Below are 54,727 nucleotides of genomic sequence, written 5' to 3'. Positions count from 1 at the left end.
TCAACAACTACCGTCCGCAGTTCTACTTCCGTACGACTGACGTGACGGGCGTGGTGAACCTGCCGGAGGGCACCGAGATGGTCATGCCCGGTGACAACACCGAGATGACCGTCCAGCTCATCCAGCCGGTCGCCATGGAAGAGGGTCTGAAGTTCGCGATCCGTGAGGGTGGCCGCACCGTCGGCGCCGGTCGCGTGACGAAGGTCATCAAGTAGCAGCACCGCTGGGCGGCGGTCGGGTCCACAAGGGCCTGACCGCCGCACCGCGCAGGGGCCGGAGACGACCCCCCACGAACGACGAGACCGTGATCTCGCAGTGCTTTCGGCCGCACTTCGACCGAAGCCACTGCCAGATCACGGAACACCGGACGGGATCCGGGCGTCGGCCTCGTGGAAACAGACCTGCGGCAACAGGCCGCGCGAAGCTTTATAGGACGACAGCGAAGGACACCGAGGCCATTATGGCGGGACAGAAGATCCGCATCCGGCTTAAGGCGTATGACCACGAGGTCATCGACAGCTCGGCCAAGAAGATCGTCGAGACGGTGACGCGGACCGGCGCCAAGGTCGCTGGCCCGGTGCCGCTGCCGACCGAGAAGAACGTGTACTGCGTCATCCGGTCGCCGCACAAGTACAAGGACAGCCGCGAGCACTTCGAGATGCGTACGCACAAGCGGCTGATTGACATCATCGACCCGACGCCGAAGACGGTCGACTCGCTCATGCGTCTCGACCTTCCCGCCGGCGTGGACATTTCGATCAAGCTCTAAGGAACGCACTGACATGGCTAAGCAGATCAAGGGCGTCCTGGGCAAGAAGCTCGGCATGACCCAGGTCTTCGATGAGGCGAACCGGGTGATCCCGGTCACCGTCGTCGAGGCCGGTCCGTGCGTGGTGACCCGGGTCCGCACTCCGGAGAAGGACGGCTACTCGGCCATCCAGCTCGGCTACGGGCAGATCGACCCGCGCAAGGTGAACAAGCCCCTGGGCGACTACCTGCGCAAGCACGACATCACCCCGCGCCGCTACTTCACCGAGGTACGCACCGACGACGCCTCCGAGTACACGGTCGGCCAGGAGGTCCTCGCCGACGCCTTCGAGGCCGGCCAGTACGTCGACGTCACTGGCAAGAGCAAGGGCAAGGGCTACGCCGGTGTCATGAAGCGCCACAACTTCCGTGGTCTGGGCGCTTCGCACGGTACCCAGCGCAAGCACCGCTCCCCGGGCTCCATCGGCGGCTGCGCCACCCCGGGCCGCGTCTTCAAGGGCCTGCGCATGGCCGGCCGGATGGGCAACGTCCGCACGACGGTCCAGAGCCTCAAGGTGCACGCCGTGGACGCCGAGAAGGGCCTCATCCTGATCAAGGGTGCGATCCCCGGCGCCAACGGCAGCCTGGTCCTCCTCCGCACCGCTGCCAAGAAGGGGGTTGCTGCGAAGTGACCACGACCATTGACGTCCTCGACGCCAGCGGCGCCAAGACGGGGACCGTCGACCTCCCCGAGGAGGTCTTCGGGGCCAAGGTCAACGTCCCGCTGATCCACCAGGTGGTCGTCGCCCAGCTCGCCGCGCGCCGGCAGGGCACCCACGCGACCAAGACCCGCGGCGACGTCTCCGGCGGCGGCAAGAAGCCGTACCGGCAGAAGGGCACCGGCCGCGCCCGCCAGGGCTCGACCCGCGCGCCGCAGTTCGCCGGCGGTGGCACCGTCCACGGCCCGCAGCCGCGCTCGTACGAGCAGCGGACGCCCAAGAAGATGAAGGCGGCCGCCCTCAAGGGTGCGCTGTCCGACCGCGCCGGCGGCGGCCGCGTCCACGTGGTGGACAGCCTGGTCACGGGTGACACGCCCAAGACCAAGGCGACCCTGGAGGCGCTGCGCAAGATCACGCAGGCCCGCAGCGTGCTCGTCGTGGTCGACGAGAACGACGAGCTCACCTGGCTCAGCCTGCGCAACGCGCCCGAGGTCCACCTGCTGGACGCGGGACAGCTGAACACCTACGACGTGCTGTGCCACGACGACGTGGTCTTCACCCGTGAGGCCTACGACCAGGTCGTGGCCCGGCTGGCGAAGAGCGGGAAGGAAGAGGCCTGATGCAGAAGATCGCCGACCCGCGCGACATCATCCTCAAGCCGATCGTCTCCGAGAAGAGCTACGGCCTGATCGATGAGCACAACAAGTACACGTTCCTGGTGCGCAAGGGTGCCAACAAGACGCAGGTGAAGATCGCCGTTGAGCAGATCTTCGGCGTCAAGGTGACCGGCGTGAACACGATCAACCGCCAGGGCAAGCGCAAGCGGACCCGGCACGGCTACGGCCAGCGTCCGGACACCAAGCGCGCGATCGTGAGCCTGGCCGAGGGCGAGCGGATCGACATCTTCGGTCAGATCGGCTAGCACCTGCCGCAGCGGGGAGACGGGCCCCTCGCCTCGTGCGAGGGCCCCAATCAGAAAGCGCCGGGGGGACCGCCGTGAGGCGGACCCCGACCGGTACGAACCGACGAAGGATGAACGAAAAAGATGGGCATCCGTAAGTACAAGCCGACGACACCGGGTCGTCGCGGCGCGAGTGTCTCGGACTTCGCCGAGATCACGCGCAGCACCCCGGAGAAGTCGCTGCTTGCCCCCCTGCACAGCAAGGGCGGCCGCAACGTCCACGGCCGGGTGACCGCCCGGCACCAGGGAGGCGGGCACAAGCGCGCCTACCGGATCATCGACTTCCGCCGCCACGACAAGGACGGGATCCCGGCCAAGGTCGCGCACATCGAGTACGACCCCAACCGCACCTCCCGCATCGCGCTGCTGCACTACGCCGACGGCGAGAAGCGCTACATCCTCGCTCCGGCCGGCCTCAAGCAGGGGGACCGGATCGAGAACGGCCCCACGGCCGACATCAAGCCGGGCAACTGCCTGCCGCTGCGCAACATCCCGACCGGTACCTTCATCCACGCGGTGGAGCTGCGTCCCGGTGGCGGCGCCAAGCTCGGCCGCAGCGCCGGCGCGCAGATCCAGCTGCTCGCCAAGGAGGGCATGTACGCGACCCTGCGTATGCCGTCCGGAGAAATGCGTCAGGTCGACGTGCGCTGCCGGGCCTCGGTGGGCCAGGTGGGCAACGCCGAGCAGGCCAACATCAGCATCGGCAAGGCCGGCCGCAACCGCTGGAAGGGCAAGCGCCCCACGGTCCGCGGTGTCGCCATGAACCCGGTCGACCACCCGCACGGCGGTGGTGAGGGCAAGACCTCCGGTGGTCGCCACCCGGTGAACCCGAAGGGCAAGCCCGAGGGTCGTACCCGGCAGCCGAACAAGCCCAGCGACCGGCTGATCATCCGTCGTCGGAGCAAGAGGAAGAAGCGGTAGGAGCAGCCGATATGCCACGTAGTCTTAAGAAGGGTCCCTTCGTGGACGACCACCTTCAGAAGAAGGTGGACGCTCAGAACGAGAAGGGCACCAAGAACGTCATCAAGACGTGGTCGCGGCGCTCCATGATCGTGCCGGACATGATCGGTCACACGATCGCCGTGCACGACGGCCGCAAGCACGTTCCGGTCTTCGTCACCGAGTCGATGATCGGTCACAAGCTCGGTGAGTTCGCTCCCACGCGGACGTTCCGCAGCCACGTCAAGGAAGACCGCCGCAGCCGGCGGTAAGCGCCTTCAAGCAAGCAGTTAGAGGAGAAAGCGATGGAAGCCAGGGCACAGGCGCGGTACGCGCGCCACACGCCCCGGAAGGCCCGCCGTGTGGTGGACCTCATTCGCGGGCTGCCCGCTTCGGAGGCGCAGGCCGTGCTGCAGTTCGCTCCCCAGGCGGCGAGCGAGACCGTTTACAAGGTGCTCTCGAGCGCGATCGCGAACGCTGAGCACAACTTCAAGCTCGACCGGGACACGCTCTTCGTGAGCCGGGCGTGGGTCGACGAGGGCCCGACGCTCAAGCGCTTCCGCCCGCGTGCCCAGGGTCGTGCCTATCGGATCAACAAGCGGACGAGCCACATCACCGTGATCGTGGAGTCCCGCGAGCCGAAGGGAAGGACCCGCTAGTGGGCCAGAAGGTTAACCCGCACGGGTTCCGCCTCGGCATCACGACCGACTTCAAGAGCCGGTGGTACGCCGACAAGCTGTACAAGTCGTACGTCGCCGAGGACGTGGCGATCCGTCGCATGCTGCAGAAGGGCATGGAGCGGGCCGGCATCTCCAAGGTCGAGATCGAGCGTACGACCGACCGCGTCCAGGTCGACATCCACACCGCCCGGCCGGGCATCGTCATCGGCCGTCGCGGCGCCGAGGCCGACCGCATCCGCGGCGACCTGGAGAAGCTGACCAAGAAGCAGGTCCAGCTGAACATCCTCGAGGTGAAGAACCCCGAGATCGACGCGCAGCTCGTCGCGCAGGGCGTGGCCGAGCAGCTGTCCAGCCGCGTCTCGTTCCGCCGGGCCATGCGCAAGGCCATGCAGTCCGCCATGAAGAGCGGGGCCAAGGGCATCCGTGTCCAGTGCTCCGGCCGTCTCGGCGGCGCCGAGATGTCCCGCTCGGAGTTCTACCGCGAGGGCCGCGTGCCCCTGCACACGCTCCGGGCCGACGTGGACTTCGGCTTCTACGAGGCCCGCACCACCTTCGGCCGCATCGGCGTGAAGGTGTGGATCTACAAGGGCGAGGCCCCGACCAGCCGCTCCGAGCGGGAGGCGGCCGCGGCCGGTGCCCGCGCGAGCCAGCGTCGTGAGCGTGACGACCGTCGCGGTGGTGCGGGCGAGCGTCCGCGTCGCGGTGGCGGCGACCGTCCGCGTCGCGGCGGTGCCGGCCGTACCGACCGTGCACCCAGGACCGAGGCGGCCGCGCAGGCCGCCCCCGAGAGCGGCCCGGCGGAGCAGCCGGGTGCTGAAGGGAGCTGACCATGCTGATCCCGCGCAGGGTCAAGCACCGCAAGCAGCACCGGCCCGACCGCAGCGGCGCCGCCAAGGGCGGCACCCGGGTCGTCTTCGGCGAGTTCGGCATTCAGGCGCTTGAGCACTCCTACGTGACCAACCGCCAGATCGAGGCCGCACGTATCGCCATGACCCGGCACATCCGCCGTGGCGGCAAGGTGTGGATCAACATCTTCCCGGACCGTCCCCTGACGAAGAAGCCGGCCGAGACCCGCATGGGTTCCGGTAAGGGCTCTCCGGAGTGGTGGATCGCCAATGTCAAGCCCGGCCGTGTCATGTTCGAGCTGTCCGGTGTCGCCGAGCCCGTGGCCCGCGAGGCCATGCGGCGCGCGATGCACAAGCTCCCCATGAAGTGCCGTTTCGTCAAGCGTGAAGTGGGTGAGGCGTGATGGCTAAGGGTCTGACCGCCGCGGAGCTGCGAGTCGAGGACCAGGAGGTCCTGGTCCAGAAGCTGAAGGAAGCCAAGGAGGAGCTGTTCAACCTCCGCTTCCAGGCGGCGACCGGGCAGCTGGAGAGCCACGGGCGGCTGCGCGCCGTCCGCCGCGAGATCGCCCGCATCTACACCGTGATGCGCGAGCGCGAGCTCGGGATCGTCACGGTCGAGAAGGAGCCGAGCGATGTCTGAAGCAACCGAGACCCCGACCACCGAGACGCAGCGGAACTACCGCAAGACCCGTGAGGGCCTGGTCGTCAGCGACAAGATGGACAAGACCGTCGTCGTCGCCGTCGAGGACCGCGTCAAGCACCCGCTGTACGGCAAGGTCATCCGCCGTACGACGAAGTACAAGGCCCACGACGAGCAGAACTCCTGCGGCGTCGGCGACCGCGTCCTCCTGATGGAGACCCGGCCGCTGTCGGCCACCAAGCGGTGGCGAGTCGTCGAGATCCTCGAGAAGGCCAAGTAACCTCACATAGACGCGCCTCGTGGGGGGTGGGAGACCCGCCCCCCACTACGGTGTCCAAGGGGCGGGGCCGGCTGTCGGCCCCGTCCGCCAGCGGTGGCGGTCGTACGGCTGTCGCCGAGGGAAAAAGACCACATCAGTTCGGCCAGGCTCACCACGAGGGTGAGAACCGGCACGACACACAGGAGTAGACGTGATCCAGCAGGAGTCGCGGCTCAAGGTCGCCGACAACACGGGTGCGAAGGAAATCCTTTGCATCCGCGTGCTCGGCGGCTCGGGTCGGCGCTACGCGGGAATCGGCGACATCATCGTGGGCACGGTGAAGGACGCCATTCCCGGCGGGGGCGTTAAGAAAGGCGACGTTGTCAAGGCTGTCGTGGTGCGCACCGTGAAGGAGCGCCGCCGCCCCGACGGCTCCTACATCCGCTTCGACGAGAACGCCGCGGTCATCATCAAGGACAGCGGTGACCCCCGGGGCACCCGCATCTTCGGCCCGGTCGGCCGTGAACTGCGCGACAAGAAGTTCATGCGCATCATCTCGCTCGCGCCGGAGGTGCTGTGATGCCGAAGCTGCACGTGAAGAAGGGCGACCTCGTCCAGGTCATCGCCGGCAAGGACAAGGGCGCCAAGGGCCGGATCATCGCCGCCTACCCGCGCGAGGAGCGCGTGGTGGTCGAGGGCGTCAACATGATCAAGAAGCACTCCAAGGTCACCAACCAGGGACCGCGCGGCGCCAAGGAAGGCGGCGTGCAGACCATGGAGGCTCCCATCCACGTGAGCAACGTCAAGAAGCTCAAGGATGACGAGAAGAAGCCCGAGAAGAAGGCCGCCGCGAAGGGCGACGCCGAGGCGACGGGTGAGGACAACTGATGACCGCGACCACTGAAGAGCGGACCGTTCCGCGCCTCAAGCAGCGCTACCGCGAGGAGATCATCGCGAAGCTGCGCGAGGAGTTCGGCATCGAGAACATCATGCAGGTGCCCACGATCACCAAGATCAAGGTGAACATGGGCGTCGGCGAGGCCGCTCGCGACTCGAAGCTCATCGAGGGCGCCGTGCGCGACCTCACCGCCATCACCGGCCAGAAGCCGGCCGTCGCCCGCGCCCGCAAGTCCATCGCGCAGTTCAAGCTGCGCGAGGGCATGCCGATCGGCGCGCACGTGACGCTGCGCGGCGACCGCATGTGGGAGTTCCTCGACCGCCTGCTGTCCCTGGCGCTGCCGCGTATCCGGGACTTCCGCGGCCTGTCGCCGAAGCAGTTCGACGGCAACGGCAACTACACCTTCGGCCTCACCGAGCAGGTCATGTTCCACGAGGTGGACCAGGACAAGGTCGACCGGCAGCGGGGCATGGACATCACGGTCGTGACCACCGCGAAGAACGACGAGCAGGGCCGGGCGCTGCTGAAGCTCCTCGGTTTCCCCTTCAAGGAGGCCTGATCATGGCGAAGACGTCGCTGAAGGTCAAGGCAGCGCGCAAGCAGAAGTTCGAGGTCCGGGCGTACACTCGTTGCTCCCGCTGCGGCCGTCCCCGCGCTGTCTACCGCAAGTTCGGGCTGTGCCGCGTGTGCTTCCGCGAGATGGCGCACCGGGGCGAGCTGCCCGGCATCACCAAGTCGAGCTGGTAAGCCCCGCGGGCCAGCCGCAAAGAAGTCATATCAACCGGGCGCTGACCACAGCGCCCACGACCACACCGAAGGTCCCATCGGGGAAACCGCGGTGAGGAAGGCCACCGGCCATGACGATGACCGACCCGATCGCAGACATGCTGACGCGTCTGCGTAACGCGAACTCGGCCTATCACGACACCGTGAGCATGCCTTACTCGAAGATCAAGGCGCACATCGCGGAGATCCTCCAGCAGGAGGGCTACATCCAGGGCTGGAGCGTCGAGGACGCGAAGGTTGGCAAGAACCTCGTGATGGAGCTGAAGTTCGGCCCCAGCCGCGAGCGCTCCATCGCGGGCCTGCGCCGGGTGTCGAAGCCCGGTCTGCGGGTCTATGCAAAGAAGGACAACCTGCCCCGCGTTCTGGGCGGTCTGGGCGTCGCGATCATCTCGACGTCCGGCGGTCTCATGACGGACCGGCAGGCGACCAAGCGTGGAGTGGGCGGGGAAGTCCTCGCCTACGTCTGGTAACGAGGGGAGGAACTCAGCATGTCGCGAATCGGACGGCTGCCCATCCCCGTACCGGCGGGTGTCGACATCACGATCGACGGCCGGGAAGTCCAGGTCAAGGGGCCCAAGGGCACGCTCACTCACACGGTCGCCGAGCCCATCGAGGTCTCGCGTGGCGAGGACGGCACCATCGCCGTCACCCGCCCGAACGACGAGAACCGGGTTCGTGCGCTGCACGGCCTGTCGCGCACGCTCATCGCCAACATGGTGGCGGGTGTCACGCAGGGCTACACGAAGACGCTGGAGATCGTCGGCGTCGGTTACCGCGTCGCGGCCAAGGGCCCGACGCAGCTGGAGTTCTCGCTTGGCTTCAGCCACCCGGTGATCGTCGACGCGCCCGACGGCGTCTCCTTCCGCGTCGAGAAGCCGACCCTGTTCCACGTGGACGGCATCGACAAGCAGAAGGTCGGCGAGGTCGCCGCGAACATCAGGAAGCTGCGCAAGCCGGACCCGTACAAGGGCAAGGGCGTGCGCTACCAGGGCGAGGTTGTCCGCCGCAAGGTCGGAAAGGCTGGTAAGTAGCCATGGCTGGAAAGACTGCGTTCGGCAAGCACACGGCCGCCCGCACGGTCTCCCGGGCCCGCCGGCACAACCGCGTCCGCAAGAACGTGTTCGGCACGGCCGAGCGTCCGCGTCTGGTCGTCAACCGGTCCACGCGTCACCTGTTCGTGCAGATCGTCGACGACACCCAGGGCCACACGCTGGTGAGCGCCTCCACCATGGACGCCTCCCTGCGCGGCGCCGAGGGTGACAAGACCGAGAAGGCGAAGAAGGTCGGCGAGCTTCTCGCTCAGCGGGCCAAGACCGCCGGGATCACCGCTGTCGTGTTCGACCGCGGTGGTAACCGCTACGCGGGGCGGATCGCCGCTCTCGCGGACAGCGCCCGTGAAGGCGGGCTGGAGTTCTGATGGCTCCGGTCCGAGGGTCGCGCCTCATGACCCGTCCCAAGAGCAACGAGAAGAGGAACCACTGATGGCTGCAGCTCCGCGTCGCGGTGCCGGCGGCGGTGGCGAGCGGCGTGACCGTCGTGATGACCGCCGCGGTGGCGCCGCAGACAAGGGCGTCTCGTACATCGAGCGCGTCGTAAAGATCAACCGAGTGGCCAAGGTCGTCCAGGGCGGCCGGCGCTTCAGCTTCACCGCGCTGGTCATCGTCGGCGACGGCAACGGCCTCGTCGGGGTCGGCTACGGCAAGGCCAAGGAGGTGCCCGCGGCGATCGCCAAGGGCGTCGAGGAGGCCAAGAAGCACTTCTTCAAGGTCCCGCGCATCCAGGGCACCATCCCGCACCCGGTGCAGGGTGAGGACGCCGCCGGCGTCGTCCTCCTGCGTCCGGCCTCGCCCGGTACGGGCGTCATCGCGGGTGGCCCGGTCCGCGCGGTCCTGGAGTGCGCCGGGATCCACGACGTGCTGTCCAAGTCGCTCGGCTCGGACAACCCGATCAACATCGTGCACGCCACCGTGGCGGCTCTGAAGGGCCTCAGCCGGCCCGAGGAGATCGCCGCCCGGCGTGGCCTGCCGATCGAGGACGTCGCTCCCAAGGCCATGCTGAAGGCTCGCGCCGAGGGCCTGGCCGAGGCCGCGGCCGCCGCGAAGGCGGTGAGCTAGCAATGGCTCGCCTGAAGATCACCCAGACCCGGTCCAAGATCGGCGGCCAGCAGAACCAGCGTGACTCGCTGCGTTCGCTGGGCCTGAAGCGAATCGGCGACGTGGTCGTCAAGGAGGACCGTCCCGAGATCCGGGGGATGGTCGCCAAGGTGTCGCACCTCGTCGAGGTTGAGGAGGTCGACTAGTCATGACCGAGAACGCTCCGCTCAAGATCCACGACCTCCGTCCGGCCCCCGGCTCCAACAAGGCCAAGACCCGCAAGGGCCGTGGCGAGGGCTCCAAGGGCAAGACGGCCGGCCGTGGCACCAAGGGCACCCGGGCCCGTACGGCAGTCATGCCGGGCTTTGAAGGCGGCCAGGTTCCGCTCCAGCGGCGGCTGCCGAAGCTGAAGGGCTTCTCCAACGCCCTGTTCAAGACGACCTACCAGGTCGTCAACCTGGACAGGCTCGGGGAGCTGTTCCCCCAGGGCGGCGACGTCACGCTCGACGACCTGGTGGCCAAGGGTGCGGTCCGCAAGAACCAGCCCGTTAAGGTGCTGGGCACCGGCGAGATCTCCGTGGCGGTGAACGTGCAGGCGCACGCCTTCTCCGCCAGCGCGAAGGAGAAGATCGCCGCGGCCGGTGGCTCGGTTTCCGAGCTGTAGGCATGACGCTGCACGAGGCGCGGAGGTTCACTATGAGCCTCCGCGCCCGTAGTGCGTTAGAGTTCGCCTGGCACGGGGCTCCATCCGTGCCCGACCAAGCACTCTGGCAGGAAGACATGTCGATGGACGCCTTGCGGGCCATCGCCGACCGTTACCGCGTCACTGGCGCGCAGGAGGGACCGTGCTGACCGCGATTACCCGGGCGTTCCGTACGCCGGACCTGCGCAATAAGCTGCTCTTCACACTGGGCATCATCGTGCTGTTCCGGCTTGGCTCGGTGCTTCCCACGCCGGGCGTCAACGCCCAGAACGTGGCCCTGTGTCTGGAGCAGGCCCAGGCGGGCGACTCCGGCAACATCTACGGGATGGTGCAGCTGTTCAGCGGCGGCGCCCTGTTGAAACTTTCAGTGTTCGCACTCGGCATCATGCCGTACATCACCGCGAGCATCATCCTGCAGCTGCTGACGGTGGTGATCCCCAGGCTGGAAGCCCTCAAGAAGGAGGGCCAGTCGGGGACGGCGAAGATCACGCAGTACACACGTTATCTGACCATCGGACTGGCGGTGCTGCAGTCGACGGCGTTCGTCGCACTGGCGCGCAGCGGCCAGCTGTTCCCCAACTGTAACGAGCAGATCCTGCTGAGCCAGGAGGTCTTCCCCCTGGTGACCATGGTCATCACGATGACCGCGGGTACGGCTGTGATCATGTGGCTGGGCGAGCTCGTCACCGACCGCGGCGTCGGCAACGGCATGTCGATCCTGATCTTCACCCAGGTCATCGCGGTGTTCCCGTCCGAGCTGGTGAACATCTTCCGGCAGAGCCCGTTCAAGTTCGTCATCGTCATGATCGTCGGAATCGTGATGATCGGCGTCGTCGTCTTCATCGAGCAGGCGCAGCGCCGCATCCCGGTGCAGTACGCCAAGCGGATGGTCGGCCGCCGGATGTACGGCGGCACCTCGACCTACATCCCGCTCAAGGTGAACCAGGCGGGCATCATCCCGGTCATCTTCGCCTCGTCGCTGCTGTACCTGCCCCAGCTCCTGGTGACGCTGTTCGGCAACAGCCAGAAGCCCAACGTGGTGATCGACTGGCTGGCGCGGAACCTGGTTCAGGGCGACAGCGCGGTCTACATGGCCGTGTTCTTCGCGATGATCGTCTTCTTCACGTACTTCTATGTGTCCATCACTTTCAACCCCCCTGAAGTGGCCGACAACATGAAGAAGTACGGTGGGTTCATTCCGGGCATCCGCCCGGGCCGGCCGACCGCTGAGTACCTGAGCTACGTGCTCAACAGGCTCACGGCCACAGGCGCTCCGTATCTGGGCTTCATCTCGCTGATCCCGATCATCGCGCTTGGGGCGGTCGGGGCGAGCCAGAACTTCCCGTTCGGAGGGACCAGCATTCTGATCATGGTTGGTGTTGGTCTGGACACGGTCAAGCAGATCGAGAGCCAGCTTCAGCAGCGCAACTACGAGGGCTTCCTGAGATAGTGCGCGTCGTCCTGGTTGGGCCCCCCGGAGCGGGTAAGGGGACGCAGGCCCAGTTCATCGCATCGCACCTGTCGATCCCGAAAATCTCGACGGGCGACATCTTCCGTGCCAACGTGTCCGGCGGTACGGAGCTCGGCAAACTTGCCAAGGAGTACATGGACCGCGGTGATCTCGTCCCCGACGAGGTGACCGTGGCCATGGTCCGCGACCGGTTGTCGGAGGACGACGCGCAGGAGGGCTTCCTCCTGGACGGCTTTCCCCGCAACGTGCCCCAGGCCGAGGTCCTCAAGAAGATGCTGGCCGAGTTCGGCACGGGGCTCGACGTGGTCCTCAACCTGGTCGTCGAGGACGACGAGGTCGTACGCCGGCTCGCGGGGCGGCGTACGTGCCGTTCCTGCGGCAAGGTGTGGCATGTGCTGTTCGACCCGCCCGCGGTGGAGGGCGTCTGCGACGCCTGCGGCGGGGAGCTCTTCCAGCGGGACGACGATCGCGAGGAGACCATCAGGCGGCGCCTGGAGGTCTACCAGGAGCAGACGTCGCCGCTCATCTCGTTCTACGCCGACGAGGGCATCCTGCAGGGGGTCGACGCGACCGGGCCGGTCGAGGAGATCACCCAGCGGGCGATGTCGGCGCTGCGACGGTTCGCCGACTGAACCATTACCGCGGCCGGGAACGCCACTCCACTCCATGGGGTGGCGTTCAGGCTTATATGGGACAATTTCGGCAGGGGGTGTGACTACGTGTTCAAGAAGAACCGGCACGGAATTCAGATCAAGAGCGCGGAGCAACTGGAGAAGATGCGGGCGGCCGGCCTGGTCGTCGGCCGGACGCTGGAGTTGCTCCGGACGTCGGTCCGGCCCGGGATGACGCCGCTCGACCTCGACGCCATCGCCGAGGAGGCGATCCGGAGCGAGGGCGCGATCCCGTCGTTCAAGGGTTACCAGGGCTTCCCCGCCACGATCTGCGCTTCCGTGAACGACGAGGTCGTCCACGGCATCCCCACCGACCGCCGCGCGCTGCGCGAGGGCGACATCATCTCCATCGACTGCGGCGCGATCCTCGACGGGTGGCACGGAGACTCGGCGATCACCGTGGGGATCGGGGAGGTGGACCCCAAGCTGACCGAGCTCATGCGGGTGACCGAGGAGGCCATGTGGTGGGGCATCGCGGCCCTGCGGGTCGGCGGGCACCTGAGCGACATCGGCCACCAGATCGAGCAGTACGTGCGGTCTCAGGGCCGCTACGGCATCCCCCAGGAGTACGGCGGGCACGGCATCGGCACCGAGATGCACATGGACCCCTGGGTGGCCAACCACGGCCGTCCGGGACGCGGCCCCCGCTTCGAGGTGGGCATGTGCTTCGCGGTCGAGCCGATGGTGAACCTCGGCACCGACCGCACCAAGGTGCTGGCCGACGACTGGACGGTCGTCACCCTCGACGGCCGCGCGTCCGCCCACTTCGAGCACAGCGTCGCGGTGACGGAGAACGGCCCGCTGGTCCTCACCGCGCTCGACGGAGGCGCCTCCCGCTTCGGGGGCGCCGGGGCCGAGGTGGGGGAGACGTCCTGACGGCTCCGCCCGTCCTGGCGGCGCCTGCACCATAATGGTCATATCGCTCGAACAGCCGGGAGATGATGATGGCGGCAGCGCCGGAGATGCGGGCCTCGGACGGTGACCGTGACCGGGTCGCCGCGGCGCTGCGCGAGCACGTGGCCGAGGGCAGGCTCACCCTCGACGAGTTCAACGAGCGGCTGGAGCAGGTCTACCAGAGCCGTACGTACGGGGAACTGGCCAGGCTCACCTCCGACCTGCCCGGCATCGACCTGCACCGCCTGCCGGCCGCCGTCGAGCCCGCGCAAGGGGCCCGCCCGGTCCGGCCTGACGACAAGGCGCGCAGCCTGAGGTCCGCTTGGACCGCGTGGGCGGGGGTCAGCGCCATGACCTGGCTCTTCTGGCTCCTCGCCTTCATCGGCTCAGGCCATTTCGTCTATCCGTGGCCGCTGTGGGTGATGGGCCCCTGGGGGGTCGTCCTTCTCATCAACACGATCTCCGGCACGGGCGGACAGTCCCAGCGGCGCGACTCCTGAGCGTTCTTTACCTGAGAGCCGCCGTCGCGGGAGCCGCGGGCGGGTAGATGTCCGGTGTCGCGACGTACGGCACCACTCGGGCCGTGCCCCCGCGGTGATGAGGCCACATCCGCCCCGTCCCGGCATTTCGGCGGTGCCGGGCGGGCGGGTGTGGCGGTCTCCCCTCCACCACGCGATCCCCGCCGGCGTGGGATTGGCCACCGGCCTTCGCCGGGGGTACCCTGTGATCTGGTTGTGTCGGGACCCCTGCCGTCGTTTCGCAATTCGGCCCGGGTTGTCGTACACTCCTTTGTCGGTTCACTATGACCTTTGCGCCTAGGCGGCCTGGCTGGTCGCCGCTCTCTGAAAGCGCCCCGAAGGTCGCGGCTGCTTAGTGTTCCGAAGCCTCTGACGATCCGATCTGTGAAACGCGAGGGCCATGGCCAAGAAAGACGGCGCCATCGAGATTGAGGGCACTGTTATTGAGTCGCTCCCGAACGCCATGTTCCGGGTGCAGCTCGACAACGGTCACAAGGTCCTGGCCCACATCAGCGGGCGGATGCGGATGCACTACATCAGGATCCTGCCCGACGACAGGGTGGTCGTGGAGCTGAGCCCCTACGACCTCAGTCGCGGACGGATCGTCTACCGGTACAAGTAGCCCACCCCGCCAGCGGGACGGGCCGTATGCGGAACGAATAAGGACTATGAAGGTCAAGCCGAGCGTCAAGAAGATCTGCGACAAGTGCAAGGTGATTCGCCGGCACGGTCGTGTCATGGTGATCTGCGACAACCTGCGCCACAAGCAGCGCCAGGGCTGAGCCCAGCTCTCAGTACGTCGCCACCAGGCCCCTGCTGAGTCCGCCCATGTGGCGGGCTCGAGCCGCGTGAGGGCCGGAACAACGAAATCGCGTCACACACCCGCGCAGGCGGCGCAAGCCGTACCACGCGGGAGACCCCCGGTCGGAGGCCGGGGCCCTCGCCCGGGCATGGGAGGGGAAGTGCGGCGCAAGACCTCCGCCACATTGAAGGAGAATGCCCGACCATGGCCCGCCTGGTTGGCGTCGACCTCCCCCGCGACAAGCGGCTGGAGATCGCTCTCACCTATGTTTTCGGAATCGGCCGCACCCGCGCCAAGGAGATCCTTGACGCGACCGGCATCAGCCCCGATCTGCGCGTCCACCAGCTCACGGACGCCGAGCTCGTCCCGATGCGTGACTTCATCGAGGCGAACTACAAGATCGAGGGCGACCTCCGCCGCGAGATTCAGGCCGACATCCGACGCAAGATCGAGATCGGCTGCTACCAGGGCATCCGGCACCGCAAGGGGCTGCCTGTCCACGGTCAGCGGACGCAGACGAACGCGCGCACCCGCAAGGGTAAGAAGAAGACCGTCGCCGGCAAGAAGAAGCCGGGCAAGAAGTAGTCCTTAGCAGCCACTGCCAGGAGATAGCGCTTAAATGCCGCCGAAGAGCCGCCAGGGCGCACCGAAGAAGGTGCGCCGCAAGGAAAAGAAGAACGTCGCTCACGGGCACGCCCACATCAAGAGCACGTTCAACAACACCATCGTTTCGATCACCGACCCGAACGGGAACGTGATCTCCTGGGCCAGCGCCGGCCACGTCGGGTTCAAGGGCTCCCGTAAGTCCACCCCGTTCGCCGCCCAGATGGCTGCCGAGAACGCCGCCCGCCGCGCCATGGAGCACGGCATGCGGAAGGTCGACGTCTTCGTCAAGGGCCCCGGCTCCGGCCGTGAGACCGCGATCCGTTCGCTGCAGGCGACCGGCCTCGAGGTCGGGTCCATCCAGGACGTGACCCCGGTCCCGCACAACGGCTGCCGTCCGCCCAAGCGCCGTCGCGTCTGAGCTCAGGAGAGTAGAGAGAAATGGCTCGTTACACGGGTCCGGACTGCAAGCTCTGCCGCCGTGAGAAGACCAAGCTCTTCCTCAAGGGCAAGAAGTGCGAGTCCGCCAAGTGCCCCATCGAGATCCGCCCGTACCCGCCGGGTGAGCACGGCCGCGGCCGTCCGAAGGAGTCGGAGTACCAGCTCCAGCTCCGTGAGAAGCAGAAGACCCGCCGCATCTACGGCGTCCTCGAGAAGCAGTTCCACAACTACTACGAGGAAGCCAACCGCAAGGCGGGCAAGACCGGTGAGAACCTCCTCCAGATCCTGGAGAGCCGTCTCGACAACGTGGTCTACCGCGCCGGCTTCGCCGAGTCGCGTGACGCGGCCCGCCAGCAGGTGCGCCACGGCCACTTCCTCGTGAACGGCAAGAAGGTCGACATCCCGTCGTACCGCGTCCGCGAGCACGACATCATCGAGGTCCGCGAGAAGTCGCGCAACCTGCTTCCGTACGAGGTGGCCCGCGCGACCGCCGGCGACAAGACCGTCCCGGCCTGGCTGGGCGTCTCCGCCGAGAACATGCGCATCCTCGTGCACCAGCTCCCGGTCCGCCAGCAGATCGACACGCTGGTCCAGGAGCAGCTGATCGTCGAGCTCTACTCCAAGTAGTAGGGCCCCGGCATTTAATGGTGCCGTACGGCCGGTACACTCCCGGCCGTACGGCATCATGGTTGTAGGCGAGCGGCGTCAAATAGCGGGCGTCGCCGTAACCCAGGGACCCCTCGTCCACGGTGGCGGGGCCGTCCCGGATCCAGGAGATCCAGATGCTCATCGCACAGCGCCCGAGCCTCCAGGAGGAGTCGCTCGAGGAGCACCGGTCCAGGTTCATCATCGAGCCGCTCGAGCCGGGCTTCGGCTACACCATCGGCAACTCGCTGCGGCGCACGCTGCTGTCCTCCATTCCGGGGGCGGCGGTCACCAGCATCCGCATCGAGGGCGTGCTCCACGAGTTCTCGACCGTGCCCGGGGTCAAGGAAGACGTCACCGACATCATCCTGAACCTCAAGTCGCTGGTCGTCTCCTCCGAGCACGACGAGCCCGTGGTCATGTACCTGCGCAAGCAGGGCCCCGGTGAGGTCACCGCCGCCGACATCGCGCCTCCGGCCGGTGTCGAGGTGCACAACCCCGACCTGCACATCGCCACGCTGAACGGCAAGGCGAAGCTGGAGATGGAGCTGACCGTCGAGCGCGGCCGCGGCTACGTCTCCGCCGCGCAGAACAAGCAGCCGGGTCAGGAGATCGGCCGGATTCCGATCGACTCGATCTACTCCCCGGTGCTCAAGGTCACCTACAAGGTCGAGGCCACCCGTGTCGAGCAGCGCACGGACTTCGACCGCCTCATCCTCGACGTCGAGACCAAGCCGTCCATGAAGCCCCGCGACGCGGTGGCCTCGGCCGGCAAGACCCTGGTCGAGCTGTTCGGCCTGGCCCGCGAGCTCAACGTGGAGGCCGAGGGCATCGACATCGGCCCGTCGCCGACGGACGCGGCTCTCGCGGCCGACCTGGCGCTGCCGATCGAGGAGCTCAACCTCACCGTCCGTTCGTACAACTGCCTCAAGCGCGAGGGCATCCACACCGTGGGTGAGCTCGTCGCCCGCAGCGAGCAGGACCTGCTGGACATCCGCAACTTCGGCGCCAAGTCGATCGAAGAGGTCAAGCAGAAGCTGCACGAGATGGGCCTGGCTCTCAAGGACTCCCCGCCCGGGTTCGACCCCTCCGCCGTCGCCGGCGGCGGGTACGACGACGAGGACGGCGGGTTCATCGAGACCGAGCAGTACTGAGCAGTGCTGAGCAGTACTGAGCGTCCGTCTCACCAGTAGTGCCACCTCCGTCTCATGCCGCCCTTTCCGGGGCGGCATGAGACGGCGATGACAAGTCACGACCGGTACGCCGGTCGGCCCGACCCCGGTACCTGACACGGCCGGAGCGGGTTATCCATGAGGAGCATCACATGCCCAAGCCCACCAAGGGCGCCCGCCTCGGCGGCAGCCCCTCCCACGAGCGGCTGATCCTGGCGAACCTCGCCACCGCGCTGTTCCAGAACGGCCGGATCACCACCACCGAGGCCAAGGCCAGGCGTCTCCGCCCGCTCGCGGAGAAGCTGATCACCAAGGCGAAGAAGGGCGACATCCACAACCGTCGCCAGGTGCTGACGGTCGTCCGCGACAAGGGCGTCGTCCACCACCTCTTCACCGAGATCGCCCCGACGTACGCCGAGCGTCCCGGTGGCTACACCCGGATCACCAAGCTCGGCCCGCGTAAGGGCGACGCTGCCCCCATGGCGGTCATCGAGCTGGTGACCGAGCAGCTGAACCCGGTCCGGGTCTCCCGCACGGCTCCGGCCGCGCCCGCCGCCGAGGCCGCTCCGGCCCCCGCGGAGGCCGAGGAGACGCCGGCGGCGAAGGACGAGGCCGCCGAGAGCACCACCGCCGAGGCCCCCGAGGCCGCCCCGGCGGAGGGCGAGAAGAAGGACGAGGCCTGATCCCAGGCTCCGTGAGCGGGCTCAGCTACCCTTCGGGGGACGCTGGGCCCGCTTTTCTTTTGTGCACCGTACGAGGGATGTCGTGAGGCGAGAACTGCGGCTGAGGCTGGACCTGGGCTACGACGGGACGGACTTCTCGGGCTGGGCGCGCCAGCCCGGGCGGCGGACCGTGCAGGGGGAGATCGAGGACGCGCTCGGCCGGGTCCTGCGCCTGGACGCCCCGCCGCCGCTCACGGTCGCGGGCCGCACCGACGCCGGCGTCCACGCGAGGGGACAGGTGGCGCACGCCGACGTTCCGCTCGCCGCGCTGGCCGCCGCCGTCTCCGGGCGCGCCCCCGTCCCGGCGGAGCCGGAGGAGGCGTGGGAGGAGCGCGGCGCTGAGTGGCTCGCTGCGCTGACGAGGCGGCTGGCCGGTGTGCTGCCCCCCGACGTGCGGGTGCACGCCGTCAGCGTGGCCCCAGAGGGCTTCGACGCCAGGTTCTCCGCGCTGTCGCGCCGGTACGGCTACCGGGTCGCCGACGCCCCCGGCGGGGTCGACCCGCTGCGCCGGCGCGAGGTGCTGTGGTACGCCCGGCCGCTGGACGTGGATCTGCTGAACGAGGCCGCCGCCCGGCTGCGTGGCGAGCACGACTTCGCCGCGTTCTGCCGCAAGCGCGAGGGGGCGACCACGATCCGCGAGTTGCAGCGGCTCGAGTGGGTCAGGGGTGAGGACGGGATCCTCCTCGCGACGGTGGTCGCCGACGCGTTCTGCCACTCGATGGTCCGGGCGCTGGTCGGGTCGCTGCTCACCGTGGGGGAGGGCAGGCGGCCCGTCGAGTGGCCGGGCGAGGTGCTGGCGCGAGCCGTACGGGATTCGGGGGTGCACGTCGCGCCCGCGCACGGCCTCACGCTGGAGGAGGTGCGCTACCCCGAGCCGGAGGACCTGGCACGGCGGGCCGCCGCCACCCGCCGCGTGCGCACGTTGAGCCGCTGAGGCTGCGTCCATCGGGACGCGGCGGACGGCACGCTGAAACACGGACACCTCACGGCGCCGCCGTCCCCGGCCGGCCGCCGCCGGTGATGCCCTGTGCGCGCCGCGCGCCCGCGGGCGAGCGCTGAGCCGCCGGGGCCGCGCCGATCGGGGCGCAGGGGCGCGCGGCCTCCCGCCGGGGCCGCGCGCCGGTGTCGTCAGCGGCTCGCGCGCTTCTCGATCACCCTCGCCGTGTTGTCGCGGAAGGCGCCGCTGACCGGCCCGAGGTTCGTGTCGCTCGCCTCCGGGGTGTGCCCGTCCGCGTAGGTGGCGTAGCTGAACACGATGTAACGGCCCCACACCATGCCCGCGGCGTAGCCGCCGGAGATCGACACCTTGTCCGCGCCGCTCTTCTTGTCGCCGTCGAGGCCGCGGAACCAGACGTTCGTACCGAGGTTCTTCGTCTGGTCGACCGCGAGGGCCTCGGTCTTGCCGGGGAGCACTGCGATGCCCGTGGTCACGGCGTACTGGCGCTTGCCGTCGACGTAGGTCGCCCGGAGCACCCTGCGGCACTGCTGCTCGGTGAGGGCCTGCGCGAACGCGCCCACAGCGGCCTTGCCGCAGTCGTCGGTCACGTCGACCTTGACGCGGCGGTACGTCCGCCCGGCCAGCGTCACCTTCTCGTCCGGGAACGCCTCCTCCGGCTTGAGGGTCTTGGGGTCGGTCTGCTCCGAGTCGAGGATCGCGGAGGCGACCGTGGAGCTCGGCTGCGGCTCGTCGGAGGGGGGCACGGTGGTGGCCGCCGGTGTGCGGGCGGCCTGCCCGTCGCCGGGTTCGCCGGAGTACGCGAAGTAGGCGGCGGTGCCGATCGCCCCCACGACGACCACCGCTCCGGCGGCCATCAGGATGCGCCTGACCTTCCCGCCGCCGGGCGGGGGAGCGCCGGTGGAGCCCGGCGTCGCCGGGAGGTTGCCCTGGGGGGACAGGCCGCCGGGGGCGGACGGATCCGGCCCGAATCCGGGCGGGGGCGCCGGCTTGCCCGCCTTGGCGGGCGTCACCGGCGTGAACGCGAACGGGGTCTCGTCGGTCGGCTGTGAGGGCGAACCGGTCGTGGGAGAGGTTGTCGCCATCTGTCCTGAGTTGGGGGTAGGGGAGTCCGCCCCGTCGGCGCCATCGCTCGCGGACGGGCCCGTGGGCGGCGTGTCGGGTGACGCCGCGCCCGGGGGCACGGCGAATGGCGGGATTTCCGCGGAGGACGCCTCGGACGGTGCCTGGGACGCCGTGTCCGCCGGCATCTCGTCCTGTGTCCCCAGTGGTGTCCCTGACGGTGTGCTGTCCTGCGCCTGACTCGCGGCGCCCGGTGGGTGCGGGTGCGGCGGCGGGAGCAGCGGCTGTGTCGTCCTGTCGGGGGACGCCGGCTGCGGCTCGCCGTGCGCGGTGCTCCCGGGGTACTCGGGGTACTCGGGGTACTCCGGGTACTCGGGAGAGCGGTTCGGTTCCTGTGGTGTGCCGGGCGCCTGGAATCCCTCGGCCGGCGTCACCGCATGGGAGATCTCGGTGCCGAAGCCCGCGGGCGGTCCGGCAGGGCCCGGCGGGGGAGGATACGGCGCCGGCGTGTCCGGTGGCGGGACGCTCCCTCCGGGGACGTCCTGTGGCGAATCGCCGGCTCCGGGCGCACCCGTCCCCGAGGACTCTCCGGCCGCCCACTCCGTGGGAGCGGCGAGCGGCTCCCCACCCGGCCGGGCGTACGGGCCGGGGTCGCCCTCTGCGTCGGGGTGCCGGGCGGGGGCGTCCGCGCTCGCGCCGCCCTGGAGCGGCCGCTCGCCGGACTCGTCGGTCCGGCCCGGTTCCTCGCCGGACGCATCGGCGTGACGCGGGGCGTCCGCGGGCGTGCCGTCGCGATCGGGCACGCCGGTGTGGCTCACAGCGCTTGAGTGGCCGGGTGCGCTTGAGTGGCCGGGCGCGTCTGAGTGGCCGGGTGCGCTTGGGTGGCCGGGCACGTCGCCCGACGTGCCGCCGGACGGGCCGGCGGACGCCTGCGCAGTGCCGTGTTCGTTCTGGTAGGCGTCCACCGGCGGCCAGGACGTGCCCGCGGGCAGCTCCCCCTGCGGGTCCGGCTCGCCCGGCAGCCGTGGTGGCCACACGGGGACGTCGCCGGGCTCGCCGGGACGGACCTGGTCCGGGAACGCGGCCTCCTGCGCGTGCGTCTGCGCGCCGGGTGACTGCGGATCGGCCGCGAGCGGCGCCTGCGACGGGTCCGCCGGTGGGTACCCCTGGTGAGACGTCTGCTCCGGGGGCCACGCCTCCCCCATGGACGGCTGCCCCGCGGCGGGGGCGGGCCCCCATTCGGGGAACGACGGCACGCCGGGCGCCGTCTCACCGTGCGGGGCGGACTGCGGACCCCCCGTGTTCTGCTGATCCGGGCCGTAGGGGACGGGTGCCGCGGGGGTGCCGCCGTGGTGCGGCCAGGCGGATCCGGCGGGGTCCTGCCACGGCTGCCCGGGGGATCCGGCGTACGGCTCCCCGGCGCCGGTCTGCCCGGCGCCGGCCTGTCCCTGGGGGCCGGTGTCGTACGGCGAGGGGGACGCGCCGAAGGCGCCGGGAGCGGCAGGTTCGCCGGCCGGTGGAGCCGGCCACGTCGTGGGGCCGGTGTCACCCGTCGCGGCCGGCGCGTGGCCCTGCGGCCACTGCGACTCGTCGCCCGGACGAGGCCAGGAGCCCACGCCGGGATGCGCACCGGGCTGGCCGGCGTACTGCGCACCGGGCTGTGCGCCGGGCTCGGCGCCCGGGGCCGGCCACATCTGCGGAGCGCCGGGAGGGGGCGGCTCCTGCTGCCAGGACTGTGGCGCGGGTGGTTCCCAGGCCGGCCCCGGAGCGCCGGGAGGGGGCGGTCCCTGCTGCCAGGGCTGGGGGGCCGCGCCGGCGGGTGGTTCCCAGGCCGGTCCCACGGCGCCGGGAGGGGGCGGCTCCTGCTGCCAGGACTGCGGCGCGGGTGGTTCCCAGGCCGGCCCCGGAGCGCCGGGCGGCTGCCATACCGGTCCGTTCGGGCCGGGCGGCGGCTGCCAGACCGGATTCGCTCCGTCCGCCGGGGGCTGCCAGGCGTGCGGCCCGGAGCCGTACGCGGGTCCCTGCGGCGGCGGAGGCGGGGGAGTCTGGTACGCGGGGCCGCCCCCGCTCTGGCCGGGGTGCCAGGGCGGCGGCGCGGGCTGCCAGGGAGGCGTTCCGGGACCTGGCGCGCCCTCCCAACGAGGGGCGTTCGGGTCCGCCGGCGGGTGTCCGTAGGGGGCGGTGGGGCCGGCCCCCGCGTCAGGCCCCTCCTGCGCCCGGCCCGCGTTGTCCGGGCCGGGTGGGGGCTGCCAGGACACCACTGCCTGGCCCTCGGGCTGCCAGGGAGGCGTTCCGGGACCCGGGGCCTGCTCCCATCGGGGGGTGTTCGGATCGGCCGGGGGCTGCCAGTGGGGTCCGGCCGGAGCGGGAGGCTGCCACGCGGGCGGGCCGTACCCCGGCTGTGGCTGGTCGCCCTGGCCGGGCTGCGGCTGCCACGTGTGGACACCCTGGCCTTCCTGCGGCTGCCGGGCGTGCGGGCCCCCGCCGTACGCGGGCTGCGGCGGCACGGCGCCGGGATGCGGCCCGGCGGGCGCGGGCGAGCCGAGGCCCTCGTCGCCCGGCGGGCGCGGCGCGGGAAGGGCCCTGGCGTCCCCAGTCACCCCGGAGGAGGGCGGCGGGGGACCGTACGCGGGAACGGCCCGGAACCTGTTGGTGCTCTCCGGGTCGTCCTCGGCCGGTTCCGGTGCCCTGAGACCGCCGGGGAGGCCGTACCTGGTCGGGTAGGGAACGGCGGGCCGGTCCGCCGCGCCGGCGGCGTCCGGGGCCCAGGCCGTGCCGTCGTCCGCGGGAGGCTGCCCGGATCCGGGCGCCGGGGTCTGCCCGAAGCTCGGGGGTGGCGTCGGAGGTGTCGCCGAGCCCTCGGCGTCCGCCTCACGGTGGGCCCACGCCGTTTCGTGTTCGTGCTCGGAGCCGGAATCCTTGCCACGCATAGCCGGAAGCGTAACGGCGTGGGCGCGATCGGCGTGCCCCTATGGGCGTTTCGGTCCGTGCCGCCCCAGGTCGCCCACCGGCTCCCACCTCAGCGAACGCCTGGCCTCAGCTGGGGCCACCGGTCAGCGAGCGGGTGTCGAGGGCAGGGAAAACAGTCGCGTCGGTGACGTCCACTGCGGCCTGGTAGAGCCGCTTCTGCTCGGTCTTGGTCGGTTTGTGGCCGTCCTTGAACTGGAACCAGAGCAGCACCGCGTAGTGGCCGTGGGTCCAGCCGCCCGCGTACGCCTCGCCCGTGCCGAGGTGCTTGCTGGCCTCGTCCTTGCCCGGCAGCGGCTTGAGGTAGTCCTTCCGCTCGCCGCCGCCTCCGGCGGAGGCGACCTTCTTCGCCGCGGCGGAGGTCCGCAGGTTGGCGACGCCCACGGTGCCGATGATCGTGCCCTTGGCGTCCGCGAAGCTCGCCCGTAACAGCTGCGTGCATCCGCCCGATTTGAGCGCCTTCGTGATTTTGTCGCCGGTGACGCCGTCCGCGCATTTCTTCTCCCTGCGGACGACCGTGCGGACGTACGACCGCTTGTCCTTGAGGAATTTGCGCTTGGGGAACAACTCCCCGAGTGACAGCGGGCTTTTGTCGGTCGCACGGGAGCCCGTGTAGCCGTACTTGCCGGTAGGGCCCTCGGGGGCGAGCGGGGTGGACCGCTTGGTGGGCGCCGGAGCGGCGGCCGGCGGCTTCTCGTTGCTCGCGGCGTACCACAGGCCGGTGAACAGCGCCCCGATCAGGGCGAGCAGGCCGAGGCCGAGGGCCCAGGGACGTCGCCACCAGGGGCCCTTCACGTCGGGATCCCACACGGGCTCCGGCGGCGCGGGCACCCGCGGCTCCGTGGGCCGCCGCCGAGCGTCCCATCCGTCACCCGGCTGACCGCCGGGCGGGGGCGCGTAGGGACCCGGGCCGGACGAGAGCTCCTCCACGCGGTGCGGGCTCTCCTGCTCATGCGGCCCGCGTCCGGCGTACGGCGGCTGCTCGGGCCGATAGGGCTGGTAGGGGCCCTGCTCGCGCTCGTATGGCGATTGCTCACGCTCGTATGGCGAGTGCTCGCGGGCGTACGGCGACGGCTCACGCTGGTAGGGCGGCTGCTCGCGCTGGTAGGGCGGCTGGCCCCCGCCGTACGGGGGCGCGTCGCGACGACCGGCGAGGGGCGAGTCGTCCCCGCCGGAGTACGGCGGCAGGTCCCGCCTGCGGGGGTCCGGAGGCTGGTGCGGCGGAGGTGGTTGCTGGTCGCCGGGGTAACCCATGGCGCTGAGATTAGTCGGCGTTTCGGACAGACGACGAAGGGTCAGGAATACCCGAAGTCCTCGGTCCACCACGGGCCGCCGTCGCCCGTGCTCACGCCGACCCCGGTCGCGGCCAGCCGGCAGTCGAGCAGCGTGGCGCGGTCGCTCCGCCCCGCCATCCAGCCGCGCACGACCGCGGCGGCGGTCTGGTAACCCCTCGCGATCGTCTCGGCTCCGCCCTCGGAGTAGCCGGCCGCGCCCATGCGGTCCCAGGGAGTGGCGCCCCCGGGGGAGCTGTGCCGGAACAGGCCGCTCGACGCCATCTCCGCCGAGTGCGCGCGGGCGGACTCCACGAGGCGGGGGTCCACACGCAGGGGACGGCAGCCGTGCTTGCGGCGCTCGATGTTGACCAGGCGCACGACCTCGGCCTCCATCGAGGCGGCCCGCATCGCGTCGGCGTCGTACGCGCCGTCGTCCCCGTCCGTCCCGGGGGTGAGGACGCTGTACGGCGAGCCGCCGCCGGAGCCGTCGATCACGGTGGAGGGCGGCTGCTCCTTCCGGGGCCTGCGCTGCTGCGGCACCTCCCGGGGGGCGACCGGAGCCACGGTGCGCAGGACGTGGTCGAGGGTGGGCCGGTCACGCGGCACCGTGCCCGGCGCGCTCGCGCGGGGCGACAGGGACGGCTCCGACTTACGGAGATAAACCTCGTCGACCTCACTCGACCCGGCGCTCATCCGGCCGATCACGACACCGGTGAGCAGAATGGCGACCGCGCACGCCAGCAGACCCATCTGAGTCCCCCGCAGGGGGCCACGGAAGGTGTGATTTTTGTGAGGGGTCTGCCACATACCGCAGTCAAATATAGGGATCCCCGCCATGGGGATGAAGGGGCGATTGGGTATGGATTTGATGAACGTTCAAATGTGTCGTTCCAATGAGGGTCCCCGCTCGCTGTTTTGACCAGGCGGCATCGGGTCGGTAGTCTGCTAGTTCGTTGTGTGTGGATCGGTCTGTCCGCAGACCGGTGCACGGCGCGTCCGGCGTCTTCTCCCGTACATGTGGAGACGGAGGTTGTCGCCGTGCCTGCGCAACCTACCGAGAGTTCACATTTCCGACAGAAGGCACTGCCGTGCGCACGTTCTCACCGAAGCCCAACGACGTCGAACGTCAGTGGTACGTCATCGACGCGACCGACGTCGTGCTCGGCCGGCTGGCTAGCCAGGTGGCGACCCTGCTCCGCGGGAAGCACAAGCCGATCTTCGCCCCGCATGTCGACACGGGTGACTTCGTCATCGTCATCAACGCCGACAAGATCGCCCTGAGCGGCAACAAGCTCGAGCAGAAGAAGGCGTACCGCCACTCGGGTTACCCCGGCGGTCTGCGCGCCGTCTCCTACGGCGAGCTCATGGAGAAGCGTCCGGACCGGGCCGTGGAGAAGGCCGTCCGGGGCATGCTTCCCAAGAACGCTCTCGGCCGGAAGATGGCCAAGAAGCTCAAGGTGTACGCCGGTGGCGAGCACCCGCACCAGGCCCAGCAGCCGGTGCCCTTCCAGATCACCCAGATCGCCCAGTAATCGCGAGCCAGGAAAGTTAAGAGGAGAACCGTGGCCGAGCCCACCGGTATCGAGACGCTCGTCGAGGGCGAGCCGGAAGACTACACCGCGGAGGAGTTCCCCTCCGAGTACACCACCGAGTCGGCCCCCGCCGGCGACGGCGCCGTCCGCAAGCCCGTCACCACGGGCAACTCGTACGGCACCGGCCGCCGCAAGGAGGCCATCGCCCGGGTCCGCATCGTGCCCGGCACCGGCAAGTGGACGATCAACGGCCGCTCGCTGGACAGCTACTTCCCGAACAAGGTCCACCAGCAGCTGATCAACGAGCCGTTCGTCGTGCTCGGCGCCGAGGACGCGTTCGACGTCATCGCCCGCATCGACGGCGGCGGCGTGACCGGCCAGGCCGGCGCGCTGCGCATGGGCCTGTCCCGCGCGCTCGCCGCGCTGGACGCCGAGGTCAACCGCCCGCCGCTGAAGAAGGCCGGCTTCCTCACCCGTGACGCCCGCGCCACGGAGCGGAAGAAGTACGGCCTCAAGAAGGCCCGCAAGGCTCCTCAGTACAGCAAGCGTTAATGTCGGGGGAGCCCGTAGGCGCCTCCTCGCGGGGGCGCCTCTTCGGCACCGACGGGGTACGTGGGGTCGCCGGGCGCGACCTCACCGCGGAACTGGCCATGGACCTGTCCGTGGCCGCCGCGCACGTGCTCGGCGATGCCGGGGCGTTCCACGCCAGCGTCGGGCGGCGCGGCCGCCCGATCGCGGTCGTAGGCCGGGACCCGCGGGCTTCAGGTGAATTCCTGGAGGCCGCAGTGGTCGCCGGCCTCGCGTCGTCAGGCGTGGACGTCCTGCGGCTCGGCGTGCTGCCCACCCCGGCGGTCGCGTACCTGACCAACGCGCTGGGCGCCGACCTCGGCGTCATGCTCTCCGCGTCGCACAACCCCGCGCCGGACAACGGCATCAAGTTCTTCACCCGCGGCGGCTACAAGCTGCCCGACGCGGTGGAGAACGAGATCGAGCAGCGGCTCGGGGAGAAGTGGGACCGCCCGGTGGGCGCGTCCGTCGGCCGGGTCCGGGAGGCGTACGGCGAGGCCGACCGGTACGTCGCACACCTGCTGACCACCCTGCCCCACGGCCTCGACGGGCTGCGCGTCGTCATCGACTGCGCGCACGGCGCCGCGCACATGGTCGCCCCGGAGGCGCTGCTGCGCGCCGGCGCGATCGTGGAGACCATCGGCGCCGCCCCGGACGGGTTGAACATCAACGACGGCGTGGGCTCGACCCACCTCGCCCCCCTGCGGGAGGCCGTCGTCGCGCGCGGCGCCGACCTGGGCATCGCCTACGACGGCGACGCCGACCGCTGCCTCGCGGTCACGGGTGCGGGCGAGGAGGTCGACGGCGACCAGATCATGGCGATCCTGGCCCTGTCGATGCAGGCCGACGGCCGCCTCGCCAAGGACACGGTCGTGGCGACGGTCATGTCCAACCTGGGGTTCAAGATCGCCTTGCGGGAGGCCGGCCTGTCCGTGGTGGAGACCGCGGTCGGCGACCGGTACGTCCTGGAGGCGATGCAGGACGGCGGCTACACCCTGGGCGGCGAGCAGTCCGGCCATGTGATCATGCTGGATCACGCCACGACCGGGGACGGCCTGCTCACCTCGCTGCACCTGATGGCCGAGGTGGCCCGGCAGGGCCGTTCCCTCGCCGACCTCGCCTCGGTGATGACGAAGCTGCCGCAGGTGCTCGTCAACGTCCGGGACGTCTCGAAGTCGAAGGCGTCCGCGCCCGAGCTGCGGGCGGCGGTGGCCGAGGCCGAGGCGGAGCTCGGGGAGACCGGCCGCGTGCTGATCCGGCCGAGCGGAACCGAGCCCATGATCCGGGTCATGGTCGAGGCCGAGTCGCACGACCAGGCCAAGGCTGTGGCGGACCGCCTCGCGGAGGTCGTCCGTACGGTCTGCGGCTGACGCCGCACGCGTCACGACTCCTGAGGACCCCGCCGGGCACGCGCCCGGCGGGGTTCCTTATTGGAAGCCCTTCTCAATTGCGTAATATGCGCGTAACACTGGTGCATGTCTTGTTTGACCGGTGTTCGGGCGGATGCGTTAAGAGGCCGGGAAAAGGAATCGGACGCGCTGCGCGCACTGGTGGACCGGGCCGGAACCGGTGCGGGCGGATGCCTGCTCCTCCTCGGCGGGCCGGGCGCGGGAAAGACCGCGCTGCTCGACCTCGCCGCCGCGCACGCGGCCACCGGCGCCCCCGGCGAGCCGGGGTTCCTCGTGCTCCGCACCCGGGGTGTCGCGGGTGAGACCCACCTGCCGTACGCCGGGCTGCACGCCCTGCTCCGCCCGATCGCCGACCGGCTGGACGCCCCGGCGGCCGGCACGCGGGTGCTCGCCGAGGCGCTGCGGACCGGCGCCGACGCGGGCGGCCTGGCGCTCCCGGCCGCGCTGCTGCGGCTCCTGGAGGCCGCCGGGCGCCCGGTGCTGGTGTGCGCCGACGACATCCAGTGGCTCGACGCCCCCAGCCTGGAGGCGATCTGCTTCGTGGCCCGCCGGCTGGGGACGATCCCCGTCGCCGTGCTGCTGGCCTCCGCGGAGCCCGGCACCGCCCCCGCCGACCTGCCGCCGCTGCCGCTCGCCCCGCTCGACGGGAGGGCGTCGCGCCAGGTGCTCGACGACCTCGTCCCCGAAGGTCTGCCGGGAGACCTGCGTACGGCGCTGGTCCGGGCGGCCCGGGGCAACCCGCTCGCGCTGGCCGAACTCGCCGGTTCGCTGACCGACGAGCACCGCAAGGGCGCGGCGCCGCCGCCCGAGACGCCGCCGCGCGGCGGCCGCCTGTGGCGGGCGTACGCCGACCGGCTCCGCCGCCTGCCCGCCGACACCGCCGACCTCGTCCTGCTGATCGCGGCCGATCCCGGCATCGACGCGGTCACGCTGACGGGCGCGGCGGAGGCGCGGTCCGGGCTGGCGGCCCTGGAGGCGGCGGAGGCCGCGGGCATCGTGGTCGAGTCGCCGGACGGCGGCTTCGACCTCGCCGACCCGCTCCTGCGCCACGTGGCGTACGCCGAGGCGTCCCTCGCCCGGCGGCGGGCCGTTCACCGCCTGCTCGCGGGCCTGCTCGACGATGCTCCCCACGATGCCCGCGGTGGGGAACGCCGGCGGCTGCGGCGGGCGTGGCACCGCGCCGCCGCCCTCGACGGTTCCGCGCGTGAGCTCGCCGAGGACCTCGTACGGGCCCTGGCGGAGGTGCCGAAGACGACGCCGGCGGCCTTCCCGGAACCGTTCCGCGTCCTCGAGCGGGCGGCCGAGCTCACCGGGCACGGCGAGGCCAGGGCCGCACGGCTGGCGGCCGCCGCCCAGCACGCCTGGCAGGCGGGACAGCCGCAGCGGGCGAGGTCGCTGCTGTCCAGGATCGACACGGCCGCGGCCGGCGCCGAGGTGCGCGGCCGGGCCGAGCTGCTCAGGGGCAGCCTGGAGCTGCGGGCGGGCAAGACCGACAGCGCCTGCGACACGCTGCTCGCCGCCGCGGAGCGGCTGCTGCGCACCGACCGCGAGCAGGCCGTACGCGCGCTGGTCCGGGCGGGTGAGGCGAGCTATCTGGCGGGCGACAACCGGCGGTTCCTGACGATCGCCCGGCGTGCCGAGACCCTGCGGCGGCCCGACGACGCCCACCTCACGCGGATGGCTCTGGAGTATCTCGGGGGCATGGCCGCGACGTTCCGCGGCAGGCACCGGGAGGCGACCGCCTCCCTGCGCCGCGTCGCCACCGGGGTGATGGCGCCGCCCTCGGCCGGCAGCCCCTCGGCGCTCGTGTGGGGCGGTGTGGCGAACCTCCTGCTCGGCAACGGCGCCGCCGCGCTCACCCTGGCCTCCAGGGCGGTCGAGGTCGCGCGCGCCCACGGCGCGGTCGCCAGCATGCCGCAGATGCTGGAGATCCTGATCCAGGCACAGCAGTGGATGGGCCGCTACGACGCGGTGGCGGCCAACGCCATGGACGGCCTGCGCCTGGCGCAGGAGACGGGGCGTGCCGTCAGCGGCGCGCAGCACCTGGCCTGGCTCGCCTTCACCGCCGCCGTCGAGGGCGACGAGGAGACGTGCGCCCTGCGGGCGGCGCGCGCCGTCGAGCTGGCCGCCGCCCACGGCGTCAGCGTGGCCGAGGCGCTCGGCACGCTCGCCCTGGCCCATCTGGACGTCGCGGCGGGCCGCCACGCCGACGCGGTGCACCGCCTGCGCGCGGTGGCCCGCACGGGAGACCCCCTCGTCGTACGGGTGATGGCGACGCCGCTGCTCGTCGAGAGCGCCGTACGGACGGGAGACGCCGCGCAGGCGCGGGACGCGCTGGTCGTGCTGGAACGCTGGGCGGACAGCACCCGCGACCCCGACCGGCTGGCGCTGGCGGCCCGATGCCACGCGCTGCTTGCGCCTCCGGACGAGGCCGGGGAGCGTTTCGCCCAGGCGCTGGAACTGCACCGGCAGGGGTCGTGCGCGTTCGAGACCGCGCGCACACGGCTGTTGTACGGCGGCATGCTCCGGCGGTCGCGCCGACCGGGCGCCGCCCGCGAGCACCTGCACGGCGCGCTGGAGACGTTCGAACGGTACGGCGCCCGCCTGTGGAGCGCGCACGCCCGCGCGGAGCTGCGGGCGGCGGGGGAGTCGGTGCGGCCCTCGGGTTCCCGTTCCGAGGCGGGCCGGCTGCTCACGGCGCAGCAGTTCCAGATCGCCACCCTGGTGGCGGAGGGTGCGACGAACCGGGAGGTGGCGGCCCGGCTGTTCATCAGCCCGCGCACGGTGGAGCACCACCTGAGGAACATCTTCGCGAGGCTCGGCGTGCGCTCCCGGGTCGAATTGTCCCGCCTGCTGCGGTGACGGGCGGCCACCGTCGTTCGTCCGCGCAGATGCGTGATATCCAGTTCTTCCCAGCGCCCGCCCCCGGAACCGGGTGTCCGAAGGGCCTACCGACGATGAGCAAGGATCACGCAGTGACGCTTGACGCCCAGCGCGCGCACATTCTCTCGGGCCGGATGTACAACGACCTCACCGACGAGCTCGTCGAGGCACGCAGGCGCGCGGTGCTGCTGACCACCGAATACAACAACAGCTTCGGGCGGCCGCAGCACGACCGCGAGGCGATCCTGCGCCGCCTGCTGCGCCAGGTCGGACAGGACTGCCACTTCGAGCCGACGTTCCGCTGCGAGTTCGGTTTCAACATCAGCATCGGTGACCACTTCTACGCCAACTTCGACTGCGTCATGCTCGACGGCGGGGGCATCACCATCGGCCACCACGTGCTCTTCGGTCCCCGCGTCGGCATCTACACGAGCAACCACGCCATCGACGCCGCGGAACGCGCGGCCGGCGCCTGTTACGCCAAGCCGGTGACGATCGGGGACCACGTCTGGATCGGCGGCGACGTCACCGTCAACCAGGGCGTGACGATCGGCGACAACACGATCATCGGTTCCGGCAGCGTGGTCACCCGCTCGATCCCCTCCGGCGTCATCGCCGTCGGGTCCCCCGCACGGGTGCTGCGCACGATCACCGAGGCGGACAAGAGCGGCTACCGGCCCTGACCTCCGGCACCGCGGCTTCCGGTGAGCGCCTGTAGCCGGGCCCGTGGTGTGCGGGAACCGGTGATTTCACCGATGCGCGTACGGGGCTGACGGCGCGACAGTGACGGCGGTCAGACCGTTCGCGGGAACCGGCCCGCGTGGCCGTTCCCACTCCTATCCCCCAAGGAGTGCACCGTCGTGCCGACTCGCCCCCCAACCCCATTCCTGCACCGGACGTCCTCCGTGGTCACGACGCTGGTGCTCGTCGTGCTGCTCGCGCTGGCCGGCGGCCTCCTCACCGCTCCCGCCGCCCACGCCGCCGTACACGGCCCGGACCCGACGGACGCGCTCCTCGAGGCGTCGCGCGGGCCGTACGCGACCGCGCAGACCGACGTGTCGTCGTTGTCCGTGAGCGGCTTCGGCGGCGGAACCATCTACTACCCGACCACCACATCCGAGGGGACGTTCGGCGGCGTGGCCATCGCCCCCGGCTACACGGCCGACAAGTCCAGCCTCGCCTGGCTGGCCGCCCGGCTCGCCTCGCACGGCTTCGTAGTGTTCAACATCGACACGCTGACGCGGCTCGACCAGCCCGACAGCCGGGGCCGGCAGCTGCTGGCCGCGCTCGACTACCTGACCCAGCGCAGCTCGGTCCGCGGCCGGGTGGACGCGACCAGGCTCGGCGTCATGGGCCACTCGATGGGCGGCGGCGGCACGCTCGAGGCCGTCGACGACCGGCCGTCCCTGCGGGCGGCGGTCCCGCTGACCCCGTGGAACCTCGACAAGACCTGGTCGGGCGTCCGGACACCCACGCTGATCATCGGCGCCGAGGCCGACACCGTCGCGCCGGTCGCCTCGCACTCCGTGCCGTTCTACACCAGCCTGCCCTCGTCGCTCGACAAGGCGTACCTGGAGCTGAACGGCGCCAGCCACTTCGCGCCGAACACGACCAACACCACCATCGGCAAGTACGCCGTGGCCTGGATGAAGCGGTTCGTCGACGACGACACCCGCTACGACCGCTTCCTGTGCCCCGGCCCGGGCAGGAGCCTGGCCGTCGAGGAGTACCGCAGCACCTGCCCCTTCTGACGCCCCTCACAACGACGGCGGCCGCCTCACGGCGGCCGCCGGCCCGGCGCAGATGGCTAGTCGTCGCCGGTGAGGGACAGGGAGCGCAGGCGCTGGCCGGTCCACACGACGGCGCCGATCGTCACGACGATCACCGCCGGTACGGCGAAGCCGAGCGTCACCTCGGTGGAGAAGAAGGGCGAGGAGGAGACCTGGTCGGCGAGCGACTGGGCCCACTGCTGGATGGAGAACTTCCGCGCGCCGGGCACGTAGCCGCCGACCACGCCCTCCCACACGAGGGCGTAGATGACGCCGACCGCGACCGCGTGGCGGGTGAGCACGCCCAGCAGCAGGAACACCGCGGCGTACGCGACGCCGCCGAACAGCGCCCCGAGGGTGAATCCGGCCGCGACGCCCGACTCGGCGCCGGTCAGGAGATAGGCGGCGGCGTAGGTCGAGACGGCCGCGAACACCGCGACGAGGGACGCGGCGACCACGAACTTCGTCACCGCGATGACCGGACGGGAGATCGGCTTGGACAGCAGATGGATGATCGTGCCGTCCTCGATCTCCGGGGCGATGACGCCCGTCCCGGCGATCAGCCCGAGAAGCGGCAGCATCGTGCCGATCGCGAAGCTCTTCATCAGGGTCACGGCCAGCTGCTCGTCGTGGCCGTTGAACAGCCTGAGCAGCGCGGCGATCGCGACCAGCGCCACCGGCAGCAGCACCAGCAGCCAGATCCGCTTACGTCCGAGCATGGCCCGGTAGGTGATGTCGGCCACCACCGTGTTCATCGCGCGCTCCCGGAGATCAGGTAGGAGAAGACGCTTTCCAGGTCCTCGTCGGTGGGGGAGACCTGCCACAGGTGTACGGCGAGGTCGCGCGCCATCCGGGGCAGCAGTGCGGTGAAGCGCGCGTAGTCGGTGACCTGGACCTCGACGCCCTGCCCGGTCAGCGTGACCGCGCTGGAGGCGGAGTCGGCGATGAGGGCGGCGGCCAGGCGGCGGTCGTCGCTCGACCTGACCCGGAACAGGTGCGGCCGGTCGGCCATGCGGCGCCGGATCTCGCGGTAGTCGCCCGACGCGGCGTGCCGGCCGGCGACCAGGACCTCGATGTGGTGGGCGACCCGCTCGACCTCTTCCAGGATGTGCGAGCTGAACAGGATGGTCCTGCCCTCCTCGCCCATCCGCCGGACGAGGTCCATGAGGTGGAGCCGCTGCCGGGGGTCCATGCCGTTGAACGGCTCGTCCAGGAGCAGCACCTGCGGGTCGTGGACGAGGGCGGCGGCGACCTTCACCCGCTGCCGCATGCCCTTCGAGTATGTCTCGATGCGACGGCCGGAGGCGTCCGTCATCTCCACCAGGTCGAGGGCCCGCTTGGCCGCCTCGGCGGGGGCAGGCAGGCCGTGCAGCCGGGCGGACGACAGGACGAACTGCCATCCGGTGAGGAAGCCGTACACCGCCTCCTTCTCGGGGACCAGGCCGATCTGGCGGTAGATCTGGTGGTTGTGCCAGATCTGCCGGCCGTCGAGGGTCGCGGTGCCGCTGGACGGCGCGAGGAACCCGGCCATCATGTGCAGCAGCGTCGACTTGCCCGCGCCGTTCGGCCCGAGGAGGCCGGTGACGCCGGGCCCGATCGTCATCGTGACGTCGTTGACCGCCACGACGTTGCCGTACCAGCGGGACACCTGGGCGAGTTCGAGCACGCCCTGTCGGGTGGTCACGGGGGAGCTTGTGGTGGTCACGACGCCGCCTTCCGGTAACGCAGGAGGACGCCCGTCGCCGCCACGGCGGCCACGGCCAGCAGGATCAGGACCGACGCGATGCCCGGCGGAGGGCTGCCGGGGTTGACGGGCTCCGTGCCGAACAGGGCCGACTGGACGTAGTCGACGAGGAAGAACGGGTTGAGCAGCAGGGCCCACCCGACGAGGTCGTCACGTCCCATGGAGGCCATCGCGCCGGCGAAGATCCCGGAGACGGCGGCGGTGAACATGTAGAACGCGATCACCACCGCGACGCCCAGCCCGCGGCGCGGGGTGAACGACGCCAGGGCGATGCTCACGGTGGACAGCAGCAGCGCGAAGAGCACGGCGCCGCCCAGGGCGCCCAGGTAGTCGCCGGTGTGCGGCGGCCCGGGCAGGTCCACCAGCAGTTCGCCCACGAACTGGATGGTGAGCGGCACGGCCAGCAGGCCGAACACCGCGATCGCCAGCGCGCTCAGCTTCGCCAGGACGTAGTCGGTGACGGTCAGCGGGCGCGACAGGTACAGCGGCAGCACGCGGAAGCGCAGGTCCGGCGCGACCAGGTACGGCGACTGCGCGGCGAGGAAGACCGCGATCACCGCCTGCATGAAGATCGCGTATCCCGGATAGGGCATGACGTACTCTTTGGCGAGGGCCATCACGCCGATCGACACGACCGTCGGCATCAGCATGATCGCGACCAGCAGCAGCGGCATGATCTTCGCGCGGGCCGTACGGCCGAGCCCGAACACGCCGCGCAGGCTCTGCACGCCGAGGGCGAGCGTCGCCCGGCCGCGCCCCAGCCGTACGCCGTCGTAGTGGCGGTATCCGATGTCGTGGATGACCGCGGTCGGCTCTGTCGTCATGCCACCGGCTCCTTGAAGACGTCCTCGATGCGACCACGCCGCTGTTCCAGCCGCAGGAGGCTGAGGCCGAGGTCGCAGACGGCGTCGCGTACGGCGTCGTAGGTGCGGCCGGGGTCGTCCGCGGCCACCTGGACCGTCAGCAGCCTGCCCTGCGCGGCGACCGTCTCGCCGCCGGCGGTGAGGCGGTCGGCCAGCCGCTGCTGCCCCTCCTCGACCTCCACCGCGATGGTCTGCTCGGCCCGGGTGAACTCCCGGATCGCCGACGAGCGCAGCAGCCGCCCGCCGTCGATGACGATGACGTGGTCGCACACCCGCTCCAGCTCGCCGAGCAGGTGGGAGGTGACCAGCACGTTGATGCCGAACTCGGTGCCGACGCGCCGGATCAGCGCGAGCATGTCGTCGCGGCCCTGCGGGTCGAGTCCGTTGGTGGGCTCGTCCAGGAAGACCAGCTTCGGGTCGTGGACGAGGGCCTGGGCGAGCTTGACCCGCTGCCGCATGCCGGTGGAGTAGCCGCCCATCGGGCGGTAGCGCTCCTCGTCCAGCCCGACGTGGCGCAGGGTGTCGGCGGCGCGCTCGCGGGCGGCCGTACGCGGCAGCCCGGACATCTGGGCCATGTGCACCACGAACTCGGTCGCGGACATGTCCGGGGGCAGGCAGTCGTGCTCGGGCATGTAGCCGACGGCCCGCCGGATCTCCAGGCCCTGGGTGGCCGTGTCGAGGCCGAGCACCGAGGCGCGCCCGGCGGTCGGGGGGAGCAGGCCGAGCAGGATCTTGATCAGCGTCGACTTGCCCGCGCCGTTGGCGCCCACCAGGCCGGTCACGCCGGTGCCGGCGGCGACCGTGAGGTCGTCGAGCGCCGTGACACGAGGGAAGCGCTTGGTCAGCCCCTCGGTCGCGAAGCATGGGGTCGCGCTCGCAGTCATGATCCGACCCTACTCGGCGGGGTGAGCGCCGGACCTCCGTCTCATGGACGAACCCTTCTACGTCTCAGGTATGCCTGTCACGTCCGCCCCCTACCCCCGCCGTACCGGTCCCACAGGGAGCGCTGGAGGAACAGCGTCAGCGCGCCGGCGACGACCATGCCGGTGATGTTGACGAGGAGCTGCAGCGCCGAGCCGCCGACCTCGTCCCAGCGTGAGAGCGCCAGGGCCACGGCCATGTAACCGGCCGCCGGGACGGTCGTGACGGAGATGAAGACGCCCACGAGCGCGGAGGACTTGCCCGCCGTGATCGACAGCACGCCCGCGGCCCCGGCGAGCAGTGCCACGATGAACGACCACCGGTCGGGCGTCACGATGAAGCGCACCTCGTCGTGGTGCCGCAGGGTGTCGGGGGAGATCCAGCCGAGGCCGCGCGCGACGAGGGCACAGGCCAGGGTGACGGCGACCGCGCACCCGAAGCCGGCCGCGAGCGCGCGGGAGGCCGTCCCGACGAGTCGCCACCGGCGGCGCAGCAGGCCGAAGGAGACGGCGGCCACCGCGCCGAACTCCGGCCCGAGGACCATCGCGCCGACGATCAGGATCTGCGACGGGATCAGTACGCCGATCGCGGCGATCTGCGTCGCGATGACGAGGAACGCCAGGAACGCCCAGGTGATGCGGCTGTCGAGGGCCACCCGCTGCTCGAACTGGTCCCACACCACGGCGTCGTCGCCCTCTCCGGGCGCCCGTTCCTCCGCCTCGGCGGCGCCCCGGGAGATGGACAGCTCGATGTCCTCGGCCGTGATCGAGCCGTCCCGGTCCAGGCCGAGCGCCTTGAGCTCGTCGATGACCGCGTCGGCGGCCTCCCTGGCGACGTCGGCGAGCACGACGTCGCCCTCCGGCCGCCTCGCCGCCCCACGGAGGAGCACGACGTTGGTGACGCCGGGCGCGCGCTCGAAGACCTCGACGACCCGGCCGGTCCGCTGGAACGGGGTGATGACCCGCAGATGCAGCACGGCCGCATCCTAGGGAAGGGTCCGGCTAGCCGGCCTCCTCCTTGTCGGCCGTGACCTCATCGATCAGGCCGTCGATCTCGACCGCCGTCGCATCGGGCTCCGCGGCGTCGGCCCCCCACGCCGGCTCGGTGACCCATTCCTCCCACGACAGCCCGTGCTTGTCGGCCAGATAGCGGGCGCGGTAGAGCCTCGTCGCGTCGTCGACGGCCGAATAGAGCATGGTGAAGCTGAGTCCGGCGGCGAGGATGCCGCCCGCGATGGGCACGACGTTGGCGAGCCGCGCCTTGGTGAGCCGCAGTCCGAGCAGCTTGAAGATCTGCTGGATGACCTGGACGAGAGGCTCCTTGCCCAGCTGGTTCCATGTCGCGCGGCGCATCATCGTCTGGGTGAGGCGCGACAGGCTCGCGAGAGCGGCCGTCTTGCTCGTGGACGACGACGCCATGCTGTAGTTCAGGACCCCCATCAGGAACAACTCCTCGCCGGGCTCCCGAGGGTCGTAGCCGTAGTGGACGGCGACCTCGGCCACGGCGCGGCCGAGGAGAGCCATCGACATCACCGCGTCCGACGCCACCGCCAGGACCGCGACTCCCGCTGTCGTGCCACCGCTGACGGTCGTGCTGACCGTCGCTCCGGTCACCACGACGGAGGCGACGCCGGATTGGACCACCCCGATGAACGGGATGGTCAACGTGGGCCGGCCTTTGTCGAGGTCCTTGAGGTCGAGCGACGTGAACGGCGACTCCGCACCCAGATCCTCGTGCGTGCGACGCAGCTTCTCGACGCGCTTGTCCAGCGATGCCGAACGCACCGCGGGCAGGAAGACGGCCTTGAAGCCGCCCTCCAGCGCCTTGACGATGGTCTCGTCGCCGAATTCCATGACCTTGACCGCGCCGGGGACCTTCCTGATCCGCTCGCCGGCACGCTTGGTGACGAGTGCCACCCTGCCGGCCGCGCGTGCTCTCAGGCTGTTGCGGCGCTTCCGCTCGTTGTCGAGCAAAGCGGACCAGGCCCGGGCCTCGTAGTCGGACATGTCTTCCCGCATCTGCGCCCTTCACTGATTCGCTCGGGTACGGTTTGCGCTCGCTCACGTCATCCCAGCACACCAGAGCCCGGCGAACAGTCGTAACGCCACAGATTCGCGCGATTACACCGCGCAATTCGGGTATAAGTGCGTGAACCGCCCTCTCGGGCCTAGGTTCGGCGCAGCCGTACCCCCCGGACGGAGTGGCCGGAGGCCTTGTGGAGGATCAGGCCGGCCCGGTGGCGGGTGGGGGCGATGTTCTCCACCAGGTTGCGCTCGTTGATGTCGCGCCAGATGTTCTCCGCGAACGCGGTCGCCTCCTCCTGCGACAGCTCCGCGATGTGCCGGAAGTAGGACTTCGGGTCGGAGAAGGCCGTACGGCGCAGCTTGTGGAAGCGCTCCACGTACCAGGTGCGGATGTCCTCCATGCGCGCGTCCACGTAAATGGAGAAGTCGAAGTAGTCGTAGACCGCAAGGGCGTCCGGCGGCGCGGGCTGCAGGACGTTGAGCCCCTCGACGATGAGGATGTCCGGCCGGTCCACCGTCTGCGCCGCGCCGGGCACGATGTCGTACTCCAGGTGGCTGTAGACCGGTGCCTCCACCGAGGGGCGCCCGGCCTTCACGTCGGCCACGAAGCTCACCAGCGCCCGCCGGTCGTAGCTCTCCGGGAAGCCCTTGCGGTGCATGATCCCGCGCTCTTCGAGCACCTTGTTGGGGTAGAGGAAGCTGTCGGTAGTGATCAGGTCGACCCGCGGGTGCTCGGGCCAGCGGGCGAGCAGCGTGTGCAGCAGCCGCGCGGTGGTCGACTTGCCGACCGCGACGCTGCCCGCGATGCCCAGCACGTACGGCGGGGGCGGGGCCTGCTCGCCGAGGAACGCGCCGACGGCCGCGCCGCGCTGCCGCGAACCCGTGAAGTGCAGGTTCAGCAACCGGGTGAGCGGCAGGTAGATGTCGGTCACCTCGGACAGGTCGATCGGGTCGTGGACGCCGCGAAGCTCCTCGAGCTCCGCCTCGGTGAGCGTGAGCGGTGTGTTCTTGCGCAGGTCACGCCACTGCTCGCGGCTCAGCTCGACGTACGCGTCCCCATCTGCCACGACGGCAAGCGTAGCCATGGCGTCCCGGTGGTCCCGCGCGGGGTGTGCACAGGCTGTGGACAAAAATCGATGGATTACTTCCGCGCGCGACGGGGAAGGATGCAAGGCCCGTACGCTGGCGGTGTGATCGTGGGCATCGGGGTGGACGTGGTCGAGGTGGCGCGCCTGGGCGCGGCGCTGGAGCGCACCCCCGGCCTGCGGCGCCGCCTGTTCACCGAGGCCGAGGGCGCCCTGGCGCTGGAGTCGCTGGCCGCGCGGTTCGCCGCCAAGGAGGCCGTGGCCAAGGCCCTCGGGGTCCCGCCGGGGCTGCGGCACCTCGACGCGGAGGTCGTGGCCGGCGGGCGCGGCCGTCCCGAGCTGAGGATCACCGGCCGGGCGGCCGAGGTGGCCCGCGACCTCGGGGTACGCAGGTGGCACGTCTCCCTGTCCCATGACGGCGGCATGGCCGTCGCCTACGTCGTCGCCGAGTCCTGAACGGGAGCCCGCCGCCCGTGCGCCGTCCTGCGCTGCGGTGATCGCCTTCGCTGCCGCGGCAGGCTACCGTCGGACCCATGCGGACCGCCTACACCTCCGAACAGATCCGCGCCGCCGAGCACGCGCTGATGGCGAGGCTCCCCGAGGGGACGCTGATGGACAGGGCCGCCGCCGGGCTCGCCGCGGTCTGCGCGCACCTGCTCGCCGGCTCCCGCGGCCGGGTGTACGGCTCCCGCGGCCGGGTGTACGGCTCCCGCGTGGTGGTGCTCGCCGGCGGCGGCGACAACGGCGGGGACGCCCTGTACGCCGGCGCCCGGCTGGCCCGCAGGGGAGCGCGGGTGGAGGCCGTCCTCGCCGGTTCGCGGGCCCATCAGGGCGGTCTGGCCGCGTTGCGGGAGGCGGGCGGCCGGACGCACCCGTACGACACCGCGGGGGCACGCGAGCTGGTCGCCGCCGCCGATCTCGTGATGGACGGCCTCGTCGGCATCGGGGGCGGCGGGGCGCTGCGGGAGCCGTACGGGACGCTCGCGGAGCTGACCGCCGAGGCCGCCGGCCTGGTCGTCGCGGTCGACGTGCCGAGCGGGGTGGACGCGAGCAGCGGACGGGTCGACGGGGCGGCCGTCCGCGCGCACATGACGGTGACGTTCGGCGCGTACAAGGCCGGTCTGCTCGTCGATCCGGGAGCCGAGCACGCGGGCGCGGTCGAGCTGGTGGACATCGGCCTCGGGCCCTTCCTGCCGGACCCCGAGGTGGCCGCGCTGACCGGCGACGACGTGGCCGACATGCTGCCCCGCCCCGGTGCGGACAGCGACAAGTACCGGCGGGGCGTCGTCGGGATCGCCGCGGGCAGCGACAGGTACACGGGGGCCGCCGTGCTCTCGGTCGGCGGCGCGGTGCGCGCCGGTGCGGGGATGGTGCGTTTCGCGAGTTCGGCGGAGCCGGTGCGGCTGGTCAGGGCCCGGTGGCCGGAGGCCATCACCACCGTGCTCGACCCGTCACTGGTGCTGAAGAGCTCACTGGACGAGGTCGGGCGCGTGCAGGCGTGGGTGCTCGGCCCCGGCCTCGGGACCGGACCGGAGGCGCACGCGGTGGCCCGCGCCGTGCTGTCCACCGGTGTGCCGGTGCTGGTGGACGCCGACGGGCTGACGCTCCTCGCCAAGGACCGCACGCTGCTGCGCCGGGCCGCCCCCACCGTGCTCACGCCGCACGCGGGGGAGCTGTCGCGGCTGCTCGGCGTGCCGCGCGAGCGGGTCGAGGCCGCGCGGCTCGAACACGTACGGCGGGCCGCCGCGGAACTGGGCGCGACGGTGCTGCTCAAGGGCTCGACCACGCTCGTCGCCGAGGAACACCGGCCGGTGCGGGTCAACACGACGGGGACGCCCTGGCTGGCCACGGGCGGCACCGGTGACGTCCTGTCGGGCATCGCCGGCGCTCTGCTCGCCGCCGGGATGACGGGGTACGACGCGGCCTCGTGCGCGGCCTACGTCCATGGGCTGGCGGCGCGGATCGCCGCCGGGGGCGGCGCCACGGGAGGCGGGCAGGCGCCGATCGCCGCCCTCGACGTCGCCCAGACGCTCCCCGAGGCCCTTCGCACGCTCTGACGTGCGGCGTCAGGGTGGGCGCGGTCACCCGGGTCCACCTGACACACTGGGAAAATGAGCTTCTCGACGGTGCACTCCGCCACCCCGGCCGAGGCGCGCGTGGACCTGTCCGCCATCCGGGACAACGTCCGGCTGCTGGCCGAGCGGACCTCCGGCGCCGATCTCATGGCGGTCGTCAAGGCCGACGCGTACGGCCACGGCGCCCTGCCCGTGGCGAAGGCCTGCCTGGAGGCGGGGGCGACCCGTCTCGGCACGGCCTTCGTGCGCGAGGCGCTGGCGCTGCGCGAGGCGGGGATCACCGCGCCGATCCTGTCGTGGCTCATCACGCCGGGCGAGCCGCTGGACGCCGCGCTGCTCGCGGACGTCGAACTGTCCGCCGGCGCGACGTGGGTCGTCGACGAAATCGCCGCGGCCGCCGGGCGCACCGGTCGTACGGCCCGGGTGCACCTGAAGGCCGACACCGGCAACTCCCGGGGCGGCGCCACCGTCGCCGACTGGCCGTCGCTGGTCGAGCACGCGCTCGCCGCGCGGGCGACCGGAGCGATCGAGATCGCCGGCCTGTGGTCGCACTTCGCGTGCGCCGACATCCCGGGCCATCCGTCCATCGCGCGCCAGCTCGCGACGTTCGATGAGGCCGTCGCCGTCGCGGGCAAGGCCGGTGTGCCGGGCGATGTCACCCGCCACATCGCCAACTCCGCCGCCACTCTCACGCTGCCGCAGGCGAGGTACGACATGGTGCGCCCGGGCATCGCGGTCTACGGCCTGAGCCCGGTCCCCGAGCTCGGCGACTTCGGGCTGCGCCCCGCCATGACGCTGTCGGCCCGGCTCGCGCACGTCAAGCGGGTCCCGCCCGGCTCCGGTGTGTCGTACGGGCACCTGTACGTCACCGAGCGGGAGACCACGCTTGGCCTCGTCCCTCTCGGGTATGCGGACGGCATCGCGCGAAACGCGACCAACCAGGCGGAGGTGCTGGCGGCGGGGAGCCGGCGGCGGATCGCCGGCCGGGTGTGCATGGACCAGTTCGTCATCGACCTCGGTGACGATCCGGCGGAATCGGGGGACGAGGTGATCCTTTTCGGGCCCGGGGACCACGGCGAGCCGACCTGTCAGGATTGGGCGGATTCCCTGGGCACGATTAACTATGAGATCGTGACGAGGATCGGATCCCGCGTGCCTCGCGTCCACCTGGACGAACGCTGAGCCGCGGCTGCGAGGAGGGCAGGCATGGGCACACGTCGCAAGGTCGGGATCGCCGGAGCGGTCTTCGGCGCGGCGTCGGCGGGGGTGGCCGCGGCCACGCTCGCCAAGAGGTACGCCGTGGGCCGTATCCGTCTGCGGCCGGACCTGGAGGCGAGTGAGCCCTTCGGCGAGCTGCGCGGCCGCCCGGTGACGCTCACGACCTCGGACGGCGTGAAGATCCATGCCGAGGTCGACGGCGTGGAGGACGCACCGCTGACGGTCGTGCTGTGCCACGGCTACTGCCTGTCCTCGGACTCCTGGCACTACCAGCGGCGCGACCTGCGCGACTCCTACCGGCTGGTGCTGTGGGACCAGCGCTGCCATGGCCTGTCGGCCCGCGCCCCGGCGAGCGACTGCACCATCGAGCGCCTCGGCGAGGACCTCGCGCTCGTCCTCGACGAGCTCGTTCCCGGGCCGTGCGTGGTCGTGGGCCACTCCATGGGCGGCATGACGATCATGGCGCTGGCGGAGCGGCGGCCCGAGCTGTTCGGGGACAAGATCCGCGGCGTGTCGCTGATCGCCACCTCGGCGGGCAAGCTCGCCGAGCTCACCCTGGGCCTGCCCGCCCTGGTCTCCAAGCTCGTCAACCTCGCGGTGCCGCCCGCCGTGTCGGTCATGCGCAGGAGCGGCGCGCTGGTCGACCGGGGCCGGCAGGCCGGCACCGACCTGTCGTTCCTGGCGCTTCGCCACCTCGGGTTCGGCGATTCCAAGAACGTCAGCCCGACCGTCGTGGACTTCGTCGAGTCGATGATCAGGGCCACCCCCTCCGAGGTGATCGCCGACTTCTACCCGGCGCTGATGTCGCACGACAAGCTCACCGCGCTCGACGTGCTGAACAAGGTGCCCACCGCGATCATCGTGGGGGAGCGCGACTGGCTGACGCCGCTCGACCACAGCAGGGCGATGGCGGCGGCCGCGCCGACCGCGCAGCTCACCACGGTGCCGGAGACGTCGCACCTCGTGCAGCTCGAACGGCCCGACACCGTGAACGAGGCGCTGCGCGAGCTGCTGAAGAGGGCCGAGAGGGGCAACACGTGACCACGGCCGAGTTCCGGGCCGCGACCGCGGAGGAGACGCGGGCGCTGGGCGCGCGGCTGGCCGCGCTGCTCGGGCCCGGAGACCTGGTCGTGCTGAGCGGGCCGCTGGGCGCGGGGAAGACGACGCTGGTGCAGGGCGTCGCGGAGGGTCTGAAGGTACGCGGCCCGATCACGTCCCCGACGTTCGTGATCGCCCGGGTCCACCCGTCCCTGTCCGGCGGGCCCGCGCTCGTGCACGCCGACGCCTACCGCCTGGGCGGCGCGCTCGAGGTGGACGACCTCGACCTCGACGCCTCGCTGGAGGAGTCGGTGACCGTGGTCGAGTGGGGCGAGGGCCTGGTCGAGGGCCTGTCGGAGGACCGCCTGGAGATCCACGTCGAGCGGGGCGCCGAGGGCGAGGAGCGCCGCGTACGGGTGACGGGCGTGGGCCCTCGCTGGTCCGAGATCTCCCTCGCCTGAGTCCCCCCTGCGAGTACGCATAAAGGCCGCAATCTGGGCTCTGACGTGCGGATGAGGAGCTGTGGGGACAAGCCGGGCGTCGTCCGTGCATGATTCAGACCGGTCCTCCGCACATCCTTGACGCCTGTCCGCACACCTGTGGATCATCGGGACCAAGGAAGATCCTCGGCCATGAGTCGGCAAGGATTTTCTGGGTAAGGGACCGGCGTGGAAGAGGTGTGCCGTTGAGCAGGATCACGCAGGTCGCCGTCGCGGGAGTCTTACTGTTCGGCGCGCTGGGCTGCACGGCGTCGGCCGAGACGGTCTCCGCCGACCCGACGATGACGCTGACCCCGGCCCTGCCGTCGCCGATCGTCTCGACGAAGCGGCAGGACGTGCGGGTGGAGGTCGATCCCAAGCGCGACGTCGGCGGGTCGACCAAGAGCATCCACATCACCGCCAGGTGCCCGCTGCCCCAGGGCGGCACCGACTACCGGGCGACCGCCCGCTCCGACGCCTTCACCGGGCTCGTCACGCTGGTGGCCCCGTCGCCGCCGTCGGCCACCCCCGGCGCCGCGGCCGTGCCGATGGTGCGCGGCAGCGCGACCATCAGGGCCGGAGCCAAGGCGGGCGGCTACCGCGTACAGGTGCGCTGCGAGGCCACCAACGACGTCGGCAGCGCGTCGTTCAGGGTCGTCGCGCCTGAGCCGGACCGCACCGAGGACCACACGAGGATTCCCACCCGGGCGCCGCACGCGGGCGGCGGCGGCACGGCGGCCGGAGGCCCCACGGACGACTCGGGCCTGCCCACCGGCGTCACCGTCGTCGTGCTCCTGGCCGCGCTCGGTGTCGGCATCGGCGTGGCACGCAGGCGCTCCGGAGCCTGACCTTGGCGCTGTCCACCCGGGGGGTGATCATCGCCGGGGTGGTCACCGGGCTCGTGTTCGCCGCGGTCGCCGGCGGCAAGGGGGAGACGGACCGGCCCGCCGCCAGGTCCTCCGTCGTCCCCAAGCGCATCGACATCCCCGCGCTGCGTCTCAAGGCTCCTTTGATGAAGCTCGGCCTGTCCGACGAGGGCGACGTCGAACTGCCGCCGTTCGACAAGCCGTCCACCGCGGGCTGGTACACGGGCAGCGCCGTGCCGGGCGACCCCGGCGCCTCCGTGATCATCGGGCACGTCGACACGAAGACCGCCCCCGCGGTCTTCTACCGGCTGCGCGACCTGCGCGAGGGCGCGGTCGTGAAGGTGGTCCGCAGCGACGGCAAGACCGCCTCCTACCGGGTCGACTCGGTGGAGCGCGTGCCCAAGGACGACTTCCCGGCCGAGCGCGTCTACACCGAGGACGGCCTGCGCCTGATCACCTGCGGCGGCGACTTCGACTGGTCGCGGCACGAGTACCGCGACAACGTCATCGTCTACGCCTCCCTGATCCGCGACGCCTGACATCGGGGGCGGGGATCGCCCGGGCGTGGTCGTCCGCCTCGGCACAGCGACTACGCTTGACCTCCGTGCTTGTCTTGGCCTTCGACACCGCCACTCCCGCCGTCACCGCCGCGCTGCACGACGGCCAGCGTGTGGTGGCAGAGTCGACGACGATCGACGCGCGGCGGCACGGGGAGCTTCTGGCGCCCGCCGTCGAGCACGTCCTGCGTGAGTCGGGTGTGACGCTCAAGGACGTCACCGCCATCGTCGCGGGTACCGGCCCCGGGCCGTACACCGGTCTGCGGGTCGGACTGATGACCGCTACCGCGCTGGCCATGACCGCCGGTGTGCCGGCGTTCGGGGTGTGCACGCTCGACGCCCTCGCCTATGCCGCGCGCGAGAGCGGGCCGTTCCTCGTCGCGACCGACGCACGCCGCAAGGAGGTCTTCTGGGCCCGGTACGGCGACCCGCGCACGCGGCTCGACGGGCCGCGCGTGGACCTGCCGCACGATCTGCCCGCCGAGCTGCCCGTGATCGGCGCCGGCGGCGCGATGTACGCCGGCGTCATCGGCCCCGGCCGGGTCCGCGGTCCCGAGCATCCCTCGGCCGGGGCGCTCGCGGCCCTGGCGGCCGAGCACCTCGCGACGCTGAGCGAGGAGGAGGCGGCGGAGATCGCCCGGGTGCCCGAGGGGCGCGTGGACTCGGTCGAGAAGGCGCGGGAGCTGGCCGTGCTCGGCCCGCCGCGGCCCATCTACCTGCGACGTCCCGACGCACAGGTGCCCGGGGCGCCGAAGCGGGTGACGGCGTGACCCGCCGAGAGGACACTCCGTGAGACAGACCGAGGTCGTCCTGCGCCAGATGACCCACGAGGACCTGCCCGCCGTGATGGAGATCGAGCGGACCACGTTTCCCGCGGACGCCTGGAGCGAGGCCATGATGCGCGGCGAGCTGGCCGACCAGCCGCGCACCCGCCACTACCTCGTCGCCGAGGTGGGCGAGCGCGTCGTGGGCTACGCGGGGCTGGCGGCCGCGGGCGACCAGGCCGACGTCCAGACGATCGCCGTCCTCGCCGGCCACCGGCGCGCCGGCATCGGGACCGCGCTGATGGACGCGCTGCTCGCCGAGGCCGTACGGCGCGGCGCGGTCTCGGTGTTCCTGGAGGTACGCGCCGACAACCCGCCCGCTCAGGCGATGTACGAGCGGTTCGGCTTCCGGCGGCTGGGCCTGCGACGGCGCTACTACGACGACGGGACCGACGCCATCACGATGGTGAAGGACCTCGGGCCACAACACGGAGAGATGGGGGGCGGACATGAGCGAGCGTAGCGAGCGTGACGAGCCGATCGTGCTGGGGATCGAGACGTCCTGCGACGAGACGGGCGTGGGCATCGTCCGGGGGCACACGCTGCTGGCCAACACCATCGCCTCCAGCATGGACGAGCACGCCCGCTTCGGCGGCGTGGTGCCGGAGGTGGCCTCGCGGGCCCATCTGGAGGCGATGACGCCCACGGTCGAGAGCGCGCTGGCCGCGGCGGGGCTGCGGTTCTCCGACATCGACGCGGTCGCGGTCACCGCGGGCCCGGGCCTCGCGGGGGCGCTGCTCGTCGGCGTGGCCGCCGCCAAGGCGTACGCGCTCGGGCTCGGCGTTCCGCTCTACGGGGTCAACCACCTCGCCGCGCACGTCGCGGTGGACCAGCTGGAGCACGGCCCGCTGCCCAAGCCCTCGATCGCGCTGCTGGTCTCGGGCGGGCACTCCTCGCTGCTCCTGGTGCCCGACGTGGCGCGGGACGTGATCTCGCTCGGGTCCACCGTGGACGACGCGGCCGGGGAGGCGTTCGACAAGGTGGCCCGGGTGCTCGGCCTGCCGTTCCCGGGCGGGCCGCACATCGACAGGGCCGCCCGCGAGGGGGCGGGCACGGCGGTGGCGTTCCCGCGTGGCAAGTACGACGACGGAACCCTGGACTTCTCCTTCTCCGGCCTGAAGACGGCCGTGGCACGGTGGGTGGAGGCCCGCGAGGCGGCGGGTGAGCCGGTGCCGGTGGCCGACGTCGCCGCGTCGTTCCAGGAGGCGGTCGTGGACGTGCTCACCCGCAAGGCCCTGCAGGCGTGCGCCCGCTACGACGTGAAGGACCTGCTGATCGGGGGCGGCGTGGCCGCCAACTCCCGGCTGCGGGCCCTGGCCCAGGAGCGCTGCGACGCGGCCGGGGTGCGCCTGCGGGTGCCGCGGCCCGGGCTGTGCACCGACAACGGCGCGATGGTGGCGACGCTCGGCGCCGACCTGGTGTCGGCGGGCGTCACGCCCTCCACCCTGGAGATCCCGGCCGACTCGTCGCTCCCGATCACCGTCGTCAACGTCTGAACGCGCACGGACGGCTCCCGCGGCCCGCGGCGTCCGTCCATCGCCCGAGCGAACGGCCCGGCCGGGTACGCGCGGCCGGGGTGGTCGGATCAGTGCCTCCGGGAGTCTGCTCAACGCCCCGAGGCGACAGGGCGGAGCGGTGCTCAGTCGGTATGGCCGCGGGCGGGACGCAGGAGGACCTCGGCGAGCGCCAGCATGGTCTCCTCCAGCGCGGCGAGGCGCCGGGCCACGTCGCCCCTGGCCGGTTCCATGGCGCGGGTGACCGCGTCCGAGACGGTCTCGGCGATCTGCTCACGGTCCGGCCTGCCGCGCACCGCCTCGGCGAGCGGCGCCATGGCCCCCGCCGTCAGCGTGAGGTCGGCGTTCATGCCCGCGATGGTGGTGCTCATCTCGTCCATGCCGGCGGCGACGTCGCGGACGCCGCTCCGCACCGCCTCGACCCCGCCGCCGACCGAGTCGATCCGTTCGACGACCACGGACTCCAGCCGCTCGGTGCGCTCGGTGAGCGCGGCGAGGGCCTTGTCGAGCCGGGTGAAACGCCCGGCGGCGGCCTCCATGCTCCCCTGGAACTTGCCGAGCCGGTGCGCGAAGTCGGCCATGCGGTCGGCGAGGCCCTGGGTCCGCCCGCCCACCTCGTCCACGTGGTCGCGCAGCAGTTCCACGTGCTGGGCCAGTCCCTCGGCCCAGGCGGGCGGTCTGGTGTTCATCTCGTCGAGCCGCTGGGTGATCGCCTCGAGAGTCGCGCCGAGGCCGCCCAGCTCGCGCTCGCGCACCTCGCGGAGGAGCCACTCCATGCCCTCCAGCCGCTGGCGGATCTCGTCGAGCACGGCGCCCTGCGTCCGCTGCTCGTAGACGTGGTCCTGCGCCGCCCGGGCGAGCAGTTCGCGCATCCGGTCGGAGATGGCGGTCTGGCTGCCCGCTTGGAGGAGGTTGTGGCTGGAATGCTCCACCGAGAATGCTCCTTCACTCGCCGAAACGTCGGTTCGGCCCGGTCTCGCGCAGGATGAACGAACAGGCGGCACGCCCGACGGCCAACTTTAGGCCCTGACCCGCGGCCATCAGGGGCGGAATGAGAAAGGCACCAATTGCCGGTGAATTACTCCGGTTTCACGCGTCAGCGCTGGTCATGGGCTGGCAAAGCAGGGCGAAGGGCCGCTCTCCGATGCGGGTCAGGACAATCACGAGGGAATTGTCGCCGGAAAGCCGCAAATCCTTGCGCAGCCGTTCGACGTCGACGGCGGAACCGCGCTTCTTGATCGTGACCGCGCCGACGCGCCGTTCGCGCAGCGCCGCCCTCAGCTGTTTGAGCGAGAACGGCATGACGTCGGTCACCTCATAACAGGACGCCCACTCCGTGCGTACGAGACGATCGCTCGTGATGTAGGCGATCTGGGGATCGACGAGGCGGCCGGACACGAGGGCGGCGACCTCGGCGACGAGGTGGGCCCGCACCGCGGCGCCGTCGGGCTCGTAAAGGTAGCGGCTCACCGGCCCGGTCTCCGCCTCCGCGCCGGACGCCGTGAGCGTGACCCCGGCAGGCAGCAGGGTGGCGCGCCGCCCGCCCGCTCCCATCCCGGTCCAGATCGCCGCCTCCTTCACCTCGCCGCGGTACGACACCCACTCGGCCTCGGCGCCCTCCGGGATGAACTCGTACGGGATGCCGGGAGCCACCTTCAGGCAGGCCGCCGGGGCACGGGCCACCAAATCGAGCACGACCGGCCAGGTGGGGGAGTACGCCATCGGGTCGAAGGTCCGTCCCCGCGCCCCACGCCTGGCGGGATCGGCGAACAGCAGGCCGTAGCCGCCGGGGTCGGCCAGCGCGGCGTCGCCCGTGCGGACGACGGCCAGGGAGGACAGGCCGAGCGCCGCCGCGTTGGCGCGGGCGACCTCCACGGTCAGCGGGTCGAGGTCCACGGCGTCCACGGCGCAGCCCGCCCGTGCCAGCGCGAGGAGATCGCCGCCGATCCCGCAGCAGACGTCGAGAACGGCGGGGCCGCCCGCCGGCTCTCCGCCGACCCGGATTCCGGCGGCCCGGATCCTGGTGGCGCGGTGTGCGGCGACCTCGGGGCGCGTGGCCTGCTCCAGCCCGTGCGGGGTGAAGTACATGACCGCGGCGTCGGGGCCGAACTTGGCCTCGGCCCGCCGCCGCAGCGACGCCTGGGTGAGCGCCGCCGCCGCCAGGTCGGCCGGGTGGCCGCGGCGCAGGGCGCTCGCGGCGGCCACCGGGTCGGCGCCGTCGGCGAGTATCCTCACGGCCTCGTCCAGGGCCCCGCGCCCGGTGGGCGTGAGCAGCATGCGGAAGGCGTCCAGGTCCACGCCCGCGACGCTACCGCCTGCCCGGCGCGTACGTCGGCCGCGGGCGTCGCCCTGTGGACGACCGCCGGAGCGGACGACGGCAGGGGGCCGGCCGTCGGGGACCGGCCGGAGCCGGCGGAACGGGAAGGCCGTGCCCGGCGGTCAGCAGGAGCGGACGTCGCCGAGCGAGGCGAGCAGCTTGCAGAGCAGCCCGGACAGCTGGGCCCGGTCCTCGTCGGTGAGGCCGGCCAGCATTCGCTCCTCGTTGGCCACGTGACCCGCGAGCAGGGCGTCGACCACCGCCCGGCCCTCGTCGGTGAGGGTGATCAGGACCATGCGGCGGTTGGACGGTGAGACCTTCCTGTGCACCAGTCCCTTGGCGACGAGGCGGTCCACCCGGTTGGTGAGCGCCGCCGAGCTGACCATCGCGGCGGTGGCGAGGTCGCTCATGCAGAGGCGGTGATCGGCATTGGACCGGAAGAGAGTCGCGAGCACGTCGAACTCCCACGGCTCCAGGTCGTGTTCGGAGAAGTACTCCTTGATGCCCTTCTCGAGCAGCCGGGACGCGCGGGAGATCCGCCCGGCCACCCCCATCGCCGAGCAGTCCACGTCAGGGCGCACTTGGGCCCACTGGCTGAGGATCTGGTCGACGGCGTCGTTGCCGGTGGCGCCGGTGCAGGTGGTGTCGGTGCAGGTGTCGTCGGTGCCGGTGCGGGTGCTGTCGTTCGCGAGGGTGTCGTTCATAGCGCGCGCGGCCTGGGTCCTCCGCCGCTCCTCCTCCACCGGCCATCGTAACCGAAACTTCGACGTTGAAATGTCGCTGGGGTATGCGCTACCGTCTGCGTCGAACAGTAAAACATCGAAGTGTTCGAGGTGGAAGAAATGAAGGTCCTGCTGCTCGGTGCCACGGGGTACATCGGCTCGGTGCTGGCGGAGCGCCTCGCCGAACACGGCCACGAGGTCGTCGCGCTCGTCCGTCCGAAGGCGCGCGACACCGCCGTGCCCGGCGAGGTGCGCCACGGCGACATCCGGGAGCCCGAGACGCTCCGCGCGGCGGTGACGCCGGACATCGACGTCGTCGTGCACGCCGCCAACCCCGTCGGGGACGAGGCGGTGGACGTCGCGGCGATCGAGGCGCTGGCGGGCGGCGGCGCGCGGCTCGTCTACACCAGCGGCGTCTGGGTGCTCGGCGCCACCACGGAGGCGGCGGGCGAGGACGCGCCGCCGAACCCCATCACCGCCTCCGTCTACCGGCCGCGGGTGGAGAAGCTCGTGCTCGACGCGGGCGGTGTCGTCGTCAGGCCCGGCATCGTGTACGGCCGGGGCGCCGGCATCCCCACGCTGCTCGCCTCCCCCGAGGGTGAGGACGGCCGGTACGTCCACGCGGGCGGCCCGGTGCCGACCTGGGCGACCGTGCACGTCGACGACCTGGCGGACCTGCTCGTGCTCGCGATCGAGAAGGCGGCGCCGGGGAGCCTCTTCAACGCCGTCGCCGAGGAGGCGGTGAGCGTCGCGGACGTGGCCGCGGCGGCGGGCCGCTCGGGCAAGGCGGTGGCGTGGCCGATCGGCGAGGCGGGCGAGGTGCTCGGCCGTCCGTTCGCCGAGGGCCTGGCCCTGAGCCAGGTGGTGAGCGGCGACCTCGCCAGGAAGGTCCTCGACTGGCAGCCGAGCCGCCCCGGCATCGTCGACGACGTCCGCTCCGGCTCGTACGCCTCCCGCGTCTGACCTGCGATGCCGGTTCGTGTTGACTGTCACGCGCCACTTGCATACTGTTTCGTGTTGGCACTCTGCCATTGAGAGTGCCAACAGCGACGAGACAGGTCTGACACCCGCGACGGCAGGCCGCTGGTCGCCTCTTCAGCTCATTCATCGCAATCTGAAGGGGAGGTCCGATCGTGACGACCGCCACCAAGGTTCCCGTTAAGCCGCTTGGCGACCGCATCGTGGTCCAGCCGCTTGAGGCCGAGCAGACCACCGCCTCCGGCCTGGTCATCCCGGACACCGCCAAGGAGAAGCCGCAGGAGGGCCGCGTCCTCGCTGTGGGTCCGGGCAACTGGGACGAGGACGGCGAGAAGCGCATCCCGCTCGACGTCAAGGAGGGCGACGTCGTCCTCTACAGCAAGTACGGCGGCACCGAGGTCAAGTACGGCGGCGAGGAGTACCTGGTGCTCTCGGCCCGCGACGTGCTCGCCATCATCGAGAAGTAGGCCGCGTCGGCCAGTGGAGCCCCGGGACACGCGCCCGGGGCTCCGCGCGCTCACAAGGAGACCTGAATGCCGAAGATCCTGGAGTTCGAAGAGGACGCGCGGCGCGCTCTCGAGCGTGGTGTGAACGCTCTCGCCGACGCAGTCAAGGTGACCCTCGGCCCCCGTGGCCGCAACGTCGTCATCGACAAGAAGTTCGGTGCCCCGACGATCACGAACGACGGTGTGACCATCGCTCGCGAGGTCGAGCTGGACAAGCCGTACGAGAACCTCGGCGCCCAGCTCGCCAAGGAAGTGGCGACCAAGACCAACGACATCGCGGGTGACGGCACCACCACCGCGACCGTCCTCGCCCAGGCCATGGTCCGTGAGGGCCTGCGCAACGTGGCCGCCGGCGCGCAGCCGCTGGGCCTCAAGCGCGGCATCGACAAGGCCGCGCAGGCCGTCAGCGAGCGGCTGCTCGGCAGCGCCCGCCACGTCGAGGACAAGAAGGAGATCGCCAACGTCGCCACGATCTCCGCGCAGGACGCGAAGATCGGCGGCCTGATCGCCGAGGCGTTCGACAAGGTGGGCAAGGACGGTGTCATCACCGTCGAGGAGTCCAACGCGATGGGCCTGGAGCTGGAGTTCACCGAGGGCCTCCAGTTCGACAAGGGCTACCTGTCGCACTACATGGTGACCGACTCCGAGCGCATGGAGGCGGTCCTCGAGGACCCCTACATCCTCATCACCCAGGGCAAGATCTCCTCCATCGCGGACTTCCTGCCGCTGCTGGAGAAGGTCGCCCAGACCAAGCGCCAGCTGCTGGTCATCGCCGAGGACGTCGAGGGCGAGGCCCTGGCCGTCCTGGTGACCAACAAGATCCGGGGCACCTTCACCTCGGTGGCCGTCAAGGCCCCCGGCTTCGGCGACCGCCGCAAGGCCATGCTGCAGGACATCGCCATCCTCACCGGTGGCCAGGTCGTCAGCGAGGAGATCGGCCTCAAGCTGGAGCACGTCGGCCTCGAGGTGCTCGGCACGGCCCGCCGCGTCGTGGTCAACAAGGACACCACCACGATCGTGGACGGCGCCGGCGAGGCCCAGGCGATCGAGGACCGCGTCCGCGAGATCAAGGTCGCGATCGAGCAGTCCGACTCCGACTGGGACCGTGAGAAGCTCCAGGAGCGTCTCGCGAAGCTGGCGGGCGGCGTGTGCGTGCTGCGCGTCGGCGCCGCGACCGAGGTGGAGCTGAAGGAGAAGAAGCACCGCCTCGAGGACGCGATCTCCGCGACCCGCGCCGCGATCGAGGAGGGCATCGTCTCCGGCGGTGGCTCCGCGCTCGTGCACGTGTCCAAGGAGCTCGACGACCTGGGCCTGACCGGCGATGAGGCCACCGGCGTCTCGATCGTCCGCAAGGCGCTGATCGAGCCCGCCCGCTGGATCGCCGAGAACGCGGGCCTGGAGGGCTACGTCGTCACCACCAAGATCGCCGCGATGAACGCCGGTGAGGGCCTGAACGCCGCCACCGGTGAGTACGGCGACCTCGTGGGCCAGGGCGTCATCGACCCGGTCAAGGTGACCCGCTCGGCCGTGCAGAACGCCGCGTCCATCGCCGGCATGCTGCTCACCACCGAGGCCCTCGTCGTGGACAAGCCCGAGGAGGAGGCTCCGGCCGCCAACGGCGGTCACGGCCACGGCCACGGTCACGGCCACTGATCGAGGCCGGGCGGCCCTCCCGGCCGTAGGCTCCGTAGCACTCCGCGCCCCGCGCCCGCCCGTAAGGGCGGACCGCGGGGCGCTCCGCTTTTCGCCTCCTGCCCGTTGCGCGCGCGGGACGGGCCGCTGCGGCCGAAGCCGGGCCGCGGGCAATGGCAACGACCGGCATACTTCTTTTTCCCTGTCAAGCCGTCCGGCATATATATGTTGTTTTGGGCATTACGGTTGGAATGTTCCAACGGGCGAGTGGTCAAATGATTACGGACCGTTATCGACGCGTCAATGTGACCAATCCGTAGCCGTTAACCATGACGACATCAACGATCGCGACGGGCATCATGCCTAACGTGACCGAGGGATGCGTCGCCGACGCCGCAACTGGGGTAAGGCTTGCGACGAGATCGGATGAGTCCGACCTCAGGGAACTGACCAGCCTTGCCGTACAGGGAGATCGCACCGCGATCGAATCACTGCTGGGACATTTGCGCCCGATGGTGGTCCGGTACTGCAGGGCTCGACTGGGCAGGGTGTCCGGTCAATACCACATCGCCGACGACGTGGCCCAGGAGGTGTGCATCGCGGTGCTGTCGGCACTGCCGCGCTACCGCGACATGGGCCGTCCGTTCGCGTCGTTCGTCTTCGGGATCGCCTCCCACAAGGTGGCCGACGCCTTAAGGAGCTCGGTCCGCTCGGCCGTCCCGACGCAGGACCTGCCG

General features: G+C 71.1%; 66 protein-coding genes and 1 pseudogene (2 of these 67 cut by a window edge). 54 read left to right on the top strand and 13 right to left on the bottom strand.

Annotated elements, in window-relative coordinates:
• The 34 genes from tuf to truA form a co-directional block, all read left to right on the top strand.
• Positions 1-215, top strand: the final stretch of a protein-coding gene (gene tuf / locus AAH991_RS10940; protein WP_346225640.1) for an elongation factor Tu. Its footprint begins 979 nt before the window's first position; the window shows 215 of its 1,194 coding nt (coding positions 980-1,194); the start codon falls outside the window, past its left edge; the stop codon is at positions 213-215.
• A 245-nt stretch (positions 216-460) separates the two neighbouring features.
• A complete protein-coding gene (gene rpsJ, locus AAH991_RS10935; RefSeq protein ID WP_012887830.1) occupies positions 461-769 on the top strand; it encodes a 30S ribosomal protein S10 in 309 nt (102 codons plus the stop codon).
• 13 nt (positions 770-782) lie between these two features.
• A complete protein-coding gene (rplC, locus tag AAH991_RS10930) occupies positions 783-1,439 on the top strand; it encodes a 50S ribosomal protein L3 (protein WP_346225639.1) in 657 nt (218 codons plus the stop codon).
• Positions 1,436-2,086 (top strand): 50S ribosomal protein L4, encoded by a 651-nt coding sequence (gene rplD, locus AAH991_RS10925; protein ID WP_346225638.1) that lies wholly within the window; start codon positions 1,436-1,438, stop codon positions 2,084-2,086. The genes rplC and rplD overlap by 4 nt, the downstream gene beginning before the upstream one ends.
• Positions 2,086-2,388, top strand: a complete 303-nt coding sequence (gene rplW, locus AAH991_RS10920) for a 50S ribosomal protein L23 (protein WP_076432505.1) — start codon at positions 2,086-2,088, stop codon at positions 2,386-2,388. The genes rplD and rplW overlap by 1 nt, the downstream gene beginning before the upstream one ends.
• 123 nt (positions 2,389-2,511) lie before the next feature.
• On the top strand, positions 2,512-3,348 hold the full coding sequence (rplB, locus tag AAH991_RS10915; protein ID WP_346225637.1) for a 50S ribosomal protein L2: 837 nt from the start codon (positions 2,512-2,514) through the stop codon (positions 3,346-3,348).
• A gap of 11 nt (positions 3,349-3,359) precedes the next feature.
• Complete coding sequence (gene rpsS / locus AAH991_RS10910; RefSeq protein WP_030508324.1) at positions 3,360-3,638, top strand: 30S ribosomal protein S19; 279 nt, start codon at positions 3,360-3,362, stop codon at positions 3,636-3,638.
• A gap of 33 nt (positions 3,639-3,671) precedes the next feature.
• Positions 3,672-4,025: a 50S ribosomal protein L22 gene (rplV, locus tag AAH991_RS10905; protein ID WP_079319864.1), complete on the top strand. Its 354-nt coding sequence runs from the start codon at positions 3,672-3,674 to the stop codon at positions 4,023-4,025.
• Complete coding sequence (gene rpsC, locus AAH991_RS10900) at positions 4,025-4,873, top strand: 30S ribosomal protein S3 (RefSeq protein WP_346225636.1); 849 nt, start codon at positions 4,025-4,027, stop codon at positions 4,871-4,873. Before rplV ends, rpsC begins: the two co-directional genes overlap by 1 nt.
• Before the next feature lie 2 nt (positions 4,874-4,875).
• Positions 4,876-5,295, top strand: a complete 420-nt coding sequence (rplP, locus tag AAH991_RS10895; RefSeq protein WP_030508327.1) for a 50S ribosomal protein L16 — start codon at positions 4,876-4,878, stop codon at positions 5,293-5,295.
• Positions 5,295-5,531 (top strand): 50S ribosomal protein L29, encoded by a 237-nt coding sequence (gene rpmC, locus AAH991_RS10890; RefSeq protein ID WP_079319874.1) that lies wholly within the window; start codon positions 5,295-5,297, stop codon positions 5,529-5,531. The genes rplP and rpmC overlap by 1 nt, the downstream gene beginning before the upstream one ends.
• Complete coding sequence (rpsQ, locus tag AAH991_RS10885; RefSeq protein WP_346225635.1) at positions 5,524-5,811, top strand: 30S ribosomal protein S17; 288 nt, start codon at positions 5,524-5,526, stop codon at positions 5,809-5,811. The genes rpmC and rpsQ overlap by 8 nt, the downstream gene beginning before the upstream one ends.
• Before the next feature lie 190 nt (positions 5,812-6,001).
• The gene (gene rplN, locus AAH991_RS10880; protein ID WP_030508330.1) at positions 6,002-6,370 is read left to right on the top strand and encodes a 50S ribosomal protein L14; all 369 of its coding nucleotides are present in this window, start codon (positions 6,002-6,004) and stop codon (positions 6,368-6,370) included.
• 8 nt (positions 6,371-6,378) lie between these two features.
• Entirely contained in the window at positions 6,379-6,678 is a 300-nt protein-coding gene (gene rplX, locus AAH991_RS10875) for a 50S ribosomal protein L24 (RefSeq protein ID WP_346225651.1), read from the top strand.
• Positions 6,678-7,247, top strand: coding sequence for a 50S ribosomal protein L5 (gene rplE / locus AAH991_RS10870; RefSeq protein WP_030508332.1), 570 nt, complete (start codon positions 6,678-6,680; stop codon positions 7,245-7,247). The genes rplX and rplE overlap by 1 nt, the downstream gene beginning before the upstream one ends.
• A gap of 2 nt (positions 7,248-7,249) precedes the next feature.
• On the top strand, positions 7,250-7,435 hold the full coding sequence (locus tag AAH991_RS10865) for a type Z 30S ribosomal protein S14 (RefSeq protein WP_030451489.1): 186 nt from the start codon (positions 7,250-7,252) through the stop codon (positions 7,433-7,435).
• Positions 7,436-7,545: 110 nt separating this feature from the next.
• On the top strand, positions 7,546-7,944 hold the full coding sequence (gene rpsH, locus AAH991_RS10860; protein ID WP_346225634.1) for a 30S ribosomal protein S8: 399 nt from the start codon (positions 7,546-7,548) through the stop codon (positions 7,942-7,944).
• A gap of 18 nt (positions 7,945-7,962) precedes the next feature.
• Complete coding sequence (rplF, locus tag AAH991_RS10855; RefSeq protein ID WP_346225633.1) at positions 7,963-8,505, top strand: 50S ribosomal protein L6; 543 nt, start codon at positions 7,963-7,965, stop codon at positions 8,503-8,505.
• A 2-nt stretch (positions 8,506-8,507) separates the two neighbouring features.
• Entirely contained in the window at positions 8,508-8,891 is a 384-nt protein-coding gene (gene rplR, locus AAH991_RS10850; RefSeq protein WP_346225632.1) for a 50S ribosomal protein L18, read from the top strand.
• 64 nt (positions 8,892-8,955) lie between these two features.
• Positions 8,956-9,588, top strand: a complete 633-nt coding sequence (gene rpsE / locus AAH991_RS10845; protein WP_030508336.1) for a 30S ribosomal protein S5 — start codon at positions 8,956-8,958, stop codon at positions 9,586-9,588.
• Positions 9,589-9,590: 2 nt separating this feature from the next.
• The gene (rpmD, locus tag AAH991_RS10840; protein ID WP_079319858.1) at positions 9,591-9,773 is read left to right on the top strand and encodes a 50S ribosomal protein L30; all 183 of its coding nucleotides are present in this window, start codon (positions 9,591-9,593) and stop codon (positions 9,771-9,773) included.
• Between the two features lie 2 nt (positions 9,774-9,775).
• Positions 9,776-10,231, top strand: coding sequence for a 50S ribosomal protein L15 (rplO, locus tag AAH991_RS10835; protein ID WP_346225631.1), 456 nt, complete (start codon positions 9,776-9,778; stop codon positions 10,229-10,231).
• 181 nt (positions 10,232-10,412) lie between these two features.
• Entirely contained in the window at positions 10,413-11,720 is a 1,308-nt protein-coding gene (gene secY, locus AAH991_RS10830) for a preprotein translocase subunit SecY (protein WP_346225630.1), read from the top strand.
• On the top strand, positions 11,720-12,373 hold the full coding sequence (locus AAH991_RS10825) for an adenylate kinase (protein ID WP_346225629.1): 654 nt from the start codon (positions 11,720-11,722) through the stop codon (positions 12,371-12,373). Before secY ends, AAH991_RS10825 begins: the two co-directional genes overlap by 1 nt.
• An 87-nt stretch (positions 12,374-12,460) precedes the next feature.
• Complete coding sequence (map, locus tag AAH991_RS10820; RefSeq protein ID WP_346225628.1) at positions 12,461-13,288, top strand: type I methionyl aminopeptidase; 828 nt, start codon at positions 12,461-12,463, stop codon at positions 13,286-13,288.
• A 62-nt stretch (positions 13,289-13,350) separates the two neighbouring features.
• The gene (locus tag AAH991_RS10815; RefSeq protein WP_346225627.1) at positions 13,351-13,806 is read left to right on the top strand and encodes a DUF1707 SHOCT-like domain-containing protein; all 456 of its coding nucleotides are present in this window, start codon (positions 13,351-13,353) and stop codon (positions 13,804-13,806) included.
• A gap of 418 nt (positions 13,807-14,224) precedes the next feature.
• A complete protein-coding gene (infA, locus tag AAH991_RS10810; RefSeq protein ID WP_030508344.1) occupies positions 14,225-14,446 on the top strand; it encodes a translation initiation factor IF-1 in 222 nt (73 codons plus the stop codon).
• A gap of 46 nt (positions 14,447-14,492) precedes the next feature.
• Positions 14,493-14,606: a 50S ribosomal protein L36 gene (rpmJ, locus tag AAH991_RS10805; protein WP_003956441.1), complete on the top strand. Its 114-nt coding sequence runs from the start codon at positions 14,493-14,495 to the stop codon at positions 14,604-14,606.
• 224 nt (positions 14,607-14,830) lie between these two features.
• Complete coding sequence (rpsM, locus tag AAH991_RS10800; RefSeq protein ID WP_169951815.1) at positions 14,831-15,211, top strand: 30S ribosomal protein S13; 381 nt, start codon at positions 14,831-14,833, stop codon at positions 15,209-15,211.
• A 34-nt stretch (positions 15,212-15,245) separates the two neighbouring features.
• Positions 15,246-15,650 (top strand): 30S ribosomal protein S11, encoded by a 405-nt coding sequence (gene rpsK / locus AAH991_RS10795; RefSeq protein ID WP_020542285.1) that lies wholly within the window; start codon positions 15,246-15,248, stop codon positions 15,648-15,650.
• 20 nt (positions 15,651-15,670) lie between these two features.
• Positions 15,671-16,297: a 30S ribosomal protein S4 gene (gene rpsD / locus AAH991_RS10790; protein ID WP_142563118.1), complete on the top strand. Its 627-nt coding sequence runs from the start codon at positions 15,671-15,673 to the stop codon at positions 16,295-16,297.
• A gap of 155 nt (positions 16,298-16,452) precedes the next feature.
• Complete coding sequence (locus AAH991_RS10785) at positions 16,453-17,469, top strand: DNA-directed RNA polymerase subunit alpha (RefSeq protein WP_030508347.1); 1,017 nt, start codon at positions 16,453-16,455, stop codon at positions 17,467-17,469.
• Positions 17,470-17,639: 170 nt separating this feature from the next.
• Positions 17,640-18,170, top strand: coding sequence for a 50S ribosomal protein L17 (rplQ, locus tag AAH991_RS10780; RefSeq protein WP_346225626.1), 531 nt, complete (start codon positions 17,640-17,642; stop codon positions 18,168-18,170).
• Between the two features lie 82 nt (positions 18,171-18,252).
• Positions 18,253-19,143: a tRNA pseudouridine(38-40) synthase TruA gene (gene truA / locus AAH991_RS10775; RefSeq protein ID WP_346225625.1), complete on the top strand. Its 891-nt coding sequence runs from the start codon at positions 18,253-18,255 to the stop codon at positions 19,141-19,143.
• 194 nt (positions 19,144-19,337) lie between these two features.
• Here truA and AAH991_RS10770 read toward each other — a convergent pair whose 3' ends face one another.
• The 3 genes from AAH991_RS10770 to AAH991_RS10760 all read right to left on the bottom strand — a co-directional run bounded on the left by AAH991_RS10770 (position 19,338) and on the right by AAH991_RS10760 (position 25,217).
• Entirely contained in the window at positions 19,338-23,156 is a 3,819-nt protein-coding gene (locus AAH991_RS10770) for a hypothetical protein (RefSeq protein ID WP_346225624.1), read from the bottom strand.
• Between the two features lie 106 nt (positions 23,157-23,262).
• Positions 23,263-24,447, bottom strand: a complete 1,185-nt coding sequence (locus tag AAH991_RS10765; RefSeq protein WP_346225623.1) for a hypothetical protein — start codon at positions 24,445-24,447, stop codon at positions 23,263-23,265.
• A gap of 41 nt (positions 24,448-24,488) precedes the next feature.
• The gene (locus AAH991_RS10760; protein WP_346225622.1) at positions 24,489-25,217 is read right to left on the bottom strand and encodes a CAP domain-containing protein; all 729 of its coding nucleotides are present in this window, start codon (positions 25,215-25,217) and stop codon (positions 24,489-24,491) included.
• Between the two features lie 338 nt (positions 25,218-25,555).
• Between AAH991_RS10760 and rplM the strand changes: the two genes are divergently transcribed.
• The 6 genes from rplM to AAH991_RS10730 all read left to right on the top strand — a co-directional run bounded on the left by rplM (position 25,556) and on the right by AAH991_RS10730 (position 32,609).
• Positions 25,556-25,999: a 50S ribosomal protein L13 gene (rplM, locus tag AAH991_RS10755; protein ID WP_030508353.1), complete on the top strand. Its 444-nt coding sequence runs from the start codon at positions 25,556-25,558 to the stop codon at positions 25,997-25,999.
• Positions 26,000-26,029: 30 nt separating this feature from the next.
• A complete protein-coding gene (rpsI, locus tag AAH991_RS10750; RefSeq protein WP_169985190.1) occupies positions 26,030-26,551 on the top strand; it encodes a 30S ribosomal protein S9 in 522 nt (173 codons plus the stop codon).
• Positions 26,551-27,936, top strand: coding sequence for a phosphoglucosamine mutase (glmM, locus tag AAH991_RS10745; RefSeq protein WP_346225621.1), 1,386 nt, complete (start codon positions 26,551-26,553; stop codon positions 27,934-27,936). The genes rpsI and glmM overlap by 1 nt, the downstream gene beginning before the upstream one ends.
• A gap of 105 nt (positions 27,937-28,041) precedes the next feature.
• Positions 28,042-30,837, top strand: coding sequence for a helix-turn-helix transcriptional regulator (locus tag AAH991_RS10740; protein ID WP_346225620.1), 2,796 nt, complete (start codon positions 28,042-28,044; stop codon positions 30,835-30,837).
• A gap of 113 nt (positions 30,838-30,950) precedes the next feature.
• Complete coding sequence (locus AAH991_RS10735; protein WP_346225619.1) at positions 30,951-31,541, top strand: sugar O-acetyltransferase; 591 nt, start codon at positions 30,951-30,953, stop codon at positions 31,539-31,541.
• A gap of 177 nt (positions 31,542-31,718) precedes the next feature.
• Positions 31,719-32,609, top strand: coding sequence for an alpha/beta hydrolase family protein (locus AAH991_RS10730; RefSeq protein WP_428833968.1), 891 nt, complete (start codon positions 31,719-31,721; stop codon positions 32,607-32,609).
• A 56-nt stretch (positions 32,610-32,665) separates the two neighbouring features.
• Here AAH991_RS10730 and AAH991_RS10725 read toward each other — a convergent pair whose 3' ends face one another.
• From AAH991_RS10725 to coaA, 7 genes are all read right to left on the bottom strand, one after another.
• The gene (locus AAH991_RS10725) at positions 32,666-33,382 is read right to left on the bottom strand and encodes an ABC transporter permease (RefSeq protein WP_346225618.1); all 717 of its coding nucleotides are present in this window, start codon (positions 33,380-33,382) and stop codon (positions 32,666-32,668) included.
• Complete coding sequence (locus tag AAH991_RS10720; RefSeq protein ID WP_346225617.1) at positions 33,379-34,311, bottom strand: ABC transporter ATP-binding protein; 933 nt, start codon at positions 34,309-34,311, stop codon at positions 33,379-33,381. Before AAH991_RS10720 ends, AAH991_RS10725 begins: the two co-directional genes overlap by 4 nt.
• A 17-nt stretch (positions 34,312-34,328) precedes the next feature.
• Positions 34,329-35,195, bottom strand: coding sequence for an ABC transporter permease (locus tag AAH991_RS10715; RefSeq protein ID WP_346225616.1), 867 nt, complete (start codon positions 35,193-35,195; stop codon positions 34,329-34,331).
• Positions 35,192-36,118, bottom strand: coding sequence for an ABC transporter ATP-binding protein (locus tag AAH991_RS10710; RefSeq protein ID WP_346225615.1), 927 nt, complete (start codon positions 36,116-36,118; stop codon positions 35,192-35,194). Before AAH991_RS10710 ends, AAH991_RS10715 begins: the two co-directional genes overlap by 4 nt.
• A 77-nt stretch (positions 36,119-36,195) precedes the next feature.
• Entirely contained in the window at positions 36,196-37,131 is a 936-nt protein-coding gene (locus tag AAH991_RS10705; RefSeq protein ID WP_346225614.1) for a DUF389 domain-containing protein, read from the bottom strand.
• Between the two features lie 25 nt (positions 37,132-37,156).
• The gene (locus AAH991_RS10700; RefSeq protein ID WP_346225613.1) at positions 37,157-38,173 is read right to left on the bottom strand and encodes an EcsC family protein; all 1,017 of its coding nucleotides are present in this window, start codon (positions 38,171-38,173) and stop codon (positions 37,157-37,159) included.
• A gap of 149 nt (positions 38,174-38,322) precedes the next feature.
• The gene (gene coaA, locus AAH991_RS10695) at positions 38,323-39,264 is read right to left on the bottom strand and encodes a type I pantothenate kinase (protein ID WP_346225612.1); all 942 of its coding nucleotides are present in this window, start codon (positions 39,262-39,264) and stop codon (positions 38,323-38,325) included.
• A 105-nt stretch (positions 39,265-39,369) separates the two neighbouring features.
• On the opposite strand from coaA, the gene AAH991_RS10690 reads away from it, so the two are divergent.
• From AAH991_RS10690 to tsaD, 10 genes and pseudogenes are all read left to right on the top strand, one after another.
• Complete coding sequence (locus AAH991_RS10690) at positions 39,370-39,720, top strand: holo-ACP synthase (protein ID WP_346225611.1); 351 nt, start codon at positions 39,370-39,372, stop codon at positions 39,718-39,720.
• A gap of 77 nt (positions 39,721-39,797) precedes the next feature.
• Complete coding sequence (locus AAH991_RS10685) at positions 39,798-41,321, top strand: NAD(P)H-hydrate dehydratase (protein WP_346225610.1); 1,524 nt, start codon at positions 39,798-39,800, stop codon at positions 41,319-41,321.
• A gap of 54 nt (positions 41,322-41,375) precedes the next feature.
• A complete protein-coding gene (gene alr, locus AAH991_RS10680) occupies positions 41,376-42,521 on the top strand; it encodes an alanine racemase (RefSeq protein WP_346225609.1) in 1,146 nt (381 codons plus the stop codon).
• Between the two features lie 24 nt (positions 42,522-42,545).
• Positions 42,546-43,598 (top strand): alpha/beta fold hydrolase, encoded by a 1,053-nt coding sequence (locus AAH991_RS10675; RefSeq protein WP_346225608.1) that lies wholly within the window; start codon positions 42,546-42,548, stop codon positions 43,596-43,598.
• Positions 43,595-44,056: a tRNA (adenosine(37)-N6)-threonylcarbamoyltransferase complex ATPase subunit type 1 TsaE gene (tsaE, locus tag AAH991_RS10670; protein WP_346225607.1), complete on the top strand. Its 462-nt coding sequence runs from the start codon at positions 43,595-43,597 to the stop codon at positions 44,054-44,056. The genes AAH991_RS10675 and tsaE overlap by 4 nt, the downstream gene beginning before the upstream one ends.
• Before the next feature lie 224 nt (positions 44,057-44,280).
• The gene (locus tag AAH991_RS10665) at positions 44,281-44,922 is read left to right on the top strand and encodes a hypothetical protein (protein WP_346225606.1); all 642 of its coding nucleotides are present in this window, start codon (positions 44,281-44,283) and stop codon (positions 44,920-44,922) included.
• Between the two features lie 2 nt (positions 44,923-44,924).
• Positions 44,925-45,479, top strand: a complete 555-nt coding sequence (locus AAH991_RS10660) for a class F sortase (RefSeq protein WP_346225605.1) — start codon at positions 44,925-44,927, stop codon at positions 45,477-45,479.
• A gap of 65 nt (positions 45,480-45,544) precedes the next feature.
• Entirely contained in the window at positions 45,545-46,267 is a 723-nt protein-coding gene (tsaB, locus tag AAH991_RS10655) for a tRNA (adenosine(37)-N6)-threonylcarbamoyltransferase complex dimerization subunit type 1 TsaB (RefSeq protein ID WP_346225604.1), read from the top strand.
• A gap of 16 nt (positions 46,268-46,283) precedes the next feature.
• Positions 46,284-46,784 (top strand): annotated as a pseudogene (gene rimI / locus AAH991_RS10650) (ribosomal protein S18-alanine N-acetyltransferase); the annotation flags it as partial.
• Positions 46,771-47,817: a tRNA (adenosine(37)-N6)-threonylcarbamoyltransferase complex transferase subunit TsaD gene (tsaD, locus tag AAH991_RS10645; protein ID WP_346225602.1), complete on the top strand. Its 1,047-nt coding sequence runs from the start codon at positions 46,771-46,773 to the stop codon at positions 47,815-47,817. The pseudogene rimI and the gene tsaD, both read left to right, overlap by 14 nt.
• A gap of 143 nt (positions 47,818-47,960) precedes the next feature.
• Here the strand turns inward: tsaD and AAH991_RS10640 are convergent, their stop codons facing one another.
• The 3 genes from AAH991_RS10640 to AAH991_RS10630 form a co-directional block, all read right to left on the bottom strand.
• On the bottom strand, positions 47,961-48,767 hold the full coding sequence (locus tag AAH991_RS10640) for a hypothetical protein (protein ID WP_346225601.1): 807 nt from the start codon (positions 48,765-48,767) through the stop codon (positions 47,961-47,963).
• 157 nt (positions 48,768-48,924) lie between these two features.
• Entirely contained in the window at positions 48,925-50,133 is a 1,209-nt protein-coding gene (locus tag AAH991_RS10635) for a class I SAM-dependent methyltransferase (RefSeq protein ID WP_346225600.1), read from the bottom strand.
• A gap of 141 nt (positions 50,134-50,274) precedes the next feature.
• Complete coding sequence (locus AAH991_RS10630) at positions 50,275-50,856, bottom strand: MarR family winged helix-turn-helix transcriptional regulator (RefSeq protein ID WP_346225599.1); 582 nt, start codon at positions 50,854-50,856, stop codon at positions 50,275-50,277.
• Positions 50,857-50,994: 138 nt separating this feature from the next.
• Here AAH991_RS10630 and AAH991_RS10625 point away from each other — a divergent pair, with 138 nt between their 5' ends.
• From AAH991_RS10625 to AAH991_RS10610, 4 genes are all read left to right on the top strand, one after another.
• Positions 50,995-51,837: an NAD-dependent epimerase/dehydratase family protein gene (locus AAH991_RS10625; RefSeq protein WP_346225598.1), complete on the top strand. Its 843-nt coding sequence runs from the start codon at positions 50,995-50,997 to the stop codon at positions 51,835-51,837.
• A gap of 170 nt (positions 51,838-52,007) precedes the next feature.
• On the top strand, positions 52,008-52,319 hold the full coding sequence (gene groES / locus AAH991_RS10620; RefSeq protein WP_030508383.1) for a co-chaperone GroES: 312 nt from the start codon (positions 52,008-52,010) through the stop codon (positions 52,317-52,319).
• A 66-nt stretch (positions 52,320-52,385) separates the two neighbouring features.
• Positions 52,386-54,011: a chaperonin GroEL gene (gene groL, locus AAH991_RS10615; RefSeq protein ID WP_346225597.1), complete on the top strand. Its 1,626-nt coding sequence runs from the start codon at positions 52,386-52,388 to the stop codon at positions 54,009-54,011.
• A gap of 338 nt (positions 54,012-54,349) precedes the next feature.
• Positions 54,350-54,727: the 5' portion of a sigma-70 family RNA polymerase sigma factor gene (locus AAH991_RS10610; RefSeq protein WP_169985453.1), read on the top strand. The gene runs 249 nt beyond the window's last position; the window shows 378 of its 627 coding nt (coding positions 1-378); it begins with the start codon at positions 54,350-54,352; the stop codon falls past the right edge of the window.

The organism is Microbispora sp. ZYX-F-249 (genome assembly GCF_039649665.1).
GTDB classification, from domain to species: Bacteria; Actinomycetota; Actinomycetes; order Streptosporangiales; family Streptosporangiaceae; genus Microbispora; species Microbispora maris.
Note: the sequence above shows the minus strand (reverse complement) of the source record. Positions and strands in the feature narration are given on the sequence as shown.

Excerpts from the sequence above, each read along its gene's own strand:
- rpsJ (WP_012887830.1), top strand. The coding sequence starts at position 461 with ATGGCGGGACAGAAGATCCGCATCCGGCTTAAGGCGTATGACCACGAG.
- rplC (WP_346225639.1), top strand. The coding sequence starts at position 783 with ATGGCTAAGCAGATCAAGGGCGTCCTGGGCAAGAAGCTCGGCATGACC.
- rplW (WP_076432505.1), top strand. The coding sequence starts at position 2,086 with ATGCAGAAGATCGCCGACCCGCGCGACATCATCCTCAAGCCGATCGTC.
- rplB (WP_346225637.1), top strand. The coding sequence starts at position 2,512 with ATGGGCATCCGTAAGTACAAGCCGACGACACCGGGTCGTCGCGGCGCG.
- rpsS (WP_030508324.1), top strand. The coding sequence starts at position 3,360 with ATGCCACGTAGTCTTAAGAAGGGTCCCTTCGTGGACGACCACCTTCAG.
- rplV (WP_079319864.1), top strand. The coding sequence starts at position 3,672 with ATGGAAGCCAGGGCACAGGCGCGGTACGCGCGCCACACGCCCCGGAAG.
- rplP (WP_030508327.1), top strand. The coding sequence starts at position 4,876 with ATGCTGATCCCGCGCAGGGTCAAGCACCGCAAGCAGCACCGGCCCGAC.
- rpmC (WP_079319874.1), top strand. The coding sequence starts at position 5,295 with ATGGCTAAGGGTCTGACCGCCGCGGAGCTGCGAGTCGAGGACCAGGAG.
- rpsQ (WP_346225635.1), top strand. The coding sequence starts at position 5,524 with ATGTCTGAAGCAACCGAGACCCCGACCACCGAGACGCAGCGGAACTAC.
- rplE (WP_030508332.1), top strand. The coding sequence starts at position 6,678 with ATGACCGCGACCACTGAAGAGCGGACCGTTCCGCGCCTCAAGCAGCGC.
- AAH991_RS10865 (WP_030451489.1), top strand. The coding sequence starts at position 7,250 with ATGGCGAAGACGTCGCTGAAGGTCAAGGCAGCGCGCAAGCAGAAGTTC.
- rpsH (WP_346225634.1), top strand. The coding sequence starts at position 7,546 with ATGACGATGACCGACCCGATCGCAGACATGCTGACGCGTCTGCGTAAC.
- rplF (WP_346225633.1), top strand. The coding sequence starts at position 7,963 with ATGTCGCGAATCGGACGGCTGCCCATCCCCGTACCGGCGGGTGTCGAC.
- rplR (WP_346225632.1), top strand. The coding sequence starts at position 8,508 with ATGGCTGGAAAGACTGCGTTCGGCAAGCACACGGCCGCCCGCACGGTC.
- rpsE (WP_030508336.1), top strand. The coding sequence starts at position 8,956 with ATGGCTGCAGCTCCGCGTCGCGGTGCCGGCGGCGGTGGCGAGCGGCGT.
- rpmD (WP_079319858.1), top strand. The coding sequence starts at position 9,591 with ATGGCTCGCCTGAAGATCACCCAGACCCGGTCCAAGATCGGCGGCCAG.
- rplO (WP_346225631.1), top strand. The coding sequence starts at position 9,776 with ATGACCGAGAACGCTCCGCTCAAGATCCACGACCTCCGTCCGGCCCCC.
- AAH991_RS10815 (WP_346225627.1), top strand. The coding sequence starts at position 13,351 with ATGATGATGGCGGCAGCGCCGGAGATGCGGGCCTCGGACGGTGACCGT.
- infA (WP_030508344.1), top strand. The coding sequence starts at position 14,225 with ATGGCCAAGAAAGACGGCGCCATCGAGATTGAGGGCACTGTTATTGAG.
- rpmJ (WP_003956441.1), top strand. The coding sequence starts at position 14,493 with ATGAAGGTCAAGCCGAGCGTCAAGAAGATCTGCGACAAGTGCAAGGTG.
- rpsM (WP_169951815.1), top strand. The coding sequence starts at position 14,831 with ATGGCCCGCCTGGTTGGCGTCGACCTCCCCCGCGACAAGCGGCTGGAG.
- rpsK (WP_020542285.1), top strand. The coding sequence starts at position 15,246 with ATGCCGCCGAAGAGCCGCCAGGGCGCACCGAAGAAGGTGCGCCGCAAG.
- rpsD (WP_142563118.1), top strand. The coding sequence starts at position 15,671 with ATGGCTCGTTACACGGGTCCGGACTGCAAGCTCTGCCGCCGTGAGAAG.
- AAH991_RS10785 (WP_030508347.1), top strand. The coding sequence starts at position 16,453 with ATGCTCATCGCACAGCGCCCGAGCCTCCAGGAGGAGTCGCTCGAGGAG.
- rplQ (WP_346225626.1), top strand. The coding sequence starts at position 17,640 with ATGCCCAAGCCCACCAAGGGCGCCCGCCTCGGCGGCAGCCCCTCCCAC.
- AAH991_RS10770 (WP_346225624.1), bottom strand. The coding sequence starts at position 23,156 with ATGCGTGGCAAGGATTCCGGCTCCGAGCACGAACACGAAACGGCGTGG.
- AAH991_RS10765 (WP_346225623.1), bottom strand. The coding sequence starts at position 24,447 with ATGGGTTACCCCGGCGACCAGCAACCACCTCCGCCGCACCAGCCTCCG.
- AAH991_RS10760 (WP_346225622.1), bottom strand. The coding sequence starts at position 25,217 with ATGGGTCTGCTGGCGTGCGCGGTCGCCATTCTGCTCACCGGTGTCGTG.
- glmM (WP_346225621.1), top strand. The coding sequence starts at position 26,551 with ATGTCGGGGGAGCCCGTAGGCGCCTCCTCGCGGGGGCGCCTCTTCGGC.
- AAH991_RS10740 (WP_346225620.1), top strand. The coding sequence starts at position 28,042 with ATGTCTTGTTTGACCGGTGTTCGGGCGGATGCGTTAAGAGGCCGGGAA.
- AAH991_RS10725 (WP_346225618.1), bottom strand. The coding sequence starts at position 33,382 with ATGAACACGGTGGTGGCCGACATCACCTACCGGGCCATGCTCGGACGT.
- AAH991_RS10715 (WP_346225616.1), bottom strand. The coding sequence starts at position 35,195 with ATGACGACAGAGCCGACCGCGGTCATCCACGACATCGGATACCGCCAC.
- AAH991_RS10710 (WP_346225615.1), bottom strand. The coding sequence starts at position 36,118 with ATGACTGCGAGCGCGACCCCATGCTTCGCGACCGAGGGGCTGACCAAG.
- AAH991_RS10700 (WP_346225613.1), bottom strand. The coding sequence starts at position 38,173 with ATGCGGGAAGACATGTCCGACTACGAGGCCCGGGCCTGGTCCGCTTTG.
- coaA (WP_346225612.1), bottom strand. The coding sequence starts at position 39,264 with ATGGCTACGCTTGCCGTCGTGGCAGATGGGGACGCGTACGTCGAGCTG.
- AAH991_RS10685 (WP_346225610.1), top strand. The coding sequence starts at position 39,798 with ATGCGGACCGCCTACACCTCCGAACAGATCCGCGCCGCCGAGCACGCG.
- alr (WP_346225609.1), top strand. The coding sequence starts at position 41,376 with ATGAGCTTCTCGACGGTGCACTCCGCCACCCCGGCCGAGGCGCGCGTG.
- AAH991_RS10675 (WP_346225608.1), top strand. The coding sequence starts at position 42,546 with ATGGGCACACGTCGCAAGGTCGGGATCGCCGGAGCGGTCTTCGGCGCG.
- tsaD (WP_346225602.1), top strand. The coding sequence starts at position 46,771 with ATGAGCGAGCGTAGCGAGCGTGACGAGCCGATCGTGCTGGGGATCGAG.
- AAH991_RS10630 (WP_346225599.1), bottom strand. The coding sequence starts at position 50,856 with ATGAACGACACCCTCGCGAACGACAGCACCCGCACCGGCACCGACGAC.
- AAH991_RS10625 (WP_346225598.1), top strand. The coding sequence starts at position 50,995 with ATGAAGGTCCTGCTGCTCGGTGCCACGGGGTACATCGGCTCGGTGCTG.
- groL (WP_346225597.1), top strand. The coding sequence starts at position 52,386 with ATGCCGAAGATCCTGGAGTTCGAAGAGGACGCGCGGCGCGCTCTCGAG.